This is a genomic window from Micrococcus sp. EWR3.9.1 (assembly GCF_052615555.1).
The window spans coordinates 1-55,876 of the sequence record NZ_JBQXFD010000009.1; the positions used below are offsets into that span (position 1 = coordinate 1).

A 55,876-nucleotide genomic window follows, 5' to 3' on the forward strand; every position below is an offset into this window, starting at 1 on the left:
CGGAGGGATGCGCCCCGCCCGGGGTCAGCGAATCGATTCCGCGCTCCGCGTGATCGGCTCCGTGACCCGGGCGAACAGCAGCCCACCGGCCACGAGCACGACGACGATCACGGGGATGACCACCCGGTTGTCCGGGTGCAGGGCGAGCGCGAGCGTCACGAGCGCGGGCGTGATGAACCCGACCGCGCGGCCCGTGGTGGCGTACAGCCCGAACACCTCGCCGGCCGTCCGCGGCGTGGTGAGTCGACCCAGGAACGCGCGCGAGGCCGACTGCACCGGGCCCACGAACAGGCACAGCGCCAGCCCGCCGACCCAGAACGCGAGGGTGCCCGAGGCGAAGAACAGCGCCCCGGCCACGAGGACCATGGCGGCCAGCGAGCCCAGGATCACCCGGCGCGGACCGACCGCGTCGTCGAGCCGCCCGCCCACGAAGGCGCCCAGGGCGGCCACCACGTTGGCCGCGATCGCGAACAGGATCACGTCCGAGGCCGCCAGCCCGTAGACCGTGGTGCCCAGGATGGCGCCGTAGACGAACACCGCGCCCACGCCATCGCGGAACACCGCCGAGGCCACGAGGAACCACAGCGTGTTCCGGTCCTCGCGCCACATCCGGGCCAGCGTGGCCCCGAGTTCGCGGTACGAGCCCAGCAGCGACTCACGGCGCGGCCCGCCGTCCGCCGCCGGGGCGGGGGCCGGGTCCGGCACGGCCACCAGCACGGGGATCGCGAACACGAGGAACCACGCGGCGGCCACGAGCGCGACCACCCGGATGTTCAGCGCCGCGTCCTCCGTGACGCCGAACCAGTGCGCATCCCCCGAGACGAAGCCCACGAACACGATCAGGAGCAGCAGGATGCCGCCGAGATAGCCCGCGCCCCAGCCGATGCCCGAGATCCGGCCGATCGTGGCCGGCGTCGAGATGTGCACGAGGATCGCGTTGACCTGCACCTCCGCGAACTCGAAGAACACCGTGCCCAGGGCGATCAGGGTGACGCCCAGCAGCAGCGAGGACTCCTCCGGGGTGACCCAGAAGCAGGCCGCGGTGCACGCGATCACGGCGCCGGTGGTCAGCCCCAGCCCTCGCCGGCGCCGTCCCGCGCCGTCCGCCCGACGCCCCAGCACGGGCGCGGTGGCCGCGATGACGACGCCGGCCACCGCCATCGCCGTCGAGAGCCAGGCCGTGCCCCGCTCATCCGGCCCGAACGCGTCCGAGGCCAGGTAGGTGCCGAACACGAAGGTGACCATGACCGCGTTGAACGCGGCCGAACCCCAGTCCCACAGCGCCCAGGCGGCCACCTGGCGGCGCGGGGCGGCGGAAGCGACCGGCGGGAGCGCGACGTCGGTCATCGCTCGATGCGGGTGAGATGGAAGTCGCGGTGCGCCCGGGAGGCCGTGGGCCCGCGCTGACCCTGGTACCGGTTCTGGTTGGCCCCGGTGCCGTACGGCGACTGGGCCGACGAGGAGAGCCGGAAGAAGCACAGCTGGCCGATCTTCATCCCCGGCCACAGCGTGATGGGCAGCGTGGCCACGTTGGACAGCTCGAGCGTGACGTGCCCGGAGAACCCGGGGTCGATGAACCCGGCGGTCGAGTGCGTCAGCAGGCCCAGCCGCCCCAACGAGGACTTGCCTTCGAGGCGAGCGGCGAGGTCGTCCGGCAGCGTGACCTGCTCATAGGTGGAGCCGAGCACGAACTCCCCAGGGTGCAGGATGAACGACTCGTCCGGGTCCACCTCCACCAGCCGGGTCAGCTCGTCCTGCTCCTGGCGCGGGTCGATGTGCGCGTACCGGTGGTTGTCGAAGAGCCGGAAGAACCGGTCCAGGCGCACGTCCACGGACGCGGGCTGGACCATCGCCGGGTCGAGGGGGTCCAGGCCCACGCGGCCGGAGTCGAGCTCGGCGCGGATGTCGCGGTCGGAGAGCAGCACGGCTCAGTCCAACCGCACGACGACGGCCAGCGGGGTGCGCTCGCGGCCCTGGCCCAGCGGGTTGTCCGCGAAGGCGGCCTCGAGGACGGCGGCCGACGCGGCGGTGTCCTTGCCGAGCGCGTTGCGGCCGATGTCGTTGGCGTCCATCACGACGGTGCCGGCGAAGGAGGCCTTCGCCCAGGCCGGGATGTCCGCCGCCCGGATCATCGCCGAGACCTCGGCGGCCACCCGGTCCGGCTCGGCCGGGGGCAGCTTGGCCGAGACGTTGGCCGGGAACGTGGAGTAGGTGGTGGGCCCGTCGATCGCGCGGACGTTGCCGCCCACCACGTTGTAGAACACACCGCGCTTGCCGGCGACCTTGCCGGCGGCGCCGGCGGCCGCGGAGAGCACGATGCGCGGCAGGCCGGCCTCCTGGATGGCCAGCTGCATGGTGGTGGGGTCGCCCAGGCCGATGCCCGCGGGCGTGCGGGTGACCAGGCGGGAGAGGGCGCGGGCGGCCACGGAGGGGCGGACCTCCCAGGTGTAGTAGGAGCGGCCCTGGGTGATGGCCACGATCTTCTCGGACACGGAGAAGTGCCACGGGGCGTCCTGCGGCATCGCGTCCGCGGGCAGGTCGCGGAAGAAGTCCTCGATCTCGCCGCGCAGGTAGGCCTGCAGGTCCGTGTCCCGGTCCACCAGGCCGGTTTGCACAGGGAAGCGGCGGTAGCGGCGGCCGTCCTCGGCGGAGACCAGATCGAGCTCCTTGCCCGGGTTCGGCTCGTGGTCCGGCTTGGCCGGCGCCGGGGCGCCCGCGGCCTCGTCGACCGCGGCGGCGGGGCCGGCCGGGGCGGCGTCCGCGTCCACCGCCTCGCGCAGCCAGAGCTCGAGGTTGAGCAGGCGCCAGAAGCGCTCGGGGTCGTGCCGGCGCGGGTGGGCGAGGAAGTCCTCGAACAGCGCGCGGACGGTGGGCGCGTCGGCGTACGGGCGGGCGGCAAACGAGTCGGAGGCGAACACCTCGCGGACCGGCTCGCGCAGGGCGAGCAGCAGGCCGGCCGCGGCGTCGTCGTCTGCGGGGCGGGCCGGCGGGAGGACGGCATCCACCAGGCCGGCGAGCCGCCCGCGCGGCACGCCGCGATCGGCGGGGCGCTCGTCCGCGTGGGCGTCGACGAAGGCCGAGTTCAGCAACGCCTCGACGGGCACGTCGGCGCGCTCGCGGGAGTCGGCCAGGCGGGCGGCGACGTCGCGGCGGGTCGCGGTCAGGGTGCGCGCGGCACCGCGCAGGCCGCGGGACGCGTCGGCGGCCGGAGGCGTCGGGACGGGGCGGCCGCACACGTGCGCGGTCGAGGCCAAGGGGCCGCCGTGGGCGCGGATCGCGGCGCGGACCGACTCGAGGTCGGCGACCGGGGACGGCGTCGCAGCGGGGGCCAGCGGCGCGGGCCGGGGACCGCCGACGAGGAAGGGGCGGTCCGCCTCCCCGAACGCGAGGTAGCGGTACACCGCCGCGTCGTCGGGGCGGGCGGGGACCTGGGCCGCGTCGGCCGTGGTGTCGCGCATGGGACGTCCTTCCGGGACAGGGGCTGCCGGACGCGTCCGGCCGCGGCCGGGCGCGGTTCGGACTCTACCAGCGGCCCCCGGCGCGCTTTCGTTCGGGAAACGGCGGCCCCTGGTGCGCTTTCGTTCGGGAAACGGCGTGGCCGGCCGCTGGCGCGCGGGTGCGGCCCTGACGTCGACGACGCGGCCGCGACCTAAGATGTGCGGCATGAGCCTCCACGAGACCTCCCTGCCGGGCATCGGCGTGCGCCGCGAGCTGGCCCTCGCCGACGGCCGCCGCATCGGCGTGGTCACCCACCGCGACGGCCAGACCGAGCTGATCCTCTCCGACGCCGAGGACCCGGACGCCTGCGCGATTTCGCTCCCCCTGACCCTTGAGGAGGCGTCCGCCCTGGGCGCGCTCCTGTCCGGGCCGCGACTGGTCTCCCAGCTCCAGGCGCAGCACGCGGACCTGCCCGGCATCACCACCCGTCAGCTGATCCTGCCGTCCGACTCCCCGTACGCGGGCGAGGTGCTCGGGGCGACCCGCATGCGCACGCGCACCGGCGTCTCGATCGTCGCCGTCGTCCGCTCCGGCGTCACCCACGCCTCCCCCGCCCCGACCATGCTCCTCGAGGGCGGCGACCTGCTCGTGGTGGTCGGCACCAGCGAGGGCCTCCGGAAGGCCGAGCGGCTGCTAGCCGCCTGAGGCCCCCGTGGACACCACGCTGATCGCCCTGATCGAGCTCGGGGCCGTGCTCCTGCTGCTCGGCGCCCTCGGCCGGTTCGCCGGAAAGATCGGCATGTCCCCCGTCCCGCTGTACCTGCTGGGCGGACTCATGGTCGGCGTCGGCGGGTTGCTGTTCACCCACGTCGACGCGGCCGGTGTCGCGCACAACCCCATGGAGCCCATCGAGGAGTTCAGCCGACTGGCCGCCGAGATCGGCGTCGTGCTCCTGCTGCTCATGCTCGGCGTGGAGTACTCGGCCCGTGAGCTCGTCGGCGGGCTGCGCGGCTCCTGGCGGGCCGGTGTGTTGGACATCGTCCTGAACTTCACCCCCGGCGCGGCGGCCGGGCTGCTGCTCGGCTGGGGGCCGGTGGGCTCCCTCGTACTGGGCGGCATCACCTACATCTCCTCCTCCGGCATCATCGCGAAGGTCCTCGGCGACCTCGGCCGCGTCGGCAACCGCGAGACCCCCGTGCTGCTGTCCGTGCTCGTGTTCGAGGACCTGGCCATGGCGGTCTACCTGCCCGTGATGACGGCGCTCGCGGCGGGCACCGCCTTTGTCTCCGGTCTGAAGGCGGCGGGCATCGCGCTCGTCGTCGTCACCCTCGTGCTCGGGGTGGCGGTGCGGTACGGTCCCCAGATCTCGCGGCTGCTGCACTCGGACGAGCAGGAGAACTTCCTGCTCACGGTGCTGGGGCTGGCGCTCGTCGTCGCAGGCGTGGCCGGGGCGCTGCAGGTCTCGGCGGGCGTGGGCGCGTTCCTGCTGGGCATCGCGATCTCCGGAGCGGCCGCCAAACAGGCCCGCGCCGTGCTCGAGCCGCTGCGCGACCTCTTCGCCGCCCTGTTCTTCGTGCTGTTCGGCATGAGCGTGGATCCGCGCACCCTGCCGCCCGTGCTGCTGACCGCGCTGGCCCTGGCCCTCGTCACGGCCGCCACGAAGGTGGCCACGGGCTACCTCGCCGCGCGCGGGGCGGGGATCGGCGTGGCCGGCCGCTGGCGCGCGGGGGCGGCCCTGACGATCCGCGGGGAGTTCTCCATCGTGATCGCCGGGCTCGCCGCGTCGGCGGGCGGCGTGCCGTCGGAGATGACCGCGTTCGCGACGGCCTATGTGCTCGCCCTGGCGGTCGCCGGGCCGGTGCTCACGCGGTACGCGGACGCGTTCGGTCGCTCGCGCGCCCGGGCGGCGACGCGGCGGGTGCGGGCGCGCGAGGTCGGCGCGGCGGACCCGGTGCACTGACGTACGGGTCCGCGGGGCTCGATGACGACGCGGGGCCGGTGCACCGGCCGGGCTGGTGTATCGTGGTGCCCGCGCCGCAGGCGGAAACCGAGCGGTTGCGCGGGCGTAGCTCAATGGTAGAGCGCTTGCTTCCCAAGCAAGATACGCGGGTTCGATTCCCGTCGCCCGCTCCACACCACGACGACGGCCCCGGGCCCCTCACGCGAGGGACCCGGGGCCGCGTCGGTCCACGCCGTCCCGCCACGGCCGCACCGGGAACGCGAGACGTCGGAATGCGGCCACATTCACGCGTCAGAACGACCGCTGGCGTTCCAGGTCGACGTGCGGGGTCCCGCTCCCCTCAACGGCCCGCGCGGATCTCGCGCAGCCGGCGTTCCAGGTCGACCGGCAGGTCCGCGGCGAAGCGCGGGTCGAGGTCTGGCCCGGCGTCCGCCAACCGGTAGACACCGTCGGCGCGGTCGAGGAACCCGTAGTCCACGAGTTCGCGACGCAGCGTGGCCACGTCCTCGTGGGCGGGGCGCAGCAGGTCGTTGACCTCAGCCTCCGCGTAGGCGCGGCCCGCTCTGAAGCGACGCAGCAGCTCGAGAAGGACGGCCACCCGCGGCTTGCGGCGCGCGGGGATGGAGCGCAGCCGGTCCCCGTCGAAGAAGCGGGCGAGCACGGTCGCGTGGTAGCGCTCGGCGGACTGCCACTCGTCGGCGAGGGCCGCCGCCGCGGCGGTGTACCGCTCACCGGTGACGGCCATGCGGGCGCGGATCAGGGTCTTGAGGTCGGACTGACGGGTCATGGTGCATCCTCGCCGGCGCGCTCCCGGCCATGCCGCGCCGCGGGTCGGGGACGACGTCCGTCGCGTGTGGGTGGGCCCGAGGATCCGCTCCCCTTCGCGCCGGGCTGCAGGGCCCTGCCGCGCGGGGCCGGGCCGCGTGGCGCGCTCGGCGGTGGGCGCCGCCGTCGTGATCCAGGCTAGCCGACGCCCGCGGCGTAGGATCGCGCCATGCCCCTGACCCCGCCGCGGACCGCCCCACCCCGACCCGTGGAGGCCCGTCCGTGACTCAGGTGCTCTCCGGCTTCGCGGTCGTGTGGGTGATCATCCTCGTGGGCGTCCTGGTGGGGCGCACGGGGGTGCTCGGCGAGCACGGCCGCACCGTGCTCTCCCGCGCGGCGTTCTTCATCGGCAACCCGGCGCTGCTGTTCGTCACGCTCTCCCGCGCGGACGTGGGGGCCGTGCTGGGCCCCCAGCTGTGGGTGGCCTCGCTGTCCGCGTTCGCGGCGGCCGCGCTGTACCTCGCGGTGACGGTCCCGCTGCTGAAGGGCAGGTCGGCCTCGGAGCGGATCATGTCCGCACTCAGCGCCTCGCTCGTGAACTCGGCGAACCTCGGCATCCCCATCGCGGCCTACGTCCTCGGCGACGCCGCCCTGGCCGCCCCGGCGCTCATCTTCCAGCTGGCGATCTACACGCCGCTCTACGTGGCCGCGATGGACGCCGTCACCGCGCGCGAGGCCCGGCGACGCACGACGGCGGGCCGGCGTCGTGCGGTGCGCCGCGCCCCCGGGCGCGCCGTGGCCGACCAGGTCCGCCACACGGTCACCAACCCCCTGATCCTGGGCTCGGTGGCCGGCCTGGTGTTCTCTTTCACCGGCTGGTCGTTGCCGGGCCCCCTCATGGAGTCCGTGGAGCTCATCGGCGGGCTGTCCATCCCGGCGATGCTCCTGGCGTTCGGCATGTCCCTGGTCGGCTCGCGGCCGCTCGAGCGGGCCGGCGGGCGACGCGCGGACGTGCTGATCGCCTCGGCGGTGAAGCTGGTGGTGCATCCGCTGCTGGCCTGGCTGCTCGCGCAGTTCGTGTTCGGCCTGGATGCGCGGCACGTGTTCGTCGCCGTCGTCCTGGCCTCCCTGCCCACCGCACAGAACGTGTTCGTCACGGCCGTGCGCTACGACACGGGCCTGCGCGTCTCGAAGGACACGATCCTGGTCACCACGATCGTCGCGATCCCGGCGATGATCGCCGTCGCCCTGCTGTTGGCCTGAGGCCGACGACGACGGCGCCCGGTCCGGTGCCACGCGCCGGACGCCTCGTCGCGGTTCAGACGTCCCGGCGGATCAGCTCGTCCAGCCCCGTGGGCGAGAGCAGGTACGGGGCGATCTCGAGCACGGTGCGCGCCCCCGTCTCCCCCTGGGCCCTTAGACGCGCGGCGGCACGGCCGTAGGCGACCTGCGCGGCGGCGGTGGAGTCGGGGGTGGACTCCAGCTCCAGCACGAGCTCGACCGCGCTGCGCGAGCCGCCGAGGTCGCCCGAGGTGACGGCGTGGCCGCCGTGTGGCATGCCCTGGTGGTCGCGCTCGAACTCCTCGTCGGAGATGAAGTGCACGGTGGTCTCGTACGGGGCGAAGTAGTCGGGCATCGTGGTGATGGCCGCGTGGTCGGCCTCGTCGGCCACGACATAGCACTCACGCACGTGCGCGGAGGCGCCGGTGATCTCGGCGCCCCGTCCGGCGCGGGCCTCGGCGATCGCCTCCTCGCTGGGGATCGTGTACTGCACGCCGCGCCGGACGCCGGGGACCCGCCGGACGGCGTCGGAATGGCCCTGCGAGAGGCCCTTGCCCCAGAACGTGTTCTGCTGCGGCTGCGGGAACAGCACCGCGCCCAGCACCCGGTTCAGCGAGAACAGGCCCGGGTCCCAGCCGGTGGAGATCATCGCCACGTGCCCGCCCTCCCGGGCCGCGGCGTCCATCTCGGCGCGGTGCCGCGGGATGAGCTGGTGGTTGTCGTAGGTGTCCACGGTGGTGAAGTGCCGCGCGTAGCCGGCCGCCTGTTCGGGGAGGTCCGTGGCGCTGCCGAGGCAGAGGAACAGCACGTCGATCTCCCCGGCGTGCTCGGCGGCCCGCTCCGCCGGGAGCACGGGCGTGTCCGTGTCCAGGCCGGTGCGGCGCGAGAAGATGCCCACCAGCTCCATGTCCGGCTGGAGCTTCACGAGCTTCTCCACACTGCGTCCGAGGTTCCCGTATCCGACGATGCCGGCGCGGATGGTCATGTGCGTCCTCCTGGTGGGGTCGTGGTCAGGTCGGTCCCGCCAGCCTAGGCCCGGCGCCGCGGGGCGCCGAGTCCGCCGGCCGGACCGCGCAGCAGGAGCACGACGACGGCGACCAGCCCCGCCGACGCCAGCACGCTGACCACGTAGATCGGCCAGGCCCACGGGCTGTGGTCGCCCCCGCTGATGCCGTAGGTGTCCGCGAGCGCCATGCCCGGCCCGAACGAGGCCATGAAGTAGGCCGGGGACGCGGCGACGAGCGAGGCGAGGCCCAGGGCGAGGACCGCCAGCGGGTCGACCTCCTCGCGACGCCACGTGAGGAACCACAGGATCGCGGCCACACCGAACCCGGCCGCTAGGATCACGGCCGGAAGGACGAAGGGGACGCCGAGCTGGCCCGCCGCGCTCAGGTCCGCGTAGATCCTCCCGAGGCCGCGGTCGCCGGGCGCGGCGGCCAACGGGTTGAGGACGAACACCTGCAGGGCCGCGAGCGCCGCGACCGCCGCGACGACGCCCGGGACCACCGCACCCGCGGCGAGCCGCACCCAGCCGGGCCGGTCGGGCAGAGCGAGGGGCGCCGTCGTCGGGCGGGGCCGGGCGGGGCGGGAGGACGCGGCGGGGCGACGGGCGGCATGGGACATGCGGCCAGGTTAACCGCTCGCCTCGGCTGCGGACACGAGAGCCTCCGTCGCCGTTTCGTCAACGAAAGCGTCTGCGGAGGCTCCTCCGCCTCCACCGTCTCGTCGACGACAGCGGCGGGTGAGGTCAGCGCACGCCGGCGCCGGGGAGGGTCTTGGCCCAGGCCTCGATGGCGTCCCAGTCGCGGAAGTCGCCGTAGTGCTCGTTGCGGGAGAGCTTGAGCTTGAGCTTCTCCAGCCGGCCCAGGCGCTCCTCGAAGAGCGCCCCGCGGAAGTACGCCACCTCGCGCGGACCGTAGGACTCGAGCTTCTCCCGCACCGGCCGGGCCAGCTCGGGCGCGCCGCCCGAGGCCAGGATCACGAGCGGCAGGTCCGTCAACTCGGCCCGACGGGTGTCAAGGAACGCCCGGGCGTCGGCGGCGAACGAGCCCGTGTAGACCGGAGCCGCGACGATCACCGCGTCCGCCGTGGCCAGCCAGGCGGCGGCGCCCTCGACGTCCTCCACCACGGTCGGGACGGCCTGCGACGTGCGCAGCACCTCAGCGACACGCTCGGCGATCTCTCGCGTGGATCCGTGGGCGGACGAGGTGACGATGAGCGTGGTCATGGTGGGGCGCAGCCTTCGGGGTCGGGGGCGGACGACGCGCTCAGTGTATCCCGCGCAGGTCCAGGTCCAGGCGGGTCTCGGCGCCCTCCGGGGCCCGGTCCGGGGTGTGCACCGTGACCGGGATGCCCCAGTCCTGCTGGTACAGGTGGCAGGCGGCGTGGTCGGGGATCGGCTGCCCCTTCTCCCCGTCGCATGCGGCGGCCCGGGCGGTGATGTGCAGGACGCCCTCCTCGACCTCGGGGTTCAGCCGCAGCGTCCGGTGCAGCCCCGTGGACGTGCCCGCGCCCTCGAGCAGCAGCTCCTCCGGGGAGGAGGAGATCTTCAGCTGCGTGGGGTCGCCCCAGCGGTCGTCCAGCTTCTGCCCCGTGGGCGCGGCGAAGCCGATCGTCAGGTCCAGGTCGCCGGCCACCACCGGGGTGCGGGGACGCTGCGTCTGCCGCGCGCCCTCGTCCACGGTGAGGAACTCCTCCGGCACCGCCAGCCGCGTGAGCCGGTGGGCGTTGGACTCGACCACCACGATCGCGGTGTCGTTCCCGTCCGCGTCGTGCTCCACGAGCACGTCCGAGGGCTCGAGCAGCCCCCGCGCCACCGTGGTCACCGTGGCCGGGACCGCCCGGCCCGCAGCGTCCTCGCCGGCCGGGGCGTACCGGCGGATCGCGCCGTTGTACGTGTCCGCGATCAGCACGGAGCCGTCCGGCAGGGCCGTGACGCCCAGCGGGTGCTGCAGGCGCGCGCGGTCCGCCTCCCCGTCCACGTGGCCGAAGTCGAACAGGCCCGCCCCGACGGCGGTCCCGACCTCGCGGCGCCCGTCCTCCCCGGTCCGCACCCAGCGCACCGCGGAGGTCTCCGAGTCCGCGACCCACAGCGCGCCGTCCGCGCCCACGGACAGCCCCGAGGGCTGCGCGAACCAGGCCCGTCCGGCGTCGCCGTCCAGCAGGCCCTCGAGCGCCGTGCCCGCGTGCACCGCGAGCGCGCCCGTGACGGGGTCGAAGTCGAAGAGCTGGTGCGTGCCGGCCATCGCGATCACCACACGCCCCAGGGCGGGGTGCCACACGACGTCCCACGGGGAGGACAGCGAGATCGCGGTCGGCTCCCCGGGCAGGTCCGCGAGGTCGACGGCGATGTCCCCCTCGTCGTCGACGGCGGCGGCCTCCTTGGCGCGCTCGGAGTCGATGAGCTTCTGCACGCCGTTGCCGGCGAGGGTGCTGACGTGCCCGTCCGACAGGCGCAGGCCCCGCAGCCGGTGGTTGACGGAGTCCGCCACGACCACGTCGTAGCCGACGCGCTCCGCGACGTCCTCGGGCAGCAGCGCCAGGCCCTGGGGCTCGTTGAACAGCGCCTCGTCCGGCCCGCCGTCCGCGTGGCCCTTCTCCCCGGGCGTGGGGAATGCGAGCTCGGCCTGGCCCGCGTCCGCCGTGGCGGGGTCCCCGCCGCCGAACGCGCGGAGCACCGTGGTCAGGTCCTCGGCGACCTCCAGGAGGCGGTGGTGGCCGGTGTCCGAGACGAGGAACGAGCCCGGGCGGGAGCCGCGGCCGCCGAGGGACACGGCCTTGCCGGGGAACGACAGGTCCCGGGCCACGGGCGCGGGCGGGACGTAGGGGCCGGAGCCGCGGTGCAGCGTGCCCTTGGCCTCGTGCTCGGCCACGAGCTCGCGCACGAGCCCGTAGAGCCCGGCCACGTGCCCCTCGCCGGACAGGTGCGCGGCGATGTAGCCCTCCGGGTCCACCACCACGAGGGTGGGCCAGGCGCGCGCCGAGTACGCCTGCCACGTGGTCAGCTCGGGGTCGTCCAGCACGGGGTGCTCGATGGCGTAGCGCTCGACGGCGGCCGCGAGCGCGTCCGGGTCCGCCTCGTGCTCGAACTTGGGCGAGTGCACGCCCACCGTGACGAGCACATCCGCGAACTCCTCCTCGAGCGGGCGCAGCTCGTCCAGGACGTGCAGGCAGTTGATGCAGCAGAACGTCCAGAAGTCGAGGAGGACGACCTTGCCGCGCAGGTCCTCGAGGGTCACCTGCTCACCGCCGGTGTTCAGCCAGCCGCGGCCCACCAGCTCGGACGCGCGCACCCGGGTGGCCGCGCGCGGCACGGCGGCGGGGGCGTCAGCGGACGGGGCGGGGTTCGGGGTCTGCGGTGCGGTCATGCCCACCATCATGGCGCACGTCCCGGACGCGTCAGCCGTGAGCGGACGCCGCGGCGTCACAGGGGGAAAGACGACGCCGCCGGGCGGGTCCGGCTCAGTCGGCGGCCAGGGCGGCGGCCAGCATCTCCTCCGCGATGAGGGTGAACTCCTTGCGCCCGGCCTCGGGCCGGCCCACGAAGGAGACCATCACCACGGCGTCGGAGGTGACGGCGGTGAGCACCTGGGCCGTGAGCTGGGGCTCGGACTCCGAGGCCACGGTCCGCTCCCACACGAGGGCGGACTGCGCCGGCGTGCCGTCGGACAGCGGCGCGTCGGAGACCTCGAGGCGGTAGTCGACGGTCGCGTCCCCCTCCTGCACGGTCATGGTCATCTCGCGGCAGTCGGCGCGCAGGGCGTTGACGGTCTGGATGTGCCGCTCGACGTCCTGGCGGCCCTGGCCCGTGAGCCGGGCGACCTCCACGGTGCCCGTGCCCGTGAAGGTGTCGGCGCCGACGTCCACGCGCGTGGCCTCGGCCCCGTCGAGGGCGATCGGAGAGAAGTCCAGGGCGGTCAGCGGCGCCTTGCACTGCGCCGGCTGCACGGTGGTCCGGTCCGCGTCCGCACGCCGGTCCCGGGAGTCCTCGCGGGCCGCGTCGATCTCCTCCGCCGTGGCGGCCCGCTGCCGGACGAAGCCGAACGTGGCCGCACGCTCGGCCGCGGCCTCCGCCATGCGCTCGTCCTGACGGTCGCCCAGGCCGAGCCCCTCCGGGGCCGCCGACTCCGTGTGCACCGCGGTGCCGGCGTCGTCGTGGACCCCGTCCGCGGGCACGGACGCGGCGGCCGGATCGTTGTCCCCGGCCCCGCAGCCCGTCAGGGCCAGCAGGCCGGCGGCGACGGCGGCCACGAGGCGCAGCCGACCACGCCGGGGCGCGGCCGGGCGGCGGAGGGGACGGACACGGTCAGCGGACATCACGGGCCTCCTCGGGGCCGGTGGAGGAGTCACGGGCCGCGGGCTCGGCGCCGCTCGGGGCGTCGGTGGCCGGGGTGCCGTGCATGCGGGCATACATCTCGTTCCAGCGGCGCAGCTCCGCGTCGCCGTCGCGGTCGGCCTGCCGGTCCAGCCGGACCGCGTTCTTGCGGTCGCTGCGATACCAGAGCACGGCCACCATCACCGCCATCATCACGGTGGGGAACTCGCCGATGCCCCACATCACCGCGCCGCCGATGCGCTGATCCTCGAGGGCGGTGGGGCCCCAGTCGCGGCCCATGTTGCCGAACCAGGACGCCTGCAGCAGACCGGTGGAGGTGGTCATGGCGACGCCGATGAAGGCGTGGAAGACCATCGTGGCCATCAGGAGCACGAGCCGCAGGGCGTACGGGGGCCGGCGCGGCAGCGGATCCGAGCCGATCATGACCAGGGCGAACAGGAACCCGGTCAGCAGGAAGTGGACGTTCATGAACTCGTGGCCCACGTGGGTCTCCAGCGAGAACCGGAAGAAGTCCGTGTAGTAGAACACCAGGATCGAGCCGGCGAAGTTGACCCCCGCCACGATCGGGTTCGTGATGAACCGCCCCCACGGGGAGTGCACGATCCACAGGATCCACTCGCGGGGGCCGCGCGTCCCATCCGTGCGGGACGGCAGGGCCCGCAGCGCCAGGGTGATGGGTGCGCCCAGGACGAGGAAGACGGGACTGAGCATCGTCAGCGTCATGTGGCCCACCATGTGCGCGCTGAACAGGACGCGGCCGTACACGGCCGGGGACCCGGAGGTCGCCCACAGCAGCACGGCCAGGCCCGCGAGCCACGCGACGGTGCGCAGCACGGGCCAGCGGTCGCCGCGGCGGCGCAGCTGCCACACGGAGCGCAGGTACCAGAGGGTCAGGAACGCGATGATCGCGACCCACAGCCAGTCGAACCGCCACATCGTGATCCACCGGGCGCCCTCGAGGGCCGGCGGCAGCTCGTAGCCGGTGAGGATGCGGGCCGGGGAGGCGTCCGGCGCGAGCTCCTCCGGCACGGGCGGGGCCGTCCGGGAGAGCACGGAGGAGACGCCCATGACGGCGCCCATGATCACGGCCTCCACGGCGATGAGCTGCCACAGCAGGCGACGCGCGGGGGCGGGGCTGGGACGGTCCGGGCCGGCGTCGAGGCGGGGGATCACCCACCGGCGGTGCAGCAGGCCGATCAGGCCGAGGCCCAGGGCCGCCAGGAACTTGGCCGACACGAGGATGCCGTAGGGGCTCAGCAGCTGGGCCGGATCGTCCATGCGGATCGACGCGTTGACCACGCCGGACAGCGCCACCGTGACCAGGCCCAGCCCGGCGAGCACGGAGTAGCGGGTCAGGACCGTGTGCAGCAGGGGCGCCGGGCCCTGCCGGCGCAGGCTGCGGCCCCGCCCCTGCGCCCCGTTGGGCCCCACGAGGGTGTCCGAGATCGCGACGAGCACGAGCAGTCCGCCCACCCACACGACGACGCCGAGCAGGTGCAGGCCGATCGAGTTCACGGCGCCGGTGTGGTCGTCACCGCCCGCCGCGTGCCCGATCAGGGCCAGGGGCACGAGGGCGAGCATCGCCAGGATGCCGGTCCAGAACAGGCCGTTGTGGGAGCGGACGGCGATCGCCAACGTGGTCACGACGGCGGCGATCACGGTGACCCAGAACCACGCCTGGCCCACCGAGATGCCGACCACGTAGGCCGCCAGGCCGTCCGTGAAGCCCTGCCCCGCCGTGACGGGGATGCCGGCGAGATCCGAGTAGGACAGCACGCCGACGGCCAGCGCGGCCACTGTCCACACGCCGGCGCTGACGGCGGCGATCCGCATCACGCGGGTGAACGCGGGGTGCTCGGGCAGCGGTGCGGCGTCCGCGTCCTCGCGCCGCTGCCGGGCGGAGCGGTGCCACCGTTCCGTGCCCGCCGCGTGGGGCGGCAGGACCCCGGCCGCGAAGATCAGCGCGGCGATGGTCAGGGACATCGCCACGTTGGAGACGAGCTCCCCCACGGGCACGCCCCAGCGGGTGATCCACCCCGGGTCGGAGAGCTGGCGCGCGGCGGTGACGCCGGTCAGCCAGCCGGCGGCGGCGAGGCCGGCCGCTCCCGCGGCGGCCACGAGCACCCAGATCCACCGGGGCACTCCGACCGGCCCCGACGGACCGGGGCGGGCGGCGTCGTCGTTCTCGGCGGGATGGCTGCCCCGGGCGGGGGCGGTGGCGGCGGACATGGGGTCCATCCTCTCAAAGCATGCGGACGCCCGGCGACGACGGGAGCGGCCCCGCCGTCGTCGGGCCCCTGGGTCAGGCGAACAGGGCGTCGCCCACGAACCCGCCCTCGGCGCAGCCGGGCGGGATCGCGAAGACCGCCGAGCCGACGGGCACGGTCCACAGGTTCAGGTGGTCCGACTCCGCGAGCCGGGCCTGGACGGGGACGAACTGTCGGTCCACGTCCGCCTGGTAGGCGGCGAAGATCAGGCCGGAGCCCGCCTCCAGCGCCCCGCGCGGGTCGTCGTAGTTGTAGCCGCGACGCAGCATCCCGTACTCGGGCTCCTCCCCGCGGGCCCGCCGCAGGTGCGCGATGTCCGAGATGACCGGGAAGCCCGTGGGGCCGACGGCGTCGAAGTCCGGCTCGTCGTGCTCCTGCTCCCCCGTGAGGGGGGCGCCGGTGCCGAGGCGACGGCCGATGACCTTCTCCTTGGCCGGGCGGTCGAGCTCGTCCCACGTGTCCATGAGCATCTCGATGCGCCGGATCACCACGGACGTGCCGTCCGGGATCCACGGGGTGACACCCACCTGCTCGGCGCCCACGCCCCACACCACGCGGTCGAGGTGCGGGGTGTCCGCCGCCGGGTTGCCGGTGCCGTCCACCTGCCCGAAGAGGTTGCGCATCGTGGTGCCGGTGGGGTGGGCGCCGCGGGCGGAGCGGAAGCCCTCCTGCACCCAGCGCTCGGTGGCGAACGGCCGGGCCGCCTTGAGGAGCATGCGCCGGGTGTGGGCCACGGACATCCGGTCGTCGCCGCAGATCTGCAGCAGCAGGTCGCCGTCGCTGAACGCGGGGTCCAGGCGGTCGATCTGCTCGAACGCCGGCAGCGGGCGCAGCCAGGCCGGGGCCCGGTCCGGGGCCACGCGGCGGACGAGCTCCGGGCCGAAGCCGAACGTCACGGTGAGCCGCGCGGGGGCGGCGGCGAGCTCCGGCTCGGTGTCGGCGATCGTGGCGCGGCCCTGGGTCAGACGCGCCGCGTCGTCGGTGAGCAGGCGCAGCATCCGCTCGATGCGCACCCGGTCCGCGTCCTCGCGCAGGTCGAGGGCGAGGAAGACGGCGTGGGCCTGGGCGGGGGTGTCGACGCCGGCCTGGCGCGGCCCGTGGAACGGCACGGTGTCCGTGCCCACGGGCGAGCTGACGGCCACCCGGGCGGCCTGGCCGCCGGGCTCGGCCCAGCCGGCCCGGCCGACGTCGCCCTCGATGCCGGTGTCGCCCATGACCTCGGAGGGCGAGGCCCCCGCCCCGGGCGCGGCGGACGCGCCCGGGGCGGTCGAGGCCGACGCGTGGCCGGCGCCGTAGCCGAGTGCCGTGCCCAGCAGGCCGCCGCCCACCGCGCCCGCCCCGAGGAGCAGGCCGCGGCGGGAGGGGCCCCCCGGGGCCGGGCGGGCGCCCTCGCGCCCGCCCGACCCGTGGTGGTCGTCCGGCCGGACGGCGGGGTCAGTGGTCGGCATGGTCCTCCGATTCGTGGGACTGGCCGCCGTGGTACGACTCGTTGGCGCCGGTGAAGGGCCGGACCACGGAGGTGACCTCGAGGGTGGAGCCGTCCTCCAGCTCGAGGTCGTAGGTCACGTCCTCACCCGGCTCGATCGGGTCGGTCAGGCCCATGAACATCACGTGGTTGCCGCCCGGGGCGAGCTCGAGGCTCCCGCCCGCGGGCACGGTGAAGCCGTCGGGGCTCTCCTGCATCACCATCTGGCCGTCCTCGCCGGAGACCATCTCGTGGAGCTCGACCGTCTCGCCCAGCTCCGAGCGGACGCCGACGATGTGCAGGTCCTGGTCCGAGGAGTTCTCGAGCATGCCGAAGGAGCCGGTCATGCCCTCCTCGGTGGCCTTCGTCCAGGGGTCGGTGATCGTGAGGCCGGCGGCCTGGCCGTCCGCGGTGGACGCGGCCGGCGAGGCATCCGAGGCCGGGGCGGCGTCCGTGGCCGGCGCGACGCTCGAGGCGTCCGACGCGCTCGGGGCGGAGCCGGCGTCGTCTCCGGCGCAGGCCGTCAGGCCGAGGGCGGCGACGGCGAGCACGGCGGCGGCGCCGAGGCGGCGAGGGGCGCGGGGAGAGGTGGTGGTCACGTCTGTGGGGTTCCTTGTCAGGCGGGCGCGCGACGACGCGCGGGGCGTTCGGGCGCGCGAGGGCGGGGCCGGCCCCCTCAGGGGGCCGACCGGGGATCGGAGGTCAGCGGCCGTCGTCGAGGTGGCCGAGCGCGCGGGCGCGGCGGCCCATCAGGAGGAAGGCCACGACGAGCACGGCCAGGCCGGCGATGCCGGCGACCCACACCCAGGCGGGCAGCGCGTCGGTGTCCGCGGGCTGCGCGGCGTCGGAGGCGTCCGCCTGCGCGGTCGCCTCGGCCGAGGCGGCGTCGCCCTGACCTGCCGCGGCCTCCGGGGAGGCGGCGGTCGAGGCCCCGGCGACGGCGGTGCCGCAGCCCTGGGGCGCGGTGCCGGCGGCCGGTGCGGCCGGGTCGTCCACCGCGAAGTCGAACGAGCGCTCCTCGGAGTGCCCGTCCGAGTAGACGACGCGGTAGGCGACCTCGTAGTCGCCGTTGGGCAGCCCCTCGCACAGCGGCGCGGAGAAGGTGGAGCCGTCCACGGTGCCGGCAGCGGACTGCCACTGATTGCCGTCGGCGTCGCGGACCTGCAGGAGGTTCTGGATGCCCTCGCCGTCGATCAGCTCGCCACTGAAGGTCAGGGAGACCTCCGACGGCGCCGTCGTGGCCGTCTCGCCGACTGCGGGGGCGGTCCGGATGAGCTCGTCGTGCGCGGCCGCGGGGGCGGCCCCGGCGACGACGAGGGCGGGCAGCAGGGTGAGTCCGGCGGCGGCGCGAGCGGCGCGGCGGACAGGGGTGGTCTGGTGATGCATGGTGGTGTCCTCACGGGTCTGCCGCGGTCCCGGACGGGAGTCGCGGGCGGACCGTTCCGAAGGGTCGTCGGGCGCGGTCGGGCCTCGAGACGCGGACGGAGCCGGCGTCCTCAGGCCGCGAGGGCGAACGGCGGGCCGCGCCGCCCCGGAGAGCTGAGGAGGGCGAGGGACGTCGCCGGACGGAGCGCCGGCGGGACGGGGACCCGGACGCGGGCCGGCGTCGGCAGGGGGCCGTGCGCGGCCGGCGGCGGGCAGACGGCGGCCACCACGCGTTCGGCGATGGTGAGCACGAGGGCCTCGCCGCGCCGCAGCACCAGCACGGTGAGGACCGCGGCGATCACATGGGCCGCGAGCATGCGCAGGTCGGTCAGGTGGCCGGTGGGGGCGCTGGACAGGGCCTCCCCCGGTGCCAGGAGGGCCCCGGTGCCGGGACGGGCGTGGCCGAGGTGGGCCGGGTCGACGCCGGCGGCAGGCGCCACGGCGGGCCCGCCGGCGGCGAGCCCGTAGAGCACGTGGAACAGCCCCTGGGCGATCGCGACGGCCGCGGCGGTGCGCCACAGCGAGAGGGCGCGGCCCGCCAGGGCGGTGCAGAGCGGGGCGGCGAGGACGGCCGCGAAGGCGACCACGCCGACCTCGGGGAACCCGTGACCGGGCTCGGCAGCGGTGTGGAACAGCGCGGCCAGGGCGGTCATCGCCAGGGCCCCGGCCCAGCCCCGGGCCAGACGGGCCGGTCCACGCACGACGCGCGGACGGGGGTCCTCGAGGCCGGACGGGGCCCACGGAGCGGCGGCGACGGCGCTGCGCATGCCACGACTCCTCTCCTCACGGCCCCGGTCCACGTCGGCCGGACGATCGTCCGCCCATCCTACGCGGCCGGAGACGACGACGGGCGCCCCACCCGAGGGTGGGACGCCCGTCCTGCGGCGTGGGTCCGGAGACGCGCGCCGCGGCCGGGATCACTCGGAGGCGGCGGCCTTGAGCTTGGAGCCGGCGGTCACCTTCACGGAGTGGCCGGCCGGGATGGTGATCTCCTCGCCGGTGCGCGGGTTGCGGCCGGTGCGCTCCTTGCGCTCGGTGCGCTCCACGGCCAGCCAGCCCGGGATCGAGACCTTCTCGCCCTTCTTGACCTGGGCGGTGAACACCTCGAAGAGGGCGTCCAGCACATCGCTGACGGCGGCCTGGGTGTTGCCGGAGCGCTCGGCGACGGCGGCGACGAGTTCCTTGCGGTTCATGGCCATGGGTCCTCCCTATGGGACGTCGGTTACGGTTCCCGGGCCGTTCGGACCGGGCTGCCAGTTGTGAACGTACCACCTCTCCGCGGGCGAATCGCCCCCTGAACCGCGAGAATCCGCGATTTCCCGTGACCCGGGCGGCCCTGATCCCCGAGGCACGACGACGGCGGCGCCCCTCCTGAGGAGGGACGCCGCCGTCGCGGTGGTGCCGAGCGCCCGGAGACCGGGCCTCAGGTCACCAGGAGGACTTGGTCACGCCGGGCAGCTCGCCACGGTGCGCCATGTCGCGGAAGCGCACGCGGGAGATGCCGAAGCGCTGGAAGGTGCCGCGGGGGCGACCGTCGATGGCGTCGCGGTTGCGCACGCGGACCGGGGAGGCGTCGCGGGGCAGCTTCTGCAGGCCCAGGCGGGCGGCCTCGCGGGCCTCGTCCGACGCGTTCGGGTCCACGAGGGTCTTGCGCAGCTCGAGACGCTTCTCGGCGTAACGGGCCACGATGGCCTTGCGCTGCTCGTTCTTGGCGATCTTGGACTTCTTGGCCATCTCAGCGCTCCTCTCGGAAGTCGACGTGCTTGCGGACCACCGGGTCGTACTTCTTCAGGGTGATGCGGTCCGGGTTGTTCCGGCGGTTCTTGCGGGTCACGTAGGTGAACCCGGTGCCGGCGGTGGACTTCAGCTTGATGATCGGACGAACGTCCTTGTCCTTGGCCATGTCAGAGCTTCACTCCCTTCGCGATCAGGTCCGCCACGACGGCGTCGATACCGCGCACGTCGATGGTCTTGATGCCCTTGGCGGACAGCGTCAGGGTGACGTTGCGGCGCAGGGAGGGGACCCAGTAGGTCTTCTTCTGGATGTTGGGGTCGAACCGGCGCTTGGTGCGACGGTGCGAGTGGGAGATGCTGTGGCCGAATCCCGGCCCAGCCCCGGTTACCTGGCAGTGAGCTGCCATGATCACTCCTCGTGGCAAGTAGTAGTAAAAGGACGGGCGGAACCCGCATGGCGGCGAGCCGCGGACCTGTCCGCGGACACCTGTTGTGAGCCCCGCCCCGGGTGTGGACACCGCACTCTTACTGCGACTTCTCGAAAAGGGGGACCAGGCTGGGTGAGAGCCAACCGAAGTTCCTTATGGGATCGCTGGTGTGGACGGTGAGCCCCGGTCCGTCCTGAGGACGTCCCGGGATCCGGTCTGCGGGAGCGCGTTGCTTTTCCGACCCGCCGTCCGCCCGGTCACCTGACCGATGGAACGACGAGAACAACGCGGCGTGCGCCGTCCCACCTTACGCGAACCGTGGGCGTCGCTTCAACTCGGCGGGGGCGCCTGTGGTATGCGCACGGTCCTCGGCCCCCAGGGCCGCTCCGCTCGTCACGGCTCGGCGCGGCCACGGGCGCGGGGCAGGCCCACCCCTCCGGCGTGGATCAGGCGACCGACGCCCCCAGCAGCGAGCCCACCGCGAAGGTCAGGCCGAGCGCCAGGGCGCCGCCGAGGACGACGCGCACGGCCGCCCGCAGCGCGGGCGCGTCGCCGAGCCGGGCCCCGACCCAGCCGGTGACGGCGAGGGCCAGGAGGGTGACGCCGAACGTGAACGGGACGCGGAGGCCCACCGGCGCCAGGACGACCGTCAGGAAGGGCAGCAGCGCGCCCACGAGGAACGCGAGGAAGGACGCTCCGGCGGCGGCCCACGGGCTGACGACGTCCTCCTCCGCCATGCCCAGCTCCATGCGCAGATGCGCGGCGAGCGCGTCCTTCTCGGTGAGCTCCCGCGCGGCGGCCTCGGCCGTGGCCCGGCTCAGGCCGTCCGCCTCGTAGAGCTGCACGAGCTCCTCCAGCTCGCCCTCGGGATCCTCCTCGAGCTCACGGCGCTCCTTGGCGATCAGCGACTTCTGCGAGTCGGAGGACGAGGAGACGGACACGTACTCGCCCAGCGCCATGGAGAAGGCGCCGCCGACCACGGCGGCGGCGCCGGCCAGCAGGATCGGGGTGAGCGCCGTCGTCGCGCCGGCGACACCGACGACGGTGGCGGCGACGGACACGATGCCGTCGTTGGCGCCGAGCACACCCGCGCGGAGCCAGTTGAGGCGGGCATGCACGCCGCCGGCGGCGTGCGGCTCGTCGGGACCGCCCGGCGGGAGCTGATCGGCCAGGGGCGAGGACTGTTCAGACGTGTGCGACATGTCTCCATGGTCGCGGCGCGGGGCGGGGCGCGCCAGGCAGGTGAGGCGTTCCTTCGGACGGGGTGCCACGACACTCGCTCTTCCTGTTGCCAGGATTGTTCAACAACAACTACCGTCTCCCCAGCGCCTCGTGACGCCCGTCACCTCGCCTGGCGCCCTCGACGAAGGTGACCACCGTGTCCCACGCAGACATCCCCCACGCCGGACCGGACGGCTCGACCCCCTCGGGCACCGCGCCGAAGACCGACTCCCGCGCCGCGAGCGCCACCCGGCGCACCGCACTGCTCGGCGCCATGTTCCTCATGGCCACCTCGGCCATCGGCCCCGGCTTCATCACGCAGACCGCCACGTTCACCGTCCAGATGGGCGCCGCGTTCGCGTTCGCCATCCTGGTCTCGATCCTCATCGACGTCGCCGTCCAGATGAACGTGTGGCGCGTCATCGGCGTCTCCGGCATGCGCGCCCAGGAGCTGGCGAACCGCGTCCTGCCCGGCCTCGGCTGGGTCCTCGCCGCGCTCGTGTTCCTCGGCGGCATGGTCTTCAACATCGGCAACATCGCCGGCACCGGCCTCGGCGCGAACGCCATGCTCGGCGTCGACCCCCTGATCGGTGGCGGCGTCTCCGCGCTCATCGCGCTGTTGATCTTCCTCTCCAAGCGCGCCGGCGTGGCCCTGGACCGGATCGTGGTGGCGCTCGGCGCCGTCATGATCCTGCTGATGCTGTACGTGGCCATCACCTCCGCCCCGCCCGTGGGTGAGGCCCTGCGCCAGTCCGTGATGCCGGAGAAGGTCGACTTCTTCGTGATCGTCACCCTCGTGGGCGGCACCATCGGCGGCTACATCACCTACGCGGGCGCCCACCGCATGATCGACTCCGGAGTGAAGGGCGTGGACGACGTCCAGGACATCACCCGCAGCTCCGTGGCCTCGATCCTCGTGACCGGCCTGATGCGTGCCCTCCTGTTCCTGGCGATCCTCGGCGTCGTCGCCTCGGGCGCGGTCCTGTCCAAGGACAGCCTGGCCGCCTCCGCCTTCCAGGCCGCCGCCGGCGACATAGGGCTGCGCATGTTCGGCATCGTCCTGTGGGCCGCCGCCGTGACCTCCGTGATCGGCGCGTCGTACACCTCGATCAGCTTCGTCACCCGCTCCACCACGAGCGTCCGCACCCGCAACCTGCTGACCGTCGCGTTCATCGTGGTCTGCACCGCCCTCTACCTGGCCCTGCGCCAGGCCCCGCAGACGCTGCTCGTGTTCGCCGGCGCGTTCAACGGCATGATCCTGCCGGTCGGCTTCGCCGCCCTCCTGTACGTGGCCTGGCGCCGCCGCGACCTGCTGCACGGCTACCGCTACCCCGGGTGGCTGCTCGTGATCGGCGCGCTCGCGTGGATCGTCTCCGTGTTCATCGCGGTGCGCGGGTTCATCCCCATGGTCGAGATGATCACCGGTGCCTGAGATGACCACGACGACGCCGCTGCCGCCGCTGGACGGCGCCACGACCCCCGCGCAGGCCCGCGAGCGCTTCCGCGCGGGGCTCGTGCGGCCGACGTCGGGGATCGCCGACGGCTACGCGCAGGCGAACCTCGTCTCGATCCCGCAGGACCACGCCTACGACGTCCTGCTCTTCGCCCAGCGCAACCCCCAGGCCCTGCCGCTGCTCGGCGTGTTCGAGGCCGGCGAGGTCAACGGCCCCGCGCTGGACGGCGACGTCCGCACGGACGTGCCGCAGTACGTGGTGTACCGCGACGGCGTGGAGACGGACCGCCCCACGGATCTGCTCGACGTGTGGCGGGACGACCTCGTGACGTTCGTGATCGGCTGCTCGTTCGCCTTCGAGTCCGCCCTGGTGGCCGAGGGCATCCGGATGGCCCACCAGGACGCCGGCGTGAACGTGCCGATGTACCGCACCACGCGGCGCTGCGCCTCGGCGGGCCGCCTCTCGGGCCCGCTCGTGGTCTCGATGCGCCCCCTCCCCGCCGACCGCGTGGCCGACGCCGTGCGCATCACCTCCCGCTACCCCGCGGTGCACGGCGCGCCCGTGCACGTGGGCGACCCGGCCGGCCTCGGGATCACGGACCTGTCGGCACCGGACTTCGGCGACGCCGTCGAGGTCCCGCAGGGCCACCTGCCCGTGTTCTGGGCGTGCGGGGTGACGCCGCAGGCGGCGATCATGGAGTCCCGCCCGCCGCTGGCCATCACGCACGCGCCCGGGCACATGCTCATCACGGACCTGCCGGACCGGATGTTCCAGGTCCCGTGACCGTCGGGGCCCGGGGAGGCGGTCAGTCCCCCACGGCGGCGAGGTGCGCCAGGACGAACTGCTCCGCCTCGTCCAGGTAGTCGCCGAACATGGCGTGCACCGCGGGGAGGTCGCCGGCCAGCAGCCGCTCCACGATCCACCGGTTGCGGTCCGCGAACTGCACGTGCAGGCGCGTCTGCTCGTCCATGGGATGGAACGCCAGGCGCACGCGGGCCTGCACCGACGCCATGAGCCGCGTGAGCTCGGGGGCGCCGGCCAGGTCCACGATGCCGACGTGGACGCGATGGTTGGCGTCGCCCAGGACCCGCGCGGGGGTGTCCGGGCCGCCCGAGAGCAGGTCCTGGGCACAGCGCAGCTGGCGGGCCGCGCCGGGGGTGAGCTCGCCGTGTTCGAGGGCGCCGAGCTGGATCACCCGACGCGTGCGGTACAGCCCGCGCACGTCCTCCGGACCGGGCGCCGCCACGAACACCCCGCGGTGCGGCCGGCGCTCCACGAGGCCCTCCGAGGCCAGCATGGTGAACGCCTCGCGCAGGCTGTTGCGGCTGACCTGGAGCTCGGCGGCCAGCGCCACCTCTCCCAGCCGCTCCCCCGGCACGAGCCCGGCCGCCGCGATCCGCTGCCGCAGCTGTGCGGCCGCGGCCACGGGGGCCGGAGCCGGGGCGGACTCCCCGCCGCCGACGCCGGGCGCGAGGCCTTCCCCGGTGACACCGCCGCGCGCCGGCACCGTCACGCCCCCAGCCGGGCGATCGCCTGGCCGCGCGTCACCGAGGCCGGGGTCTCGGCCACGAGGAGCTGGATCCGGCCCGCACGCGGGGCACGGATCGGCGTCTCCATCTTCATCGCCTCGACGATCGCGACCGTGTCACCCTCGGCCACCTCGGCGCCGTCCTCGACCTTCCACGAGGCCAGGGTGCCGGTGACCGGCGAGGCCACGGTGCCGTCGTCGTCGGGCTTCCCGGCGTCCGCGGCGTCGGCCGGGGCCGCGGCACCCGCGCCGCCGCCTCCGAGGAGGGCCGCGTACAGATCGGCGGGCAGGCCCAGGCGCACGGCGCGGCCGTCCAGCTCGACGGTGACGGCGGTGCGGCCGCCGGCGGGCACCTCGGCGCCCAGGTAGGGGGACTCGGCCAGCGGCTCGGCGAACTCGGACTCGATCCACGTGGTGTAGACGCCGAGGCGGTCCCCCGAGGTGAAGGCGTCCTGCTCGAGCACGGCGCGGTGGAACGGCACCACGGTGGGCACGCCGTCGATGCGCAGCTCGGCCAGGGCGTCGCGGGCGCGGGCGACGGCCTGGGCGCGGTCCTCGCCCCACACGATGAGCTTGGCGAGCAGGGAGTCGTACTCGCCCGGCACCACGGAGCCGGTGCGGACGCCGGAGTCCATGCGGACCCCGGGGCCGGTGGGGGCCTCGAACGCGTCGATCGGGCCGGGCACGGGCAGGAAGCCGTACGCCGGGTCCTCGGCGTTGAGGCGGAACTCGAGGGCGTGGCCGCGCGGCGTCGGGTCCTCGGGGATGCTCAGCGGCTCGCCGGCGGCGACGCGGAACTGCTCGCGCACCAGGTCCACGCCGAAGACCTCCTCGGTGACCGGATGCTCCACCTGCAGGCGGGTGTTCACCTCCAGGAAGCTGATGAGGCCGTCCGGGGCCACGAGGTACTCGACCGTGCCGGCCCCGGTGTACCCGGCGGCGCGGCAGATCTCGCGGGCGGAGGTGTGGATGCGCTCGCGCTGCTCGTCCGTGAGGAACGGCGCCGGGGCCTCCTCCACGAGCTTCTGGTTGCGGCGCTGCAGGGAGCAGTCGCGGGTGCCGAGCACGGCCACGTGGCCGTGCTCGTCGGCGAGGACCTGGGCCTCCACGTGGCGGGGGCGGTCCAGGAAGCGCTCCACGAAGCACTCGCCGCGCCCGAACGCGGCCACGGCCTCGCGGACGGTCGCCTCGAACGCGTCCTCGACGTCGCCGAGCTCACGCACCACGCGGATGCCGCGGCCGCCGCCGCCGAAGGCCGCCTTGATGGCGATCGGCAGGCCGTGCTCCTCGGCGAACGTGCGCGCGGCGGCGGCGTCCGGCACGGGGCCGTCCGAGCCCGGCACGAGCGGGGCGCCCGCCTGCCGGGCGAGGGAGCGGGCGGTGATCTTGTCCCCGAGGGCGCGGATCGCGTCCGGCGACGGGCCGATCCAGGTCATCCCGGCGTCGATCACGGCCTGCGCGAAGTCGGCGTTCTCGGAGAGGAAGCCGTAGCCCGGGTGCACGGCGTCGGCGCCGGCGCGGCGGGCGACGTCGAGGACCGCGTCGATCTTCAGGTAGGTGTCCGCCGAGGACGCGCCCGGCAGGTGGAAGGCCTCGTCCGCGACGGCCACGTGCAGGGCGTCGGCGTCCGGATCCGAGTAGACGGCGATCGAGGCGATGCCGTGGTCGCGGGCGGCGCGGGCCACGCGCACGGCGATCTCGCCGCGGTTGGCGATGAGCACCCGCGTGACGGGGCGGGCGGCGGGGGTGGTGGTCATGCGGGGGTCTCCTCGGAGGGCGATGCGGAGTCGACGACGGTCTCGGCGCCGGGGCGGGGATGGGGGACGAAGCGGACGCGGGCGCCCGGCGGCAGCTGGGCCGCCAGGCTGAGGTCCGCGCGGGCCACGACGCCGATCACCGGGTAGCCGCCGGTGACCGGATGGTCGGAGAGGAACAGGACGGGCTCACCCGAGGGCGGCACCTGCAGCGCGCCGCGCACGGCGCCCTCGGACTTCAGCTCACCTTCGCGCACGCGCTCGAGCGGTGCGCCGTCGTCGGGGGCCGTGAGGCGCACCCCGATCCGGTCGGTCTGCTGGCTCACGTCCCAGTCCTGCGTGAACAGCCGCTCCAGGCCCGCCTCGCCGAACCAGTCGTCGCGGGGGCCGGGGACCACGCGCAGCACGGCCACCTGGCCGGGCGCGGGCATGGGGCGCAGCGAGGTCTCCGGGTCCCCCACCATCACGACGCCGGCCTCCTCCGAGGCGGGGGCGCCGGCGGCGGTCGGTCTCGCGGCGGAGGCGCCGGCGGCGCCCCTCGCATCCGGGCCGACGCGGCGGGCGAGGCGGTCCCCCGCCGTCAGCGGGGCGGGGCCGAGCCCGGACAGGGTGTCGGTCGAGCGGCTGCCGAGCACGGGCGGCACGTCGATCCCGCCCCGGAGGCCCACGTACACGCGCAGGCCGCCGACCGGCTCGTCCACCGTCAGCGTCTGGCCGTCCAGCACGACGAACGGGCTGCGGGCGGGCACCCGTCGCGCGGCGCCGTCGGCCGCGGTGATCGTCCCGCCGGCCTCGGCGCCGGCCAGGGCCATCACCTGGTGGCCGTGCGCAGCGAGGGTGAGGCCGCCCAGGACGGTCTCCAGCACCGCCTCGCGTGAGCGGTTGCCCACGAGCCGGTTCGCCTGGCGTGCCGCGTCCCGGTCGGCCGCGCCGGACGCGACGACGCCGAGGTCGCCCAGGCCCGGGCGGCCCAGGTCCTGGACCAGGGTCAGGAGCCCCGGGTCCACGACGGTGACGCCGCGGCGGCCGGCCACGGACGGGAGGCCGGCCGCGGCGTCGGCGGGCGGGGTGGCGTCGACCGCCGCGTCCGTGCCGGAGGTGACGGACGCCGTCGGGCGCACGGGGACGTAGCGGACACGGTCGCCGGGCTGCAGCAGGGCGGGCTGCTCGCGGCCGAGGTCCCACAGGGCCGCGGTGGTGTGCCCGAGCAGCTGCCAGCCGCCGGGCGAGGTGCGCGGGTAGACGGCGGAGAAGGCCCCGGCGACGGCGACGGCGCCCGCGGGGACGGCCGTGCGGGGCGAGCTGCGGCGGGGCGCCTCGAACGGGGCCGCTTCGGAGGCGCAGTACATGAACCCCGGCGCGAAGCCGCCGAACGCGGCGAACCAGTCGGCCTCGCTGTGGGCCCGGATGACGCCGTCGACGCCGAGCCCGGTGAGCCGGCCGACCTCGGCGAGATCTTCGCCGTCGTAGACCACGGGGATCTCGACGATCCGACCCCCCGTCACCTCACCGGCGTCGGGGGTGAGAGTGCTGACCCGCGGTGCGGCGTGCTCGGCGGCGGCCTGCGAGGTGAAGGTCACCAGGACGGTCGCGGCGGCGGCCATGACCTGGCGCTGGCCGCGCTCCGGGTGGGCCGTGAGGTGGGCGTGGACGGCCATGACGTCCTCGAGCGAGGCGCACTCGACGAGGAAGCCCTGGGTGCCGACCCAGCGGATCGGGCGGGCCGGCGGCTCGGCGGCGGGGTGATGTGGGGCGCTCATGCGAAGGCCTTGATGGACACGCCCGCGCCCTCGAGCGCGCGGCGCACGGCCGCGGCCATGGCCACGGCGCCGGGCGTGTCGCCGTGCAGGCAGATGCTCTCGGCGTCGACGCGCACGTCCGTGCCGTCCACCGCCGCGACGACGCCCTCGGTGGCCAGGCGCACCATGCGGGCGGCGACGTCGTCCTCGTCGTGGAGGACCGCGCCGGGCTCGCGGCGGGAGACGAGCGTGCCGTCCGGGTTGTAGCCGCGGTCCGCGAAGGCCTCGGCGACGCCGCGCAGCCCCGCGGCGGCCGCCTTGTCCAGGGCGACGGAGCCGGGCAGGAGCAGCAACGGGAGGTCGGAGCCGAACGCCCTGACGCCGTCGACGACGGCCTGGGCGTGCGCCTCGTGACGGACGATCGTGTTGTAGAGGGCGCCGTGCGGCTTCACGTAGCGGACCTGGCCGCCGGCCGCGCGGGCGAGCGCGTCGAGGGCGCCGATCTGGTAGAGGACGTCATCGGCCAGCTCGGTGGGCGTGCAGTCCAGGAAGCGGCGGCCGAATCCGGCGAGGTCGCGGTAGCCCACGTGCGCGCCGATCGTGACGCCGGCGGCGACCGCGTCACGGCAGGTCTGGGCGATCCCCGAGGGATCGCCCGCGTGGAAGCCGCACGCGACGTTGGCGGAGGAGACGGAGGGCATGATGGCGGCGTCGTCCCCCATCGTCCACGAGCCGAAGGACTCGCCGACGTCGGAGTTCAGGTCGATCTGCGGCGCGTGAGACACAGTGCAGTCCTCTCGGATCGGGCCCGGCTGAGGTGCCGGTCACACAATCTTGAGGCATGAAGGATGATTGTTCAACAATCCTCGCCGCGTCCTCCTGGCGCTCACCCGGTCCGCACCCCAACGCGGGTTGAGTTATCGCGGGTGTCCAGCCGCGCCACCCGCGATAACTCAACCCGCGTTGCGGGCCGGGCCGGGCGACCTCACCGCAGCGGCGTGTGCTCCGGGTCCACGCGCTCGCCCTCGCGCACGGGCCCGGGTGCGGTGCCGCCGCCCCACGGGTCCCCGCCGAACGCCTCACGCCCGTGCTCGCTCAGCCAGCTCGCCAGCTCCGGGCCCGCGGGCACGATGCCCGTCGGGTTGATGTCCTCGTGCACCACGTAGTAGTGCTCCTTGATCTGCGCGAAGTCGATCGTGTCGCCGAAGCCCGGGGTCTGGAACAGGTCCCGCGCGTAGCCCCACAGCGCCGGCATCTCGGTCAGCCTGTTCCGGTTGCACTTGAAGTGCCCGTGGTACACGGGGTCGAACCGCACGAGCGTGGTGAACAGCCGCACGTCGGCCTCGGTGATCCGCTCCCCCATCAGGAAGCGGCGCGTCGTCAGGCGCTCCTCGAGCCAGTCCATCGCGGTCCACAGCCGCTCGTACGCGGCGTCGTACGCCTCCTGGGACCCCGCGAAGCCGCACCGGTACACGCCGTTGTTCACCTCGGTGAACACGCGCTCGATCACCTCGAACATCTCGTCCCGCTCCGGCCCGGCGTCGGGGATCAGCTGCGGGGCGCCGTCGCGGTGGAACGCGGTCCACTCCGTCGAGAGGTCGAGGGTGATCTGCGGGTAGTCGTTGGTCACGACGCCGCCCGTCGGCACGTCGACGATCGCCGGCACCGTGATGCCCCGCGGGTAGTCGGGGAACCGCGTGAAGTAGTTCTCCTGGATCCGCTCGGTGCCGAGCACGGGGTCCTTCCCGCCCTCGTCGAGGTCGAAGGTCCAGGAGCGCTCGTCGTGGGTCGGCCCCGGGGTGCCCAGCGAGATCGCGTCCTCCAGGCCGAGCAGGCGACGCACGATGATCGTCCGGTTCGCCCACGGGCACGCCCGCGCCGCCACGAGCCGGTAGCGGCCCGCCTCGACGGGCCACGCCTCGGCCCCCTCGGTGAGCCCGCCGCCCACGCGGCCGACCGTGGACGGCTCGGCCACGGGCAGGGCCCGCACGGCCTCCGGATCCGCCACGATCCGGTCCGCGATGTAGTTCGTGTCCCGCGTGAACTCCGCCCCGGACTGCACGTAGTTGCCCGTGAGCCCCTCGCGCGTGTCGATGGTGCCGCGGTCCGCGGCCTGGCCGGTCTGCTGGTTCTCCATACACTCGAGCGTATGACCACGACCACCGCCACACCCGGCCCCACGCCCGCCCCGCTGGTGCGCTGCGTGACCGCCCAGAACCCCTCCCCGATGACCCTCGCGGGCACCAACACGTACGTGGTCGCCGCACCGGACTCGGATGCGGCCGTCGTGGTGGACCCGGGCCCGGAGGACGACGTCGCCGCCCACCTCGAGCGCGTCCGTGCGGCGACCGAGGGGCGCCGGATCGCGCTCATCCTGGTGACGCACCGGCACGCCGACCACACCGGCGGGGTGGACGCGTTCCACGCGGCCACGGGCGCCCCCGTGCGTGCCGCGGACCCGGACTGGTGCCGCGGCGGGGCCGCCGTCCTGACGCCGGACGAACGGATCGACGTCGCCGGCACCCCGGTGCTGGCGTGGCACACCCCGGGCCACACCTCGGACTCCTACTCGTTCGCCGTCCCGGACGCGGGCGCGCACGGCGCGGTCATCACGGGCGACACCATCCTCGGCTCGGGCACCACCATGCTCGACCACCCGGACGGCACCCTCACCGACTACCTGGCCAGCCTGCGCCGCCTCGAGGCGGCGGGCCCGCTCACGGTGCTGCCTGCGCACGGGCCCGTGCCGGAGCCGCTGGACGTCGTCGCCCGCGACTACCGGCACCACCGCGAGGGCCGCCTGGAGCAGATCCGCGCCGCCCTGGCCGCGCTGCCCGAGACCGAGGCGGCGACGATCACACCCGAGGACCTGGCCCCGCGCATCTACCCCGGCCTCACCGGCACCGTGGCCCGCGTGGCCGTCCAGACGGTGGCCGCGCACCTGCGCCACCTGCGCGAGGGCTGAGCCCCTCCGCCGCGGGCCCGGTCCGCACTACGCTGACCTCAGACCCGTCCCCTCGACCCCGCGGAGGCACCCCATGACCATCCTCGTCGGCTACGCCCCCTCGAAGGCCGCGGACGCCGCTCTGGACACTGCCCTGGACATCGCCCGCTCCACCGGCGAGCACGTGGTGGTGGTCAATGCGGGCCCCGGCGGCGAGCACCGCACCAAGTCCCTCGTCACGGAGGAGCAGCAGCGCGGCGTGCAGGCCCGGTTGGACGCATCCGGCGTGACGGCCGAGTTCCGTCAGTACGCGCGTGGCCGGTCCACGGTGGAGGAGATGAAGGACGTGGCCGCGGAGCTGGACCCGTCCATCGTGGTCATCGGCGTGCGCCGCCGCGGCGGCTTCGGCAGGTTCGTCATGGGATCGGTCTCGGACGAGCTGCTGCAGGAGATCGATCAGCCGGTGCTGTGCGTGAAGGAGTACCGGCAGTACGGGGACCACACGCCCGAGGCCGTGAGCCACGTCGCCGAGACGGACCCGGGCACCCACGGCCTGCCCGCGTCCGAGCCGATGGCCGAGCGGCGTCGGCTCACGCCCGTCGATCCCGGGGACCCGACGCTCGAGCGCTGAGCGCTCCCGCCGGGCCTCAGTCCTCGTCGTCCTGACGGCGGCGCGTGACGGCGTCGTCGAGGGGGCCGGCCGCCTGGGAGCCGGTGCCGCTGCGCCGCCCGGCCTCGTCCGCCGCCGCGGCCTCCGCCGCCTGCTTGGCCTGCTGCGCGCGCCGCTCGGCGAACGCCTCCTCGCCCGGGCCGGCGAGTTCGCGGTTGCGCTGCACCGCCGTCATCGAGCCGGTGTACAGGCCGGAGTGGTCGCCCACGCGGGTCAGCGGTGTGGTGAGGGTGTCCGGGCGCGGATCGGCGCCGTCGACGCGCGGCAGCGGCGCGGTGCGCGGGCGCGGCTCGCGGGCCGCCACCCCGGAGCCGTCCGGGCCCGGCTCGCCCGTCCGGTCGCCACCGCGGGCCGCCGCGTCGGAGCCCTCGGAGGCGGGCGCCGCGTCGTCGTGGGCGGGGTGCCGGTCCACCATGCGCTGCACCACGATGCCCTCGGGGTGCTCGTGGCGCAGGAAGGCCACGAGGTCCTCGCGCACGAGGCAGCGCAGGTCCCAGAGGTCGCCGGAGTTGCGGGCGGAGACCACGGCGCGGATGCGCACGACGCCGCCGGTCGCGTCGGTCACCTGCAGCGCGTGCTCGCGCCCGTCCCACAGGTCCGTGGACTCGAGCAGCTGGGTGAGTCGTGCGCGCAGCGCATCCATGGGCACGCGCCAGTCCACGTCCAGCTCCACGACGCCGGAGACCTCGGCGCCCACCCGCGTCCAGTTCTCGAACGGCTGGGTGGTGAAGTGCGAGGACGGGTAGACCATGCGGCGGCCGTCCCAGAGCTTGAGCACCACGTTGGACAGGGTGATCTCCTCGACGGTGCCGAACACGCCCTCCATGTCCACCACGTCGCCCACCCGGATCGCGTCCGTGAAGGCGAGCTGGAAGCCGGCGAACACGTTGGTCAGCGTGGACTGCACGGCCAGGCCGGCGATCACCGAGATCACACCGGCGGAGGCGAGCAGGCCGGCCCCGAGCGAGCGCACCTCGGGCACCCCCAGCAGGACCACGGCGACGGCCACCACCACGATCACCGCGTTGAGGATGCGCCGGATCAGGATGGTCTGCGTGCGGATGCGTCGCTCGCGGCGGTGCTCGACGCGGGTCTCCTGGTAGCGGCCGAGGATCCCCGCCTCGATCACGCCGACCAGGCGCCACGCGGCCCACGCGCCCGCCGCGGCCACGGCGATGAGCATCAGGAACGACGCCGGCCGGTACCAGGTCTGCTCCTCGGCCATGACCCCGAGCCAGATCCGGGAGGCCAGCAGGCCGGCGGCGACGGCGGCCGGCAGGCTCAGCCGCGCGGCGCCGTGCTGGAACGCGGGGCGGCGCACGAGCACGACGCGTGCCACCTGCAGGGCCAGGTACACGACCGCCGCGCCGATCGCGAACGCCATCAGCACGGTCAGCAGCGTCCCCCATTCCACGCCGAAGGCCCGGGTGGTGGCGGCCGCCCCGTCCTGGATGTCCCCCTCCACCCCGGACGGCACGGTCTCGCCCGCCAGGAGGCGGTCCAGGGCGGTCAGCAGGGGCGGGGTCGCGAGGGCGGGCAGCGCGGGGAAGACCATGACGACAGTCTGACACCCGCCCCCGGACGCACCCCGGAGAAGAGCACAATGGAGCCTGACCGTCCGCGCGGTCCGGGCCCGGCCGTCGTCGCGCCCCGTCCCGCCGGCCCGCCGCCGCCCCCCCCTGGAGGAATCCGTGCTCTCCGTCACCGACCTGCGCCCGCTCGACACCGCCACCGCGGACCTGTCCCGCATCATCCCGCGGGCGAACGTGGACGTGTCCTCCGTGGTGCCGGTGGTCGCCCCGATCATCGAGCAGGTCCGCCACGGCGGCGAGCAGACCCTGTTGGACCTGGCCGAGCGGTTCGACGGTGTCCGTCCGCCGGCCCTGCGCGTGCCCGCGGAGGCGCTCGAGGCCGCCCTGGCCGGGCTCGACCCGCGGGTGCGCGCCGCCCTGGAGGAGTCGATCCGCCGGGCCCGGCTCGTGCACGACGCCCAGCACCCCCAGGACTCCACGGTCGAGCTCGGCGAGGGCGCCGTCGTGGAGAACCACTGGACCCCCGTGGGCCGCGTGGGCCTGTACGTGCCCGGCGGCCGCGCCGTGTACCCCTCCTCGGTGGTGATGAACGTGGTGCCCGCGCAGGCGGCCGGCGTGGGGAGCCTCGCGGTGACCTCGCCCCCGCAGCGGGACCACGGCGGCCTGCCCCACCCCACCGTGCTCGCCGCGTGCGCGCTGCTGGGCGTGGACGAGGTCTACGCGGCCGGCGGCGCCCAGGCCGTGGCCATGCTGGCGCACGGCGTCCAGGACGACGACGGCGGGTGGCTCTGCGCGCCCGTCGACCTGGTGACGGGGCCCGGCAACGTGTACGTGGCCGCCGCGAAGCGCGCCCTGCAGGGCGTGATCGGCGTGGACGCCGAGGCCGGGCCGAGCGAGATCGCCGTGATCGCGGACGGCACCGCCCGCGCCGACTGGGTGGCCGCGGACCTGATCAGCCAGTCCGAGCACGACCCGCTGGCCGCCTCCGTGCTCATCACGGACTCCGAGGACCTGCTCCGGGACGTGCTGGCGGCGATCGAGGCGCAGGTGCCCGGGGCGTTCCACGAGGATCAGATCCGCGAGGCCCTCACCGGCCCCCAGTCCGGCGTGCTGCTGGTGCGGGACATGGACCAGGCCGTGGAGGTCTCCGACCGCTACGCCACCGAGCACCTCGAGATCCAGACGCGCGACCCCGAGGCCCTCGTGGGGCGCATCCGCAACGCCGGCGCCGTGTTCGTGGGCCCGTACGCCCCCGTGCCGCTGGGCGACTACTCGGCCGGGTCCAACCACGTGCTCCCCACCTCGGGGACGGCCCGGCACTCCTCCGGTCTGAACACCGTGACGTTCCTGCGCCTGCAGCAGCGCATCCGCTACACGGAGACCGGGCTCGAGGAGGTCGCGGACGAGATCGGCGTGCTGGCCGAGGACGAGCGCCTGCCCGCGCACGGCGCCGCGATCCGCGCCCGCTTCGCGTGAGGAGGCGGGCGTGAGCGGCGTCCGCATCGACGCGTGGCTGTGGGCCGTGCGGCTGTACAAGACCCGGTCGGCGGCCACGGCGGCCGTGCGCGCAGGCCACGTGCGCATCGACGGCGAGCCCGTGAAGGCGGCGACGCCCGTCGTCGTCGGGAACCGGGTGCGGGTGCGCCAGGACGGAGGCGAGCGGATCCTCGAGGTCACGGGGCTGATCGCCAAGCGGGTGGGCGCCCCCGTGGCCCGGCAGCAGTACGTGGACCACTCCCCGCCGCCCGTGCCGCGTGAGCTGCTCGCGGTGCCGTACCGCGAGCGCGGCGCGGGCCGGCCCACCAAGCGGGACCGCCGGCAGCTGGACGCGCTGCGCGGCCGCGACCGACGCTGAGCGTCTCAGTCCTCCCCGCGCCGTCATCCGCCGTCGTGATGGCGGCCTCATGCGGAGGGTGCGGTCAGCACCATCCGGAACGGCTTGTCATTGTCCACCGTGACGGTGAACGTCATCGGCCCCGCCTCATCCACGGGGGGAGTCGCCGCCGACCAGCCGCCGCACAGCGCCTCCGATCCGGCCATCCAGGTCTTCGTTCCCCCGCCACCCCGTGAGGTCAGGATCTCCGTCTCACCGGTGGCATCCGAAGGACACAACACGATGACCCGAAGGACCGCACCCTGTTGAGCGTCCACGGTGATCTGCTGTGTGCCCGTCCCGACCGCCTCCTCCAGGACGGACTCCTTCTCCGGGTCGAGATGGTCCGCATCCGGATGCCGGCGCGTGTACTCGACCAACGTCATCCCGTCCTCCTCGAACAGCGCGGCGGGGAGTGCTTCTTCACCGGCGGGCGACGACGCGGACGAACCGGTGGCGGAGGCCGACCCGGTTGCCGAGGGGGCCGCTGACGTCGGGGTGACGGAGGACGCCGCAGCGGTGGAAGCATTCGCGGTGGAGGAGACGCTGCCCTGGGAAGCGGAGCATCCCGAAATGGCGGTACCGAGGAGAGCCGCGACGACCACGGCGGTCGACAATGCCGCGAGCTTCTTCTCGATGTCCATCCGCATGATCCGGTCCCTCTCGGAGAACCGACTGCGGGGCCGGAGGCCGCGGTCTCGAGCTCCCCCCTCTCGAGTGGCTTGATCCTGGCCGGCGATGCGCGGTGTGTCAAGCATCACATCGGGCAGCTCGGATGACGCCGCGCGACCGCCGCGCTTTGACCACCCCACGGACCCCTCCGTAGGCTGGCCCCAGAATCACGAGTTCCCGTCATTCACGGCCCTGGCCGGCGGGACGGCAACCCTCTCACGCAGTAGTGGGGTGCTCCAGGTGATGATTCGGCCCCTCGGACACCCCGGCGGGCAAGTACCGCGCCTCCGCGGATCCGGGCGATCCGCGTTCCCGCCGTCTGCGGAGCCGCGTCAGTCATCGGAAGAGGACGCGCGCCATGACCCTGACCCACGAACCCCACACCGCCGCGTGGGACACCGACCTGTCCCTCGGCAACCTCCGTTCCGGCCTCTCGGCCTTCCCCACCGGGGTCGTCGCGCTGGCAGGCCTCGCCGACGGCGTCCCCGAGGTGATGGTCTCCTCCTCCTTCGGCGTGGGCATCTCCTGGGAGCCGGCCCTCGTGTCCTTCTCCGCGCAGAACAGCTCCCGCACCTGGCCGCGCCTGCGCCGGGCCGGGGCGATCGGCGTCTCCCTGCTCGCGGCGGACCAGACGCCGCTGTGCCGCCAGCTGGCCTCCCGCGAGGGCGACCGCTTCGCCGGTCTCGACGTGCACCGCAGCCCGCACGACGCCCTGCTGATCGGGGGCTCCTCGCTCTGGCTCGAGACGCGGGTGCACGCCGAGGTCCCGGCGGGCGACCACACGGTGGTGCTGCTGGAGGTGACGGCCTTGGCGGATCACACGGACGCCGCTCCCCCGGCCGCCCTGCACCGCAATCTCTTCCACGGCCTGCGCGCGCTCTGAGCGAACTCCAGGTGAACAATCGGGCCCCTGGTTCCCGGTCGGCGAGATCCGTGCAATGATGGAGCCTGAAGTTGATCAAGCTGTATCCCGCCATCTTCACTGCTCGTCAGCCCGGCATCGCCGGCGTCGATGAGTGTTGGGCAAGCGGTTCAGTCTCGCCGCTTCACCCGCGTCCCACATCCGGGCCGCGGTCCAACACCGCCAACGCACCGCGGGGGCACATCGAAAGGACACCATCATGGCTGTCGGTACTGTCAAGTGGTTCAACGCTGAGAAGGGCTACGGCTTCATCGCCCCCGAGGACAACTCCGCGGACGTGTTCGTGCACTTCTCCGCCATCCAGGGCAACGGCTTCAAGGAGCTCCAGGAGAACGACCGCGTCGAGTTCGAGACCCAGGACGGCCCCAAGGGCCTCCAGGCCGCCAACGTGACGAAGCTCTGATCTTCGCCTGACGCACGGCTTCCGACGCCCCCGGTCCACACGGACCGGGGGCGTCGTCGTGTGTCAGGCGTCCACGCCCCGCCGGCCCACGTGGCGACGCAGCAGCAGCACCACGCCCAGGGCCAGCAGATACCCGACCGCGACGACCGCGAAGCCGACCCGGTAGTCGCCCGTGACGTCGCGCAGCACGCCCATCAGCAGCGGGCCCAGGGCGAAGCCGGCGTACATGCCCATCGAGTTCGCCCCGGTCGCGCGGCCGAGCCGCTCGGCCGGCACCTCGCTCAGCAGGCCCGCGTTGATCACCACGTTGGCGCCCAGCACCGTCAGGCCGTGCACCGCGGCGCCCACCCACAGCAGGGCCGGCAGGTCCAGCAGGTCCGCGGCGAGGAACACCACGACGCCGGCCACGGCACCCAGGCAGATCACGGTCAGCAGGGTGGTGGGCCGGTCTCCGGAGCTCATCCGCCGGCTCCACCCGATCCGGGAGAGCACCCCCACCACCCCGGACACGGCCGCCGCGGCGCCGCCGGCCACGAGCGTCATCCCCAGCGTCTCGACCGCGAAAAGCGGCAGGTACGTGTTCGTGGCCTGCATGCCCAGGCCGGTGAGGAACGCGATCGCCGCGAAGAACCAGACCGTGGCCGGCAGAGGCGAGGTGTCCCGCCGTCGTCGACCGCCGACGGGGCCGGTGGCCGGCGGCGGCGCCCCGGGCAGCGGCGGGGCGGCGACCAGGGCGAGCACCCAGAGCGCCCCGATGAGCACCGCGGCCCCCAGCGCGGCGCCCGTCCAGCCCAGGGCGAGGGACGCGGCCGGGAAGAACAGGCCGCCGACCAGCTGGGCCGCCTGCACCCCGGACTGCTTCACCCCGACCCACCCGATGCGCCTCTCCGGCGGCACCACGGTCCGGATGATCCGGTTCGTGGTGGGGTTGGAGATGGCCTGCGTGACGCCCGCGACGGCGGCCGCCGCGTACAGCACGGGCAGGGACGGGGCGACGGCGCCGAGCACGAGCGCCGCGGCGGTGCCGCCGAAGATGATGCTCAGCTGCGCGCGGGCGGACAGGCGGTCGGCGGCCCGGCCGAGGCCGAGGGAGGTGACGGCGGCCGCCGCGAACACGACCGTCATCACGGTGCCGAGCTGGCCCGAGGTGACGTCGAGCCGCTCCATCACGACCGTGGAGGAGGCGGAGACGCCGTAGTTGAACAGGGGCCCGGCGCCCATGGCCGCCAGCAGCACCCACAGCAGGGCCGCGGAGGGGCGGCGAGCGGCGGGGACGGGCGGGGTCACGGCCCCAGGCTACGACCCCTCACGCGACGAGGCGGGAAATCTATCTCATAGGCGCCCGGGGGCGTCGCGTGAGGTGGATTTCCCGCCTCGAAAGCGGTGGTGACTGCGGGGGCAGGTCAGCCGACGCGGCCCTCGCCGCGGTGCTCACCCTCCACGCGGCCGGTGGTCCCGCGCTGGGTGACCTCCTCGCCGTCCTGGCGCTCGGGCCGCTCGCCGGCCTCCGCCGGCAGGCCCTCGTTCTCGTCGGTGGGCGTCTCGCCGGCGGTGGCGGCGGGTGCCGGATCCTGCGGGGCCCGACGACGGCCGCCGTGCGGGGACAGCGACTCACCCTCACCCAGCGAGCTGACGCGCGGCATCGGCGACGTCGTCAGCGGCACGGACTCGGTCCGCCGGGCGTCGACGAGCGTGGAGCCCGTCCCGGAGATGGGGGAGCCCTGCACGGGGGCGCCGGCCGCCGCGCGGCCCGGGATCAGCAGCTCGGAGCGCCACTCGGGGTCGCGCTCGGTGAGGTAGTCCACGCGGGCGTGCTCGCCGAAGTGGTCCGCGTCCGCCTCCTCCCAGTCCATGGCCCAGCCGGCGGGCGGGTCGTTGAGCAGCTCGTCCGTGCGCAGCCAGTGGTAGATGGACGCGTACGAGCGGGTGCTCAGGTGGTCCACGCGGCGGCGCAGCATGCGGGTGTTCAGCTGGGACGGATGCGTCAGGCCCATGGACGCCATGATCTGCACGGCCTCGCGCACGGTCAGGCGGTGGTAGTTGAAGACGCGGTTGCCCTTGTCCTCCACGTCGAGGGCGCGCATCAGACGCGGGTCCTGCGTGGCCACCCCCACGGGGCACTCGTTCGTGTGGCACTTCTGCGCCTGGATGCACCCGGTGGCCATCATCATCGCGCGGGCGGACATGGTGAAGTCCGCGCCCTGGATCAGACGCCTGACGATGTCCGAACCGGTGGCGACCTTGCCGGCCGCGCCGAGCTTGATCATGTGGCGCAGGCCGGTGCCCACGAGCGCGTTGTGCACGAGCATGAGGCCCTCGGTCAGCGGGGTGCCCACGCGGTCCGAGTACTCGAGCGGGGCGGCGCCGGTGCCGCCCTCGGAGCCGTCCACGATGATGAAGTCGGGGGCGATCCGCTCCTCCCAGATGGCCTTGGTCATGGCCAGCACGTCCACGCGGGAGCCCACGCAGAACTTGATGCCGATCGGCTTGCCGTCCGAGAGCTCGCGGAGCTGCTCGATGAACTTGACCATCTCGCGCGGGGTGCGGAACGCCGAGTGGGACGCCGGGGACAGGCAGTCCCTGTCCATCGGGATCTCACGGGCCTCGGCGATCTCGGGGGAGATCTTCTCCTTGGGCAGCATGCCGCCCAGACCGGGCTTCGCGCCCTGGGAGATCTTGATGGTGATGCCCTTGACCTCCGGCAGCAGCGCCTTCTCGGCGAACTTCTCCGGGCTGAAGGTGCCGTCCTCGTTGCGGCAGCCGAAGTAGCCGGAGCCGATCTCCCAGAACAGGTCCGCGCCGTTGCCGCGGTGGTACTTGGTGAGGCCGCCCTCGCCGGTCTCGTGGATGAACCCGCCCAGGCCGGCGCCCTTGTTCATGGCGATCACGGCGTTGGCGGAGAGGGAGCCGAAGGACATGGACGAGATGTTCATCAGCGAGATGTCCACGGGTCGGCGGCAGTCCGGGCCGCCGATCCGCACCGTGGGGGGCTCCTGCGGCGGGTTGACCGGGGCGGTGGAGTGCAACAGGAACTCGTAGCCGATCTCCGAGGTGTCCCGCTCGGTGCCGAACGCCTTGTGGCTGTCCAGTCCCTTCGCACGGGCGTAGACGATCGAGCGGGTGTCCCGGTCGAACGGCTTGCCGTCGAAGTTGCGCTCGATGAAGTACTGCTGGATCTCGGGGCGGATCGACTCCAGCAGATACCGCATGTGGCCGAGCACGGGGTAGTTGCGGAGGATCGCGTGCCGCTTCTGGGTCATGTCCCACACGGCGAGCACGAGCAGCGCCACCAGGAGGACCGCCAGCACCCACCACGCGCCGCCGCCGATGGCGGCCACCAGCACGACGACGAGCGCGGCCAGCGAGAGGGTCGCGACGATCAGGAGTCTGTTGTTCACCCGACCATCGTGCCCTATATCACTCGAACGTTCATCCTCGCCGCACTGCGTCGAGGTCCCACGCGTGGGGCAGGGGCGTCCGGGTCGACGGCAGGGCCACGCTGCGCCGCCACTCGTGCAGCCACTCCGGCAGCGTCGGCTCCCCCGCGAGGTCGTGGCCGGCCGCCGCCGCGATCGCCCGGATCTCGTCGTTCTCCACGGGGCGGCCGTCCTTCTTGCGCAGGCGCGTGCAGATGTACGCGCGCACCGCGACGTCGCCGTCGACCACCACACGCTGCTCGAACCACACCGCGCGCTCGTCCAGGCCGATCAGCCGCGTCTCCACGTCGAACCGCTGCCCCAGGGTCACGGAGCGGCGGAACGCGATCTGCTCGGCCTGCACCACGGGCGTCCAGCCGCGACGGCGGATCTCGTCCCAGAGGCCGGTGCGGACCATCGCGTCGAAGCGGCCGAGGTCGAACAGCCCGAAGTACTGGCCGTTGTTGACGTGCAGGGCGATGTCCACGTCCGTGGGCAGGGCGCGCATCGGCAGCGTCGTCGGCTCCCAGAGCCCGACGCGCGGGCGGCGGCGGGCGCGGGCGACGACCCAGATCGTGCGGGGGATCAGATGCATCGGAGGTTCCTCCTCGGGGTCACAGGACCCCCTCGGTCAGATGGTCCGGCGTGCCGAACCGGTGGGCGGTCACGGACACGGCCTGTTCGTGCAGGAACGGCAGCAGCTCCACCTCGCCGGCGCTCACCACGGGGCCGGCGTAGACCGCCACGTCGGGGGTGTCGCCGAGCGCCACGTGGAGCGCGCTCCGCGCCGCCTCGGCCGCTTCCCGGTCGCCGGTCCAGTCGGCGACGAGCCGGATCCGTGCGTCGCCGCCGCCCTCCGTCGCGCGCGGGACCAGGGACAACCGCCGTGCGCGGTCGTGGAACGCGGCGTCGTCCTCGACGACGACGTCCACCGGCGCGGCCGTGCCGGCACCCTCCGTTCGGACGGACCGGACCAGTTCCTCCACCCGGCCGCGCACGGCCTCGGCCGAGAGCCCGTCCGCGTCGGGGCCCTCCGCGGTGGGGGTCGGGCGCAGGCTCACGGTCATGGGTGCCCCGGCGCGCAGGCCGGCGGAGACGATGCGCAGCAGGTGGTCGGCGGGCCCCGAGTGCCGGCGCACGAGGACCGGGGTGGGCACGTGACGCAGCACGTTCCGCTCGGCCTCGAGCGCGGAGACGTCCGTGGCCACCCCGAACACGGTGGTCCACGCGTGGGTGTCGAGGGCGCGGGCGGTCTCGAGCCAGGACGCGCCCGCACCGTCGGCCTCGGACCCGGGCCGTCCCTCTCCCCCGCCCCACGTGGGCGCGTCCTCCCAGTCCACGAGGCCGTGCAGGTAGTGCGGCCCGCCGGCCTTCGTGGTGGGGCCGACGACGGAACGCTTCCAGCCGCCGAAGGGCTGGCGGCGCACGATGGCCCCGGTGATGCCGCGGTTCACGTAGAGGTTGCCGGCGCGCACGCCGCGCAGCCACACGTCGATCTCCTCCCGGTCCAGCGAGTGCAGCCCGGAGGTGAGGCCGTAGTCCACGGCGTTCACGATCCCGATGGCCTCCTCGAGCGTCTCGGCCGTCATCACGGCCAGCACGGGGCCGAAGTACTCGGTGAGGTGGGCGTCGGCGCCGGGGCGTACGCCGGAGCGGATGCCCGGGCTCCACAGGCGACCCGTCTCGTCCAGCTGCCGCGGGCGCAGGGCCCACCGCTCCCCCGGGCCGAGCTCGGTGAGCCCGCGGCGCAGCTTCTCGCCGGGGGCCTCGATCACGGGGCCCATCTCGGCGCGCGGGTCCGCGGGGTGCGCCACGTGCAGGGACGAGGCGGCGTCCAGCAGCTGCCGGTGGAAGCGCTCGGAGGTGGCCACGGAGCCGACGAGCACCACGAGGGAGGACGCCGAGCACTTCTGGCCGGCGTGACCGAACGCGGACTGGACCACGTCCTTCGTGGCCAGGTCCAGATCCGCGGACGGGGTCACGATCACGGCGTTCTTGCCGGAGGTCTCGGCGAGCAGGTGCAGGTCGGGGCGCATCCCCTTGAACAGCCGTGCGGTGTCCCAGCTGCCGGTGAGGATGAGCCGCTCGACGGCCGGGTCGGTCACGAGCGCCGCGCCGACCTCCGCCTCGTCCTCGTCCGCCAGCGTCACCAGGCGCACGAGGTCCGCGGGGTCGTGCCCGGCGAGCGGGCCGCCGTCGTCGAACAGCCCCGAGTCCCGCAGCCCGGCCACGATCAGCTCCCACGCGACCGCGCCCGTCCGCTCGGACTGCGGGGCCGGCTTGAACACCACGGGCGAGCCGGCGCCGAGCGCGGCGAGGACGCCCCCGACCGGGATGGCCACGGGGAAGTTCCACGGCGGGATCACCAGGGTCAGGCGGACGGGCACGGCGCGGGCGCCCTCCACCGCGTCCAGGCCGCGTGCCAGGCGCGCGTAGTAGTGCGCGAAGTCCACGGCCTCGGAGACCTCGGGGTCGCCCTGGTCCAGGGTCTTGCCGGTCTCGGCGGCGGCCACCTCCAGCAGGCGGGCCCGGCCGGCGTGCAGGGCCCGTCCGACGGCGTCCAGCGCGTCGGCGCGCTCGTGGCCGGTGAGCGCGCCCCAGCGGGCGCCGGGGTCGGCGGTGGCGGCGATGGCGGCACGGGCGTCGTCGGCCGTGGTGGCGCGGTGGGCGCGGACGGTGTCCGCCCCGAGGTCCGAGCCCGGGACGGCCGCGAGGATCCGGCGGGCCCACTCCCGGTTGCCGGGCAGCGCGGGGTCCGTGTCCGGGGTGTTGGCGAAGCCGTCCACGGGGGCGGGGGTCGGCCCGTCCTCCCCACGGGACCGGTCCTGGACGCGGTTCGGACGGGGCACGGCCGCGTCCAGGTGGCGCAGCGAGGCGCGGAAGCGCTCCTCCTCGCGCGCGAACAGGTCCGCATCCGCGTCCAGGTCGAACACGGCGGACATGAAGTTCTCCGGGGAGGCGCCCTCCTCGAGGCGGCGCACGAGGTAGGAGATCGCCACGTCGAACTCCTCGGGCCGCACCACGGGCGTGTAGAGCAGCAGGGCGCCGACGTCGGCCCGGACGGCGGCGGCCTGGCCGGTGGCCATGCCGAGCAGCATCTCGAACTCCACGGCGGCCGGGTCGAGGCCGCGGCGCTCGATCAGCCGGTGGGCCAGGGCGACGTCGAAGAGGTTGTGCCCGGCCACGCCGATGCGCACGTGGGCCAGATGCTCCGGGGTGAGCGCGTAGTTGAGCACGCGCTTGTAGTTGGTGTCCGCCTCCTGCTTCGAGCCCACCGTGGCCAGCGGCCAGCCCGTGAGGGAGGCCTGCATCCGCTCCATGGGCAGGTTGGCGCCCTTGACCACGCGCACCTTGACCGGGGCGCCGCCGGCGGCGACGCGGCGCGCGGCCCACTCCTGCAGGCGCACCATGGCCGCGAGCGCGTCCGGCAGGTAGGCCTGCAGCACGATGCCGGCCTCGTAGTCGCGCAGGCCCGGCTGCTCGAGCAGGGCGGTGAACACGTTGAGCGTGAGGTCGAGGTCGCGGTACTCCTCCATGTCCAGGTTGATGAAGGTGTCCCGGTCCCGGGCGAGCTCGAACAGCGGGGTGAGCCGCTCGGTGATGTCCGCGACGGCCTCGTCGAACGCGTAGGGCGCGTGCGGGGCGGTGGCGGCGGAGACCTTCACGGACACGTAGTCGACGTCGTCGCGGCGGATCAGCGCGGCGATGCCCTCGAGCCGGCGGTCCGCCTCGCCCTGGCCGAGGATCGCCTCGCCCAGCAGGTTGATGTTCAGCCGGGTGTGCTCGTCGCGCAGGGCCGCGATGGCCTTGCCGAGCTGTCGGTCCCGCGCGTCGACGATCAGGTGGGAGACCATGTGCCGCAGCACGCGGCGGGCCGTGGGGACGGCGATGCGCGGCACGAGCGGGGCGGCGCGGCCGCCGACGCCGAGGACGGCGCGCAGGGCCGGGGGCAGGAAGCCGGGGGCGCGGCCGGCGAGCTCCCGCAGCGCCCGGGCGGCGATCGCGGGGTCCTCGGGGCGGACCACGTGGTCCACGAAGCGCACGATGAAGTCGAGGCCGCCCGGCTCCTTCAGGGCGCCCGCCAGCTGGCGGGCCGCGAAGTCGGCCTCATGGTCGCGGGACTCGGCGAGCCAACGCCGCACCTGCGCGACGGCGTCGTCGGCGAGGGCGTGCAGGTCGGCGGGGTCGGGGATCCCGCCGGTCGCGCCGAGGACCCGGTCGAGATCGTCGTGGTCCTGGGCGGAGAACATCGCGGTCATGGCCGCACTCTGCACGTGTGCCGGGTCACAGGTCAAACCGCCGCGGCTTCCTGTCAGACGCCTATGCTCGATGGACATCCCCTCGCCGCGCGCCCGCGCGTCGCCGCCGTCTTCCCAGGAGCCCGTCCGCCATGGCCGCCGCCGACCCCGTCCCCACCGACGCGCGGGAGCGCCGGGACGTCGTCGTGCCCGTGCCCGGACCCGAGGATCCGCCCGAGCGGGCCTGGCTCGTCCTGCCCCACCGCCACCCGGTGCCGACGCTGTTAGACGAGACGCGGGACGCCGTCGTGGGCCTGGCCGAGACGCTCGCCGCCGTGCTGCCGGTCACCGTGCTCGCCCACCCGCGCGACGCCGGGGCGGCGCGGCTGGTGCCCCCGGAGGTGGACCTGTTGCGCGCGCCCGTGGGCTCACCGCTGCTGGGCCGCACCGGGCCGAGCTTCGTCCGCCGCCCCGAGGGCCTGGCCGCCGTCGCCTGGCGCAGCGCCGCGGGACTGACCGGGACCGGGCCGCTCGACGGCGCGGCCGCGACGGCCGTGGCGGAGGCGGCGGGACTGCCGCTGCTCACCCCCCTGCTGTGCGCCCCGCGCGGGGCCTGGGTGAGCGACGGCGAGGGGACGGCCGTGGTGGCCGCGGACCCCGTGCTGGACGGGCGGATCAACGGCGCGTGGACCCCCGGCCAGGTGGCCGCCGAGTTCGCCGCCCTGCTGGGGATCACCCGGGTGCTGTGGGTGCCGCCGGCACCGCGGCCGGACACCGGGCCGTGGGGCGGGCCCGGCCACCTGGCCTCGTGGGTGCGGCTGGGGGGCGACGGCGAGGCCGCCGTGCACTGGCGCGGCGACCGGTTCCACCCCGAGCACCCCTACGCGGCGGCGGCGCTGCGCTTCCTGCAGGGCGCCGACGACGCCGCCGGCCGGCCCCTGCGCGTGCGCACGGTGACCGGGGCGGTGCAGCCCGCCGAGTACGACCCGGCCGAGCGGGGCCCCCGCTCCCTCCTGGACACGCTGCCGCTGGGCGCGGCGGTGCTGCGGCCGGCGTTCGAGGACGCCGCGGGTGAGGAGGCCGCGGCCGCCGCGTGCGCGGCACTGCACCCGGGGCTGCCCCAGCTGTCGTTCCCCGCCCCGCCGCTGCTGCGGCTGGCCGGCGCGCTCAACGACCTGGTGCTGCTCCAGCCTCGCCCGTGACCTCGTCCGCCGCGGGGCCGTCGTCGTCCCCGCCGTCCGCCGGGGCGCGGTCCTCGTCCTTCCCGTGCGCGTCGGACCGCCAGGCCGCCGGGCGCAGCCGTTCCAGGAGCGAGGACTGACGGCGCTCCATGCCCTTCAGGTCGGAGGCGATGAGCGCGTTGATCCAGCGGGCGTTCGGGTCGGCGTCGATCAGCACGGCCTTGGCCAGCAGCGTGCAGGGCAGCGCGAGGATGGCGCCGAGCGGCCCGAGGACCCAGGCCCAGAAGAGCAGGGAGAGGAAGCTGACGGTGGGGATCACGCCGATCGCGTCGCCGGCCACCTTGGGCTGGATCACGGACTGCAGCACGAAGTTCAGCACCGAGTAGCTGACCACCACCCACAGGAAGTCGGACCAGCCGCCCGCCGCCAGGCCCAGGACGGCCGGCGGCAGCAGGCCGATGATGAAGCCGATGTTCGGGACGTAGTTGGTGAGGAAGCTGAGCACGCCCCACACGAGCGCGAGCGGAACGCCGATCAGCATGAGGGCGATCACGTCCAGCACCGCCACGATCAGGCCGAACACCGTGGTGACCACCCAGTAGCGGCGCACGCCCTGGGCGAACTCGACCAGGGCGTGGCCGAACTCGTGGCGGGCGGTGCTGAGCAGGCGGACGCGGCGTTCGACGTCCATCGAGTCCATCGCGAGGAAGAACATGCCCATGATCACGGTGACGAGCAGGCCGAAGACCGCGTAGACGTTCGTGGCGATCTTCGTGATGGCGCTGACGGCCGTCCCGGTCACGGTGCTCATGTCGATCGAGGCCAGCTGCTGGGACACCATGTCCGGGGTCACGCCGCGCTCGTTGAGCCAGTGCGAGACGTCCAGGACGATCTGCTGGAAGCGGTCCGCGTACTTCGGCAGCTCCGCCACCAGCTCGAGGCCGGACCACACCATCATGCCCCCGAACACGGCCATCACCGCGACGACCAGCAGGACGGTGGTGGCGGCCCCGAGCACGGGGTGCAGGCCCCGGCGGATGAGCCAGGCCTGCAGGGGATAGACCACGATCACGAGGTTCAGCCCCAGGAAGACGGGCGCCGCGATGGAGGCGATCCCCTGGAAGAACTGCACCACCAGCACCAGGCCCGCGAGCGTCAGGACGATCACCAGCATGCGCGGCCACATGCGGTGGGGGCGGCGGATGTCCCAGTCGGAGGCGGGGCTGGACGAGGCGGGCGGCGGGGTCACCCCCGCGGGCTGTGCGGCGCTCACGCGGGCAGTCTATGCGCGGGCCGGACGGGGTAGGGTCGGGACCAGTCCACATCGACAGGGGAGCGCCCGCGCGGCGCTGAGAGTGCGGTCCGCCGCAGACCCTCGAACCTGCTCCGGTCCGCACCGGCGAAGGAAGTCGAGTCTCCCGGTCGACGTCGTCCCGGGATTCCGGTGGCGGCCTCGTCCCGGCCCCTCTGCCGTCCCAGAGGAGAACCGCCATGTCCCGCACCCCGCACCGCGCCCTCGCCGCCCTCTCAGTGGCCGCCCTCGCCCTCACCGGCTGTTCGGTGTCCGGCTCGTCCGGCGACGGGGCGTCGTCGTCCGCCTCCGGCGCCGGCGGCGGCGAGCCGACGACGGTGACGATCATGACGCACGACTCGTTCAACCTGCCCCAGGAGCTCGTCCAGAAGTTCGAGCAGGAGTCCGGCTACACCCTGAAGACCACGGCCCCCGGCGACGCCGGCAGCGTGGTGAACCAGCTCCTGCTGGCCAAGGACGAGCCCACCGTGGACGGCGTCTACGGCGTGGAGGACCACTCGGCGCACCGCCTCGTCCGCGAGGGCGTCGTCGCCGAATACACCCCGCAGGACCTGCCCGCCTCCGCACAGGACCGGATGGTGGAGGACCGCATGACCCCGGTGGACCAGGGCCAGGTGTGCTTCAACACGGATCCGGCATGGTTCGAGGCCCACGACGTCGAGGCCCCCACCTCGATCGACCAGCTCGACGACCCCGAGTACGCGAAGCTGACGGTCGCCACCTCCCCCGTGGCCTCCTCCCCCGGCCTGGCGCTGCTCGCGGCCACCACGGAGAAGTACGGCGACGACGGCTGGCAGGACTGGTGGCGGGGCCTGATGGAGAACGGGGGCAAGATCGCCGACAGCTGGTCCGACGCCTACAACTCGGACTTCTCCGGCGGCGAGGGCAAGGGTCGGTTCCCGGTGGTGCTCTCCTACTCCTCCTCCCCCGCGTTCGCCCCCGAGACCGAGGTGATCGAGGACTCCTGCACCCCGCAGGTCGAGTACGCCGGCGTGCTCGAGGGCGCGAAGAACCCCGAGGGCGCGCAGGCGTTCGTGGACTTCATGCTCACCGAGGAGGTCCAGTCCGCCCTGCCCGAGTCGATGTACATGTACCCGATCGACGAGTCGGTGCAGCTGCCCGAGGAGTGGGCGCAGAACGCGCCGCTCGTCGAGGACGCCATCACCCCGGACCCCGCCCGCATCGACGAGCGCCGCGAGGACCTGCTGAAGGAGTGGACCGCCCTGGCCGAGGCCTCCCGGCGCTGATGTCCGCGCTCACCGAGGTCGCGGCCCCCGGCACGGACCTGCCGCGCCGGCGGGCCCGCGGCCGGGGGGACGGGCTCGGCCCGTGGTGGCTGGTGGCCGCCGTCCTGCCGGTCGCCTTCCTGCTCGTCTTCTTCGCGTGGCCCGTGGCGGCCATGCTCTGGCGCGGGATCGGCGGCGACGCCGACGCGTTCACCGGCGCCGTGGACCTCACCGCCTTCGGGGAGACCCTCGCCCGCGAGCGCACGTGGCGCATCCTCGGCCAGACGCTCGGCATGGCCGCCGCCGGCACGGTGGTCTCGGTGGCGCTCGGCCTGCCGACCGCGTTCGTGCTGCACCGGCGTCGCATCCCGGGGCGGGCCGTGCTCCGCGCCCTCGTGCTCGTGCCGTTCGTGCTGCCCACGGTGGTGGTCGGCGTCGCGTTCCGCGCCCTGCTCGCCCCCGGCGGACCGCTGGGCTTCACCGGGCTGGACCAGACGACCACCGCCGTCGTGCTGGCCATGGTCTTCTTCAACGTGTCCGTGGTGGTGCGCCAGGTGGGCGCGCTGTGGAACGCGCTGGACCCGCGCCAGACCGAGGCCGCCCGCACCCTGGGCGCCTCGCCGTGGCGGGCGTTCCGCACCGTGACGCTGCCCCAGCTCGCCCCGGCGATCGCCGCGAGCGCGGCGCTGGTGTTCCTGTTCTGCGCGTCCGCGTTCGGCATCGTCCAGACGCTCGGCCGGCCCGGCTACGGCACGCTCGAGTCGGAGATCTGGGTGCAGACCTCCGTCTACCTGGACCTGCGGACCGCGGCGGTGTTCTCCGTGCTGCAGTTCGCGGTGGTGCTGGCCGCCGTCGTGGTCTCCGGCGTGACGGCGGCGCGCACCCAGCGGGCGCTGCGCCTGCGGGAGACGCCGCCGGCCCGGCTCACGCGCGCGGACGCGGTCCCGGTGGCCGTGATGCTCGCGGTGGTGGCGCTCGTGGTGGCGCCGATCCTGACGCTCGTGGTGCGCTCCTTCCACACCCGCCACGGCTGGGGGCTGGGCAACTACCGGCTGCTGGCGACGAGCGCGGGCAGCGGGTTCGTGGGCGGGTCGACGCCGGCCCAGGCGCTCGAACAGTCCCTGCGGGTGGCCGTGGACGCCACGCTCGTGACGCTCGTGGTGGCCGTGCCGCTGGCCCTGCTGCTGACCCGGCCCTTCCGCTCACGCGCGGCGCTGGCGGCCCAGCGGGCCCTCGACGGCGCCCTGCTCCTGCCGCTCGGGGTGTCCGCGGTGACCGTGGGCTTCGGCTTCGTCGTGTCCCTGCGGGCCACGTTCCCGGAGCTGGCGGCCTCGGGCGTGCTCGTGCCGCTGGCCCAGGCGGTGGTGGCGCTGCCGCTCGCGGTGCGGGCGCTCGTGCCCGTGCTCGCGGCGGTGGACCCGCGGCTGCGGGAGGCCGCACGCACCCTCGGGGCGGGCCCGTGGCGGGTGCTGGCCACGGTGGACGGCCCGTTCCTCGCCCGCGGCGTGGGCGTGGCCGCGGGCTTCGCGTTCGCGGTGTCCCTGGGCGAGTTCGGGGCCACGAGCTTCCTGGCGAGCCCGTCCGCGCCCACCCTGCCGGTGCTGATCGCCCGGCTGCTGGGCCGGCCGGGCGCGGACAACTACGGGATGGCGCTCGCGGCGGCCACGGTGCTGGCCGTGCTGAGCGCCGGGATCATGCTGGTGTGCGAGCGGCTGCGCCCCCGGGGCCCGGCCGGGGCGGGAGGTCTGTGATGACGCCGACGACGACGGGGGCCTCCCTCCGGCTGCGGGACGTGGCGATCCGCTACCCGGACGGCTCCACCCCCGTGCGGGGGACGGACCTGGACGTGGCCGCCGGGGAGATCGTGGCGCTCGTGGGCGCCTCCGGCTCGGGCAAGTCCACCATCCTGCGCGGGATCGCCGGGCTCGAGGACGTGGTGGCGGGCACAGTGGAGCTCGACGGGCGGGACGTGGCGGCGGTGCCGACGCACCGCCGGGGCGTGGGGATGGTGTTCCAGGACGGGCAGCTGTTCCCGCACCGGACCGTGGGCCGGAACGTGGCGTACGGCCTCGAGTCCGCCGGCTGGGACCGGGCCCGGCGGCGGGCACGTGTGGCCGAGCTGCTGGACCTGGTGGGCCTGACCGAGCTCACGGACCGGCCCGTGCAGCGGCTTTCCGGCGGGCAAGCCCAGCGCGTGGCGCTCGCCCGGTCGCTGGCCCCGGCCCCGCGGGTGCTCCTGCTGGACGAGCCGCTGTCCGCGCTCGACGCGGACCTGCGCCGGCGCCTGGCCGAGGACATCCGGGCGGTGCTGCGGGCGGCGGGGACGACCGGCGTCGTCGTCACCCACGACCTCGCGGAGGCCGCCGTGATGGCCGACCGCACCGTGCGCCTCGGCGCGGGGGGACGCATCGCGGCGGAGGAGGACGGCCGGCGGTAGCCTCTCAGGCATGACCCCGCCCGCACCCCGCCCCCGGCTGACCGCCCAGGACGTGGTAGACGCCGCCGTCGGGATCCTGCAGGACTTCGGCATGGGCGACCTGTCCATGCGGCGCGTGGCCGGGGTGCTGGGCGTGCAGGCCTCCGCGCTGTACTGGCACGTGCCGGACAAGCAGTCGCTGCTGGCGCGGGTGGCGGACCGGATCGTCGCCGAGGCGGAGGAGACCGTGCGGGCTCGCCGCGTCACGGACCTGGCGGGCCGCGCCGAGGTCGCGGAGGCCGCCCTGCTGCGGCACCGGGACGGGGCGGACGTGGTGCTCTCCGCCCTCGCGCTCGGGCTGGGCGGCCTCGGCCTGCACCGTCTGCTCACCGAGGCGGCGGACACCCCGGAGGACGGGGAGCGGGCCCTGGCGCTGCTGCTGGGCACCGTGTCCCTGCGGCAGCAGCGCGCGCAGGCGCAGGCGCTCGGCGTGCCGACCGGCCCGGACGTGCAGCGGCACCGCACGGACCCGCTCTGACCCCTCGTCCGACGCCGCCGCGCGGGAGGCCGAGGAGAGGAGACCTGCCTCCTCACAGGTGCGCTCGGTAAGGTCGCCCAGAGCAGAACAGGTCGGGACGGGTCGTCCCCTTCGTCCACGGCGATCCCGCCCGACCGCCGCAGGACCAGCATGGCCCGCCGGACCCGGCTCACAGTTCCGGCGCGGTCCCCTTCGACACAGCCGGCGAAACCATGGGAGCACGGATCAACCACCCGCGGACGGTCGTGGACCGGACGCTGCATCACGACGTCGAGGCCGCACACCCCGCGGCGCTCGTCGACGTGGGCTGGGACTTCCGTGGCCCGGGCGCCAAGGCGGAGGAGCAGCACCGCCCGCTGCGCGTGGTCCGGGCCCGCCGGCCCCGGGGCACCCCGCGGGACCGGAACGGCGTCGACCTCACGCGCACCGGCCCCGTCGTCCCCCGCCCCTCCCCGCCGCGCACCCGGATCCGCCGGGACGGCGTCCGCGTGGTGGCCAGCCCGCTGGCCATGCTGCCCGGCGTGGACCACGGCCCCGCCCTCCGCCTGGACCTGCACCCGACGACGGGGGGCATCGTCTACGTGGCCCGCGAGCTCGAGCTGCGCGAGCTCGGCGACGACGTCCGCGGCCACGTCTACACCGGGATGGTCGGCACGGCGCATCTGAGCGCCTTCTGGTCCACCGTCACCGTCGACCTGCCGCCGGAGCGCCCGGTGATCGTGCGGCTGCGCTCGGACCGGGACGCCGAGCTGCTCTCCCTGCTCGAGGTCCTCGCCCCCGTGGACACGCGCGTGGTCTCCTACCGGCTCGACGAGTCCCCCGTGGGCACGCAGCGCTCCAGCTACCTGCTGCCGGACGTGGATCCGGAGACGGTCGCCCAGACGGGCGCGGCCCGGATCCCGCTCGAGGCCATCGAGGCCGCCCAGGAGGAGGAGGACGCGCTGCGCCGCTCCTCCGGCGTCTTCCTCTCCCGCCGCCGCGCGGACCGCTTCCTGCGCCGCAACCTGCCCGGGGTGACCCACAGCCTCACGTTCGCGGACGAGGCGGACGTGACGGACGTGTACGTGGACGGCTCCGTGCTGCGCGGCTCCCGCATCGGCGGGGCGGCCGCCGTCGCCGGGCCGAGCATGTGGGCCGTGCAGGCCGTGGCCGGGGCCACGATGCCGCTCGAGGTGGAACTCGAGGCGCTCGTGCTGGGGCACGTGATCTGCGCGTGGGCGGGCACCCCCGGCGGCCGGGTCACCATCCACTCGGACTCGCGCGCCGCGCTGGCCCTGCTCAACGCCGCCCGCCGCGAGCGGCTCACCCTCGGCGGCGCCCGGGGCGAGCGCATCCGCCGCACCCTGCGGCGCCTGCTGGCCGCCGTCGACCTGGCGCAGGCCGCGGACGTCCAGGTGGACACCACGTGGGTCAAGGGCCACGTGGGGGTGCACGGCAACGAACTGGCCGACGACCTCGCCCGGGCCGCCGCCCGCCACGCCAGCGTCGGCACCCCCGAGGGGGACCTGCCCGAGCGGATGGGGCAGCTGATCCGGCTCCGCGTCGGGGACGACGCCGCCGCCGGCTGACCCCGGCCCCGATTCCGCGTCCTCCGCCCCAGCCTCTAGGGTGGGGCTGTGGAAGCGACAGTGGAACAGATCACAGCGGCCATCACGGCCTTCAACGACAAGTACTGGTACGTCGTGATGGCGCTGCTCTTCGTGGCGGGGGTGTGGTTCACCATCCGGACCGTGGGCGTGCAGGTGCGCATGCTCCCGGAGATGCTGCGGTCGGTGACGGCCAAGTCCCAGACCGGATTCGAGAACGACGGCGTGAGCCCGTTCCGCGCCTTCACCATCTCGGCGGCCTCGCGCGTGGGCACCGGCAACGTGGCCGGCGTGGCGATCGCGATCGTGCTCGGCGGCCCGGGCGCCGTGTTCTGGATGTGGCTGCTGGCGATCATCGGCGGCGCCACCGCGTTCGTCGAGTCCACGCTGGCCCAGCTGTACAAGCAGAAGGGCGCGGACGGCTACTTCGGCGGGCCCGCGTACTACATCCGCGACGGTCTGGGCGCCAAGTGGCTGGCGGCCGTGTTCGCCGTCGCCATCACCGTGACCTACGGCTTCGTGTTCAACGCCGTGCAGTCCAACTCGATCTCCGAGTCCGTGCAGGCCAACTGGGGCGCGTCCTCCACCACCGCGTGGATCGTGGGCCTGGGCCTGGCCGTCCTCACCGGCCTCGTGATCTTCGGCGGCGTGCGCCGGCTCTCGGCCGTGACCAACGTGGTGGTCCCCGTGATGGCCACGTTCTACATCTTCCTGGCCCTGATCGTGATGGTCGTCAACATCACCGAGGTCCCGGGCATGATCGCGCTGATCGTGGGCCACGCCTTCGGCCTGCGCGAGGTCGCGGGCGCCGCCGTCGGCATGACGATGGTGATGCAGGGCGTGCGCCGCGGCATGTTCTCCAACGAGGCCGGCATGGGCTCCGCCCCGAACGCCGCCGCCACCGCGGCCGTCTCCCACCCGGCCAAGCAGGGCTTCGTGCAGTCCCTGGGCGTCTACTTCGACACCCTGATCGTGTGCTCGGCCACCGCGTTCATCATCCTGCTCTCCAACCCGGCCTACGGACGCGGGGAGGCGCTCGGCATGCAGGTGACCCAGGGTGCGCTCCAGCAGGCCGTGGGCGCGTGGGCGGGCCCGGCGCTGACCGTCATCATCTTCTTCCTGGCCTGGTCCTCCGTGCTGGGCAACACCTACTACGGCGAGGCCAACATCCGGTACCTGGCCGGCCGCCACGCGGGTCCGGCCATCACCGTGTTCCGCGTGCTCGTGCTGGTGTGCGTGGTCGGCGGCGCGCTGGGCTCCGTGGCGCTGGTGTGGAACCTCGCGGACACGTTCGCGGCCCTCATGGCGACCATCAACCTCGTGGCGATCATCCCGCTGGGCGGGCTGGCCGTGAAGCTGCTCCGGGACTACGAGCGCAAGCTCAAGGCGGGCATGGATCCGGGCTTCCACCTCTCCGACCTGCCCGAGGCGCGGAACGTGGCCCTCTGGCGGGACGAGCCGAAGACCTCCCCGCTCCAGGACTGACGCCCCCGCCCGCGCGTTTCGAGGCGGGATATCGACCCCATCCGGCTGCCGCGGGCGGCCGTGGGGTGGATATCCCGCCTCGATGCGTGAGGAGGCCCGGTCTGGACACCGCGCGGGGGTCGGCGCCTAGGTTGAGGCGCACCCGACCGGCCACGCCCGAGCGGCCGGCACGACGTCCGAGGAGGACACATGGGCATCCTCTCCAGCATCACCCGCACTCTCGGCGGCGGCGGCCGCCGCTCCAGCCGGCCCACCATCGGTGCGCACGTCGGCCGGTCCGCCGGCTTCGGCCGACAGGCCCGCGCTCAGGGACGGCGGTCCAGCGGCCTGGGCGGTGCCCTCCTGGGCACGCTCGGCGGTCTGGCGCTGCGTGAGCTCTCGCGCCGCGGCGCCGGAAGCACGACGCGCGGGCGCAGCTCCGGTGCGTACCGCGGCGGCTTCGGGCCCTCGGCCCGGTCCACGGGCGGCCTCGGCACCGGCCTGCTGGGCGGGCTGCTCGGCGGGGCCCTCGCCTCCCGCGGCCGGTCCGGTGCCGCCGGCCGACGCACGGCGGGTGGCCGCCGGACCATGGGCGGCGGCTTCTGACCGCTGCGACGGTGCGGAGTCGCCGCTGAACGGCATCACCGCGGAGCGGACACGACCACGGGGCGGGCACCGACGGATCGGTGCCCGCCCCGTGGTCGTGGTGTGCCGGTGGCGTGCCCGAGGGGTCTGCGCCGCGGCTCAGCCGAGGCCGGCGACGCGGCCCAGGATGAACAGCAGGACGCCGATGACCACGAGGGCGATGATCAGCCCGAGCACGATCTTGCCCGCCGAGCGCTCGCCGGTCTGCTCCACGTCCATGCCCGGGTTGCTCGGGCCGACGCCTGCGCCCTCGGCTGGGGGCGTGTCGCCGTCGAACGCGGCACCGGAGGTCTCGTCCGTCGCCTCGCGTGCGCGCCGGGCGTCCTGGGGGTCGGGGGTGTGCGGGGTGGCCATGGCCGGCTCCTCTCCTCTGGGCGGCACGGGTGCGTGCCGCTCGCCCTCACGCTAGGCCCGGGGCAGGGGGTCCTGACCAGGGCGAGGCGACGCCCGCCCCAGCGCTTTCGTGGCCGAAACGGCGCGCCCTGAGCCGCTTTCGTTGACGAAACGGCGCCCTCCGCCACGCCCACGCCGCCGCGACGGATCCCGTCACCCTCTTGATCGTTGGACATCCAAGCAATAGCGTGATCGGCGTCACGTCCCCGCCGTCCGGAGGAGCCCCCATGCCCGAGGCCTACATCATCGACGCCGTCCGCACCCCCGTGGGTCGCCGAGGGAAGGGGCTCGCCGGCGTGCATCCCCTCGATCTGGCGGCCGCGCCGCTGCGCGAGCTCGTCGCCCGCCAGGACATCGACTCGGCCGAGTACGACGAGGTCATCCTCGGCTGCATCGACCAGCTCGGCCCGCAGGCCATGGACGTGGCGCGCAACGCCTGGCTCGCGGCCGGGCTCTCCGAGGACGTCCCCGGCACCACGGTCGAACGCCAGTGCGGCTCCGGCCAGCAGGCGGTCCACTACGCCGCGCAGGCCGTCATGAGCGGGACGGCGGACCTCGTCGTCGCCGGTGGCGTGCAGTCCATGAGCGCCATCCCGCTCTCCCGGTCCAACAGCGCGGCCGCCGACTTCGGCTTCCCCGACCCGTTCACCG

General features: G+C 74.5%; 51 protein-coding genes, 1 tRNA gene, 1 pseudogene and 2 riboswitches (1 of these 55 cut by a window edge). Of the genes and pseudogenes, 21 read left to right on the forward strand and 32 right to left on the reverse strand.

Features of this window, described 5'->3' with window-relative positions:
* Positions 1-24 precede the first annotated feature (24 nt).
* The 3 genes and pseudogenes from ACUJ8O_RS07035 to ACUJ8O_RS07045 form a co-directional block, all read right to left on the reverse strand.
* Positions 25-1,398, reverse strand: a pseudogene (locus ACUJ8O_RS07035) (MFS transporter); the annotation flags it as partial.
* The gene (gene dcd, locus ACUJ8O_RS07040) at positions 1,344-1,925 is read right to left on the reverse strand and encodes a dCTP deaminase (protein ID WP_101966059.1); all 582 of its coding nucleotides are present in this window, start codon (positions 1,923-1,925) and stop codon (positions 1,344-1,346) included. The gene dcd and the pseudogene ACUJ8O_RS07035, both read right to left, overlap by 55 nt.
* A gap of 3 nt (positions 1,926-1,928) precedes the next feature.
* Positions 1,929-3,458: a hypothetical protein gene (locus ACUJ8O_RS07045; protein WP_101966058.1), complete on the reverse strand. Its 1,530-nt coding sequence runs from the start codon at positions 3,456-3,458 to the stop codon at positions 1,929-1,931.
* Positions 3,459-3,663: 205 nt separating this feature from the next.
* Between ACUJ8O_RS07045 and ACUJ8O_RS07050 the strand changes: the two genes are divergently transcribed.
* The 3 genes from ACUJ8O_RS07050 to ACUJ8O_RS07060 all read left to right on the forward strand — a co-directional run bounded on the left by ACUJ8O_RS07050 (position 3,664) and on the right by ACUJ8O_RS07060 (position 5,571).
* The gene (locus tag ACUJ8O_RS07050) at positions 3,664-4,143 is read left to right on the forward strand and encodes a cation:proton antiporter regulatory subunit (RefSeq protein ID WP_363932565.1); all 480 of its coding nucleotides are present in this window, start codon (positions 3,664-3,666) and stop codon (positions 4,141-4,143) included.
* A 7-nt stretch (positions 4,144-4,150) separates the two neighbouring features.
* The gene (locus tag ACUJ8O_RS07055) at positions 4,151-5,398 is read left to right on the forward strand and encodes a cation:proton antiporter (RefSeq protein WP_440315534.1); all 1,248 of its coding nucleotides are present in this window, start codon (positions 4,151-4,153) and stop codon (positions 5,396-5,398) included.
* 99 nt (positions 5,399-5,497) lie between these two features.
* Positions 5,498-5,571: transfer RNA gene (locus ACUJ8O_RS07060), tRNA-Gly, on the forward strand.
* Positions 5,572-5,738: 167 nt separating this feature from the next.
* Here the strand turns inward: ACUJ8O_RS07060 and ACUJ8O_RS07065 are convergent.
* Positions 5,739-6,185, reverse strand: a complete 447-nt coding sequence (locus ACUJ8O_RS07065) for a DUF2087 domain-containing protein (protein ID WP_065572502.1) — start codon at positions 6,183-6,185, stop codon at positions 5,739-5,741.
* Positions 6,186-6,445: 260 nt separating this feature from the next.
* Here ACUJ8O_RS07065 and ACUJ8O_RS07070 point away from each other — a divergent pair, with 260 nt between their 5' ends.
* On the forward strand, positions 6,446-7,426 hold the full coding sequence (locus tag ACUJ8O_RS07070; RefSeq protein ID WP_095347041.1) for an AEC family transporter: 981 nt from the start codon (positions 6,446-6,448) through the stop codon (positions 7,424-7,426).
* A gap of 55 nt (positions 7,427-7,481) precedes the next feature.
* Here ACUJ8O_RS07070 and ACUJ8O_RS07075 read toward each other — a convergent pair whose 3' ends face one another.
* From ACUJ8O_RS07075 to ACUJ8O_RS07145, 15 genes are all read right to left on the reverse strand, one after another.
* A complete protein-coding gene (locus ACUJ8O_RS07075) occupies positions 7,482-8,429 on the reverse strand; it encodes a diaminopimelate dehydrogenase (protein ID WP_445373264.1) in 948 nt (315 codons plus the stop codon).
* 44 nt (positions 8,430-8,473) lie between these two features.
* Positions 8,474-9,067 carry a hypothetical protein gene (locus ACUJ8O_RS07080; protein ID WP_445373265.1) on the reverse strand — a complete coding sequence of 198 codons (594 nt, stop codon included), beginning with the start codon at positions 9,065-9,067 and terminating at the stop codon, positions 8,474-8,476.
* Between the two features lie 124 nt (positions 9,068-9,191).
* Entirely contained in the window at positions 9,192-9,671 is a 480-nt protein-coding gene (locus tag ACUJ8O_RS07085) for a flavodoxin domain-containing protein (protein ID WP_078025518.1), read from the reverse strand.
* A gap of 40 nt (positions 9,672-9,711) precedes the next feature.
* Entirely contained in the window at positions 9,712-11,811 is a 2,100-nt protein-coding gene (locus ACUJ8O_RS07090) for an NHL domain-containing thioredoxin family protein (protein WP_119217973.1), read from the reverse strand.
* A gap of 94 nt (positions 11,812-11,905) precedes the next feature.
* The gene (locus ACUJ8O_RS07095; RefSeq protein WP_228070732.1) at positions 11,906-12,760 is read right to left on the reverse strand and encodes a hypothetical protein; all 855 of its coding nucleotides are present in this window, start codon (positions 12,758-12,760) and stop codon (positions 11,906-11,908) included.
* Positions 12,750-15,008 (reverse strand): cytochrome c oxidase assembly protein, encoded by a 2,259-nt coding sequence (locus tag ACUJ8O_RS07100; protein ID WP_061873116.1) that lies wholly within the window; start codon positions 15,006-15,008, stop codon positions 12,750-12,752. Before ACUJ8O_RS07100 ends, ACUJ8O_RS07095 begins: the two co-directional genes overlap by 11 nt.
* A 73-nt stretch (positions 15,009-15,081) precedes the next feature.
* Positions 15,082-16,494 (reverse strand): Dyp-type peroxidase, encoded by a 1,413-nt coding sequence (locus ACUJ8O_RS07105; RefSeq protein ID WP_061873115.1) that lies wholly within the window; start codon positions 16,492-16,494, stop codon positions 15,082-15,084.
* On the reverse strand, positions 16,481-17,110 hold the full coding sequence (locus ACUJ8O_RS07110) for a copper chaperone PCu(A)C (protein WP_078025516.1): 630 nt from the start codon (positions 17,108-17,110) through the stop codon (positions 16,481-16,483). Before ACUJ8O_RS07110 ends, ACUJ8O_RS07105 begins: the two co-directional genes overlap by 14 nt.
* Positions 17,111-17,213: 103 nt before the next feature.
* Positions 17,214-17,897, reverse strand: a complete 684-nt coding sequence (locus ACUJ8O_RS07115) for a copper resistance CopC family protein (RefSeq protein WP_445373266.1) — start codon at positions 17,895-17,897, stop codon at positions 17,214-17,216.
* Positions 17,898-18,007: 110 nt separating this feature from the next.
* Positions 18,008-18,703: a hypothetical protein gene (locus tag ACUJ8O_RS07120; RefSeq protein ID WP_078025514.1), complete on the reverse strand. Its 696-nt coding sequence runs from the start codon at positions 18,701-18,703 to the stop codon at positions 18,008-18,010.
* Positions 18,704-18,853: 150 nt separating this feature from the next.
* The gene (locus ACUJ8O_RS07125; RefSeq protein WP_002858339.1) at positions 18,854-19,135 is read right to left on the reverse strand and encodes an HU family DNA-binding protein; all 282 of its coding nucleotides are present in this window, start codon (positions 19,133-19,135) and stop codon (positions 18,854-18,856) included.
* A 229-nt stretch (positions 19,136-19,364) separates the two neighbouring features.
* Positions 19,365-19,670: a 30S ribosomal protein S14 gene (rpsN, locus tag ACUJ8O_RS07130; RefSeq protein ID WP_002858338.1), complete on the reverse strand. Its 306-nt coding sequence runs from the start codon at positions 19,668-19,670 to the stop codon at positions 19,365-19,367.
* Position 19,671: 1 nt separating this feature from the next.
* Entirely contained in the window at positions 19,672-19,839 is a 168-nt protein-coding gene (gene rpmG / locus ACUJ8O_RS07135) for a 50S ribosomal protein L33 (protein ID WP_002858336.1), read from the reverse strand.
* A 1-nt stretch (position 19,840) separates the two neighbouring features.
* On the reverse strand, positions 19,841-20,077 hold the full coding sequence (rpmB, locus tag ACUJ8O_RS07140) for a 50S ribosomal protein L28 (protein WP_002858335.1): 237 nt from the start codon (positions 20,075-20,077) through the stop codon (positions 19,841-19,843).
* 467 nt (positions 20,078-20,544) lie between these two features.
* The gene (locus ACUJ8O_RS07145) at positions 20,545-21,300 is read right to left on the reverse strand and encodes a VIT1/CCC1 transporter family protein (RefSeq protein WP_144869260.1); all 756 of its coding nucleotides are present in this window, start codon (positions 21,298-21,300) and stop codon (positions 20,545-20,547) included.
* Positions 21,301-21,467: 167 nt separating this feature from the next.
* Between ACUJ8O_RS07145 and ACUJ8O_RS07150 the strand changes: the two genes are divergently transcribed.
* Both ACUJ8O_RS07150 and ACUJ8O_RS07155 read left to right on the forward strand, forming a co-directional pair.
* Entirely contained in the window at positions 21,468-22,751 is a 1,284-nt protein-coding gene (locus tag ACUJ8O_RS07150; protein WP_445373267.1) for an NRAMP family divalent metal transporter, read from the forward strand.
* Positions 22,744-23,556, forward strand: a complete 813-nt coding sequence (locus ACUJ8O_RS07155; RefSeq protein WP_437366953.1) for a putative hydro-lyase — start codon at positions 22,744-22,746, stop codon at positions 23,554-23,556. Before ACUJ8O_RS07150 ends, ACUJ8O_RS07155 begins: the two co-directional genes overlap by 8 nt.
* Positions 23,557-23,578: 22 nt before the next feature.
* On the opposite strand, the gene ACUJ8O_RS07160 is transcribed toward ACUJ8O_RS07155, so the two are convergent.
* The 5 genes from ACUJ8O_RS07160 to ACUJ8O_RS07180 all read right to left on the reverse strand — a co-directional run bounded on the left by ACUJ8O_RS07160 (position 23,579) and on the right by ACUJ8O_RS07180 (position 29,931).
* Positions 23,579-24,286, reverse strand: a complete 708-nt coding sequence (locus ACUJ8O_RS07160) for a GntR family transcriptional regulator (protein ID WP_002858329.1) — start codon at positions 24,284-24,286, stop codon at positions 23,579-23,581.
* Positions 24,283-26,058, reverse strand: a complete 1,776-nt coding sequence (locus ACUJ8O_RS07165) for an acetyl/propionyl/methylcrotonyl-CoA carboxylase subunit alpha (protein ID WP_445373268.1) — start codon at positions 26,056-26,058, stop codon at positions 24,283-24,285. The genes ACUJ8O_RS07160 and ACUJ8O_RS07165 overlap by 4 nt, the downstream gene beginning before the upstream one ends.
* Positions 26,055-27,815 (reverse strand): 5-oxoprolinase subunit B/C family protein, encoded by a 1,761-nt coding sequence (locus ACUJ8O_RS07170; RefSeq protein WP_138976814.1) that lies wholly within the window; start codon positions 27,813-27,815, stop codon positions 26,055-26,057. Before ACUJ8O_RS07170 ends, ACUJ8O_RS07165 begins: the two co-directional genes overlap by 4 nt.
* The gene (locus ACUJ8O_RS07175; RefSeq protein ID WP_078025507.1) at positions 27,812-28,579 is read right to left on the reverse strand and encodes a LamB/YcsF family protein; all 768 of its coding nucleotides are present in this window, start codon (positions 28,577-28,579) and stop codon (positions 27,812-27,814) included. Before ACUJ8O_RS07175 ends, ACUJ8O_RS07170 begins: the two co-directional genes overlap by 4 nt.
* 200 nt (positions 28,580-28,779) lie before the next feature.
* Positions 28,780-29,931 carry a glutathione S-transferase family protein gene (locus ACUJ8O_RS07180; RefSeq protein ID WP_136940400.1) on the reverse strand — a complete coding sequence of 384 codons (1,152 nt, stop codon included), beginning with the start codon at positions 29,929-29,931 and terminating at the stop codon, positions 28,780-28,782.
* Between the two features lie 12 nt (positions 29,932-29,943).
* Between ACUJ8O_RS07180 and ACUJ8O_RS07185 the strand changes: the two genes are divergently transcribed.
* On the forward strand, positions 29,944-30,759 hold the full coding sequence (locus ACUJ8O_RS07185) for an MBL fold metallo-hydrolase (protein ID WP_036338768.1): 816 nt from the start codon (positions 29,944-29,946) through the stop codon (positions 30,757-30,759).
* A gap of 73 nt (positions 30,760-30,832) precedes the next feature.
* Complete coding sequence (locus tag ACUJ8O_RS07190; protein ID WP_020628186.1) at positions 30,833-31,369, forward strand: universal stress protein; 537 nt, start codon at positions 30,833-30,835, stop codon at positions 31,367-31,369.
* A gap of 16 nt (positions 31,370-31,385) precedes the next feature.
* On the opposite strand, the gene ACUJ8O_RS07195 is transcribed toward ACUJ8O_RS07190, so the two are convergent.
* The gene (locus ACUJ8O_RS07195) at positions 31,386-32,963 is read right to left on the reverse strand and encodes a mechanosensitive ion channel family protein (RefSeq protein WP_236601300.1); all 1,578 of its coding nucleotides are present in this window, start codon (positions 32,961-32,963) and stop codon (positions 31,386-31,388) included.
* A 136-nt stretch (positions 32,964-33,099) separates the two neighbouring features.
* On the opposite strand from ACUJ8O_RS07195, the gene hisD reads away from it, so the two are divergent.
* Both hisD and ACUJ8O_RS07205 read left to right on the forward strand, forming a co-directional pair.
* Entirely contained in the window at positions 33,100-34,416 is a 1,317-nt protein-coding gene (hisD, locus tag ACUJ8O_RS07200; RefSeq protein WP_129867171.1) for a histidinol dehydrogenase, read from the forward strand.
* Positions 34,417-34,426: 10 nt separating this feature from the next.
* Positions 34,427-34,795, forward strand: a complete 369-nt coding sequence (locus ACUJ8O_RS07205; RefSeq protein ID WP_095347005.1) for an RNA-binding S4 domain-containing protein — start codon at positions 34,427-34,429, stop codon at positions 34,793-34,795.
* Between the two features lie 47 nt (positions 34,796-34,842).
* Here ACUJ8O_RS07205 and ACUJ8O_RS07210 read toward each other — a convergent pair whose 3' ends face one another.
* Positions 34,843-35,457: a hypothetical protein gene (locus ACUJ8O_RS07210; RefSeq protein ID WP_233569954.1), complete on the reverse strand. Its 615-nt coding sequence runs from the start codon at positions 35,455-35,457 to the stop codon at positions 34,843-34,845.
* A gap of 193 nt (positions 35,458-35,650) precedes the next feature.
* A riboswitch (SAM riboswitch) is annotated at positions 35,651-35,770 on the forward strand.
* Positions 35,771-35,843: 73 nt separating this feature from the next.
* On the opposite strand from ACUJ8O_RS07210, the gene ACUJ8O_RS07215 reads away from it, so the two are divergent.
* Together ACUJ8O_RS07215 and ACUJ8O_RS07220 are read left to right on the forward strand one after the other, a co-directional pair.
* Positions 35,844-36,368, forward strand: coding sequence for a flavin reductase family protein (locus ACUJ8O_RS07215; RefSeq protein ID WP_100058010.1), 525 nt, complete (start codon positions 35,844-35,846; stop codon positions 36,366-36,368).
* A gap of 238 nt (positions 36,369-36,606) precedes the next feature.
* Positions 36,607-36,810, forward strand: coding sequence for a cold-shock protein (locus ACUJ8O_RS07220; protein ID WP_010080175.1), 204 nt, complete (start codon positions 36,607-36,609; stop codon positions 36,808-36,810).
* A gap of 63 nt (positions 36,811-36,873) precedes the next feature.
* On the opposite strand, the gene ACUJ8O_RS07225 is transcribed toward ACUJ8O_RS07220, so the two are convergent.
* The 4 genes from ACUJ8O_RS07225 to ACUJ8O_RS07240 form a co-directional block, all read right to left on the reverse strand.
* Positions 36,874-38,097 (reverse strand): MFS transporter, encoded by a 1,224-nt coding sequence (locus ACUJ8O_RS07225; RefSeq protein WP_251679678.1) that lies wholly within the window; start codon positions 38,095-38,097, stop codon positions 36,874-36,876.
* A gap of 116 nt (positions 38,098-38,213) precedes the next feature.
* On the reverse strand, positions 38,214-40,208 hold the full coding sequence (locus ACUJ8O_RS07230; RefSeq protein ID WP_445373269.1) for an FMN-binding glutamate synthase family protein: 1,995 nt from the start codon (positions 40,206-40,208) through the stop codon (positions 38,214-38,216).
* A gap of 31 nt (positions 40,209-40,239) precedes the next feature.
* The gene (locus ACUJ8O_RS07235) at positions 40,240-40,821 is read right to left on the reverse strand and encodes an acyl-CoA thioesterase (RefSeq protein ID WP_350746544.1); all 582 of its coding nucleotides are present in this window, start codon (positions 40,819-40,821) and stop codon (positions 40,240-40,242) included.
* Between the two features lie 19 nt (positions 40,822-40,840).
* A complete protein-coding gene (locus ACUJ8O_RS07240; protein WP_445373270.1) occupies positions 40,841-44,485 on the reverse strand; it encodes a proline dehydrogenase family protein in 3,645 nt (1,214 codons plus the stop codon).
* 131 nt (positions 44,486-44,616) lie between these two features.
* Between ACUJ8O_RS07240 and ACUJ8O_RS07245 the strand changes: the two genes are divergently transcribed.
* On the forward strand, positions 44,617-45,666 hold the full coding sequence (locus ACUJ8O_RS07245) for an agmatine deiminase family protein (RefSeq protein WP_101966108.1): 1,050 nt from the start codon (positions 44,617-44,619) through the stop codon (positions 45,664-45,666).
* Here the strand turns inward: ACUJ8O_RS07245 and ACUJ8O_RS07250 are convergent.
* A complete protein-coding gene (locus ACUJ8O_RS07250) occupies positions 45,632-46,918 on the reverse strand; it encodes an AI-2E family transporter (protein WP_101966109.1) in 1,287 nt (428 codons plus the stop codon). The two genes, ACUJ8O_RS07245 and ACUJ8O_RS07250, sit on opposite strands and share 35 nt — an antisense overlap.
* Before the next feature lie 46 nt (positions 46,919-46,964).
* A riboswitch (TPP riboswitch) is annotated at positions 46,965-47,070 on the forward strand.
* A 66-nt stretch (positions 47,071-47,136) separates the two neighbouring features.
* Here ACUJ8O_RS07250 and ACUJ8O_RS07255 point away from each other — a divergent pair.
* From ACUJ8O_RS07255 to ACUJ8O_RS07285, 7 genes are all read left to right on the forward strand, one after another.
* Positions 47,137-48,204 (forward strand): thiamine ABC transporter substrate-binding protein, encoded by a 1,068-nt coding sequence (locus tag ACUJ8O_RS07255; protein ID WP_041102657.1) that lies wholly within the window; start codon positions 47,137-47,139, stop codon positions 48,202-48,204.
* The gene (locus ACUJ8O_RS07260) at positions 48,204-49,934 is read left to right on the forward strand and encodes an ABC transporter permease (protein WP_113913858.1); all 1,731 of its coding nucleotides are present in this window, start codon (positions 48,204-48,206) and stop codon (positions 49,932-49,934) included. The genes ACUJ8O_RS07255 and ACUJ8O_RS07260 overlap by 1 nt, the downstream gene beginning before the upstream one ends.
* Entirely contained in the window at positions 49,934-50,620 is a 687-nt protein-coding gene (locus ACUJ8O_RS07265; protein ID WP_206450567.1) for an ABC transporter ATP-binding protein, read from the forward strand. The genes ACUJ8O_RS07260 and ACUJ8O_RS07265 overlap by 1 nt, the downstream gene beginning before the upstream one ends.
* Before the next feature lie 10 nt (positions 50,621-50,630).
* Positions 50,631-51,137, forward strand: a complete 507-nt coding sequence (locus ACUJ8O_RS07270) for a TetR family transcriptional regulator (RefSeq protein WP_115165839.1) — start codon at positions 50,631-50,633, stop codon at positions 51,135-51,137.
* Between the two features lie 212 nt (positions 51,138-51,349).
* Positions 51,350-52,705 (forward strand): RNase H family protein, encoded by a 1,356-nt coding sequence (locus ACUJ8O_RS07275; RefSeq protein WP_336633853.1) that lies wholly within the window; start codon positions 51,350-51,352, stop codon positions 52,703-52,705.
* 60 nt (positions 52,706-52,765) lie between these two features.
* Positions 52,766-54,208 (forward strand): alanine/glycine:cation symporter family protein, encoded by a 1,443-nt coding sequence (locus ACUJ8O_RS07280; RefSeq protein ID WP_371469855.1) that lies wholly within the window; start codon positions 52,766-52,768, stop codon positions 54,206-54,208.
* A 189-nt stretch (positions 54,209-54,397) separates the two neighbouring features.
* A complete protein-coding gene (locus ACUJ8O_RS07285; protein WP_445373271.1) occupies positions 54,398-54,793 on the forward strand; it encodes a hypothetical protein in 396 nt (131 codons plus the stop codon).
* 138 nt (positions 54,794-54,931) lie between these two features.
* On the opposite strand, the gene ACUJ8O_RS07290 is transcribed toward ACUJ8O_RS07285, so the two are convergent.
* Entirely contained in the window at positions 54,932-55,186 is a 255-nt protein-coding gene (locus ACUJ8O_RS07290) for a DUF6480 family protein (RefSeq protein ID WP_036317625.1), read from the reverse strand.
* A gap of 266 nt (positions 55,187-55,452) precedes the next feature.
* Here ACUJ8O_RS07290 and ACUJ8O_RS07295 point away from each other — a divergent pair, with 266 nt between their 5' ends.
* A protein-coding gene (locus ACUJ8O_RS07295) for an acetyl-CoA C-acetyltransferase (RefSeq protein WP_095346985.1) crosses the window boundary here: on the forward strand, positions 55,453-55,876 show its start. Its footprint extends 725 nt past the window's final position; only the first 424 of its 1,149 coding nucleotides appear in the window; it begins with the start codon at positions 55,453-55,455; its stop codon lies off the right edge, out of view.

Coding starts and splice junctions, on each gene's coding strand:
- ACUJ8O_RS07045 (WP_101966058.1), bottom strand. CDS start 3,458: ATGCGCGACACCACGGCCGACGCGGCCCAGGTCCCCGCCCGCCCCGAC.
- ACUJ8O_RS07050 (WP_363932565.1), top strand. CDS start 3,664: ATGAGCCTCCACGAGACCTCCCTGCCGGGCATCGGCGTGCGCCGCGAG.
- ACUJ8O_RS07065 (WP_065572502.1), bottom strand. CDS start 6,185: ATGACCCGTCAGTCCGACCTCAAGACCCTGATCCGCGCCCGCATGGCC.
- ACUJ8O_RS07075 (WP_445373264.1), bottom strand. CDS start 8,429: ATGACCATCCGCGCCGGCATCGTCGGATACGGGAACCTCGGACGCAGT.
- ACUJ8O_RS07080 (WP_445373265.1), bottom strand. CDS start 9,067: ATGTCCCATGCCGCCCGTCGCCCCGCCGCGTCCTCCCGCCCCGCCCGG.
- ACUJ8O_RS07085 (WP_078025518.1), bottom strand. CDS start 9,671: ATGACCACGCTCATCGTCACCTCGTCCGCCCACGGATCCACGCGAGAG.
- ACUJ8O_RS07090 (WP_119217973.1), bottom strand. CDS start 11,811: ATGACCGCACCGCAGACCCCGAACCCCGCCCCGTCCGCTGACGCCCCC.
- ACUJ8O_RS07095 (WP_228070732.1), bottom strand. CDS start 12,760: ATGTCCGCTGACCGTGTCCGTCCCCTCCGCCGCCCGGCCGCGCCCCGG.
- ACUJ8O_RS07100 (WP_061873116.1), bottom strand. CDS start 15,008: ATGTCCGCCGCCACCGCCCCCGCCCGGGGCAGCCATCCCGCCGAGAAC.
- ACUJ8O_RS07105 (WP_061873115.1), bottom strand. CDS start 16,494: ATGCCGACCACTGACCCCGCCGTCCGGCCGGACGACCACCACGGGTCG.
- ACUJ8O_RS07115 (WP_445373266.1), bottom strand. CDS start 17,897: ATGCATCACCAGACCACCCCTGTCCGCCGCGCCGCTCGCGCCGCCGCC.
- ACUJ8O_RS07120 (WP_078025514.1), bottom strand. CDS start 18,703: ATGCGCAGCGCCGTCGCCGCCGCTCCGTGGGCCCCGTCCGGCCTCGAG.
- ACUJ8O_RS07125 (WP_002858339.1), bottom strand. CDS start 19,135: ATGGCCATGAACCGCAAGGAACTCGTCGCCGCCGTCGCCGAGCGCTCC.
- rpsN (WP_002858338.1), bottom strand. CDS start 19,670: ATGGCCAAGAAGTCCAAGATCGCCAAGAACGAGCAGCGCAAGGCCATC.
- rpmG (WP_002858336.1), bottom strand. CDS start 19,839: ATGGCCAAGGACAAGGACGTTCGTCCGATCATCAAGCTGAAGTCCACC.
- rpmB (WP_002858335.1), bottom strand. CDS start 20,077: ATGGCAGCTCACTGCCAGGTAACCGGGGCTGGGCCGGGATTCGGCCAC.
- ACUJ8O_RS07145 (WP_144869260.1), bottom strand. CDS start 21,300: ATGTCGCACACGTCTGAACAGTCCTCGCCCCTGGCCGATCAGCTCCCG.
- ACUJ8O_RS07165 (WP_445373268.1), bottom strand. CDS start 26,058: ATGACCACCACCCCCGCCGCCCGCCCCGTCACGCGGGTGCTCATCGCC.
- ACUJ8O_RS07170 (WP_138976814.1), bottom strand. CDS start 27,815: ATGAGCGCCCCACATCACCCCGCCGCCGAGCCGCCGGCCCGCCCGATC.
- ACUJ8O_RS07180 (WP_136940400.1), bottom strand. CDS start 29,931: ATGGAGAACCAGCAGACCGGCCAGGCCGCGGACCGCGGCACCATCGAC.
- ACUJ8O_RS07185 (WP_036338768.1), top strand. CDS start 29,944: ATGACCACGACCACCGCCACACCCGGCCCCACGCCCGCCCCGCTGGTG.
- ACUJ8O_RS07190 (WP_020628186.1), top strand. CDS start 30,833: ATGACCATCCTCGTCGGCTACGCCCCCTCGAAGGCCGCGGACGCCGCT.
- ACUJ8O_RS07195 (WP_236601300.1), bottom strand. CDS start 32,963: ATGGTCTTCCCCGCGCTGCCCGCCCTCGCGACCCCGCCCCTGCTGACC.
- ACUJ8O_RS07210 (WP_233569954.1), bottom strand. CDS start 35,457: ATGGACATCGAGAAGAAGCTCGCGGCATTGTCGACCGCCGTGGTCGTC.
- ACUJ8O_RS07215 (WP_100058010.1), top strand. CDS start 35,844: ATGACCCTGACCCACGAACCCCACACCGCCGCGTGGGACACCGACCTG.
- ACUJ8O_RS07220 (WP_010080175.1), top strand. CDS start 36,607: ATGGCTGTCGGTACTGTCAAGTGGTTCAACGCTGAGAAGGGCTACGGC.
- ACUJ8O_RS07235 (WP_350746544.1), bottom strand. CDS start 40,821: ATGCATCTGATCCCCCGCACGATCTGGGTCGTCGCCCGCGCCCGCCGC.
- ACUJ8O_RS07240 (WP_445373270.1), bottom strand. CDS start 44,485: ATGACCGCGATGTTCTCCGCCCAGGACCACGACGATCTCGACCGGGTC.
- ACUJ8O_RS07245 (WP_101966108.1), top strand. CDS start 44,617: ATGGCCGCCGCCGACCCCGTCCCCACCGACGCGCGGGAGCGCCGGGAC.
- ACUJ8O_RS07255 (WP_041102657.1), top strand. CDS start 47,137: ATGTCCCGCACCCCGCACCGCGCCCTCGCCGCCCTCTCAGTGGCCGCC.
- ACUJ8O_RS07260 (WP_113913858.1), top strand. CDS start 48,204: ATGTCCGCGCTCACCGAGGTCGCGGCCCCCGGCACGGACCTGCCGCGC.
- ACUJ8O_RS07265 (WP_206450567.1), top strand. CDS start 49,934: ATGACGCCGACGACGACGGGGGCCTCCCTCCGGCTGCGGGACGTGGCG.
- ACUJ8O_RS07270 (WP_115165839.1), top strand. CDS start 50,631: ATGACCCCGCCCGCACCCCGCCCCCGGCTGACCGCCCAGGACGTGGTA.
- ACUJ8O_RS07275 (WP_336633853.1), top strand. CDS start 51,350: ATGGGAGCACGGATCAACCACCCGCGGACGGTCGTGGACCGGACGCTG.
- ACUJ8O_RS07285 (WP_445373271.1), top strand. CDS start 54,398: ATGGGCATCCTCTCCAGCATCACCCGCACTCTCGGCGGCGGCGGCCGC.
- ACUJ8O_RS07290 (WP_036317625.1), bottom strand. CDS start 55,186: ATGGCCACCCCGCACACCCCCGACCCCCAGGACGCCCGGCGCGCACGC.